Below are 57671 nucleotides of genomic sequence, written 5' to 3' on the forward strand. Positions count from 1 at the left end.
GCAACTAAAGACAAAGAAATTTCAATTATGAGTTTAAATGATTTTGAAGATAGAAATGAAAAGAAATATGGACTAAATGGTTCACCAACTCAAGTTGAAAGAATATTCCCACCAGAAGTTAATGATGATAGAGAAATGTGGACAGGCAATTCAAATGAGTTATCTGAAAAAATGGAACATAAATTAAAAGAGTTTAAGTTTATTTAATTATAAATTAGTTTTTAGTGAGTTTAAGGATTTTAATAAATAATATTAAAAAGGATTATTAAGGATATATAAATAAAAACATTAATCAAGGAGGAATGATTTATGGCAAAGTTAGTTGTTAATCAAGAAAAAATAACTAATAAGGAAGAGTTAATAAAAATATGTCCATTTGGTGCTCTTGAAATAAATGATGGAAAAGTTGAGATAAATGGAGCTTGTAAAATGTGTAAGCTTTGTGTAAAGAAAGGACCAAAGGGAGCAATTGAATATATTGAAGAAGAAGTTAAGTCAATAGATAAGGATTTGTGGAAAGGAATATCTGTTTACGTAGATCATGTTAATGGGAAGATTCATCCAGTAACTTATGAATTGATTGGTAAAGCTAGAGAATTAGCAGCTAAAATAAATCACCCTGTTTACTGTGTATTCATTGGTCATAAAGTTTCAGAGGAAGCAAAAGAGTTATTGCATTACGGAGTAAATAAAGTATTTGTATATGATGATGAAGAACTAAAAGATTTTAGAATAGAACCTTATGCAGCAGCATTTGAAGATTTTATTAAAAATGTAAAACCATCATCAATATTAGTTGGAGCTACAACAATAGGAAGATCATTAGCACCTAGAATGGCTGCTAGATTTAGAACAGGTCTTACAGCTGATTGTACTATCCTTGATATAAAAGAAGATACGGACTTAGTACAAATTAGACCAGCATTTGGTGGTAATATAATGGCACAAATAGTTACACCTAATTCAAGACCACAACTTGCAACAGTAAGATATAAAGTAATGACAGCACCAGAAAGAACAGATGATATTAATGGTGAAATAATTAAATGTGACATTAAAAAGGATAAGCTTAAATCTGGTATTAATGTTCTTGAAATTAAAGAAAAAAATACAGAGGTAGGAATAAGTGATGCTGAAGTAATAGTAGCAGCTGGTAGAGGTGTTAAGTCAGAAAAAGATTTAAATATGATAAAAGAATTTGCAGAGTTATTAGGTGCAGAATTTGCATGTACTAGACCTTTAATTGAAGCAGGATGGGTTGATGCTAAAAGACAAATTGGATTAAGTGGTAGAACAGTAAGACCAAGACTTATAATAACTTGTGGAATTTCAGGTGCAGTTCAATTCTCAGCTGGAATGAATAATTCAGAACATATATTTGCTATAAATAATGACGATAAAGCTCCTATATTTAAAGTTGCTCATTATGGAGTAGTAGGTAATATATATGAAATTATTCCACAACTTATAGAAAAAATAAAAATGAGCAAGGAGGCATAAGGCTATGACTTATAAAAATATTGATGTTAAAGACTATGAATATATACTATCTATTGCTGAAAATGATAAAGAGAGAGTTTTCTTTGGAGATGAAATAAACGAAGATTATAGCCATGATGAATTAGGTGGAATAAAGAAAATGCCTGATATAGTAGTACAAGCTATAAGTACAGAAGAAGTATCAAAGATAATGAAATATGCTTATGAAAATTATATTCCAGTAACTCCAAGAGGCTCAGGTACAGGTCTTGTAGGTGCAGCTGTTCCGATTAAAGGTGGAATAGTTATAGATCTTTGTAGAATGAATAAGATATTAGAAATAGATGAAGAAAATCTTACTCTTACATTAGAACCAGGGGTATTACTTATGGAAATAGGCAAATATGTTGAAGAATTTGATTTGTTTTATCCACCAGATCCAGGTGAAAAATCAGCAACTATTGGCGGTAACATAAGTACAAATGCAGGTGGAATGAGAGCAGTAAAATATGGTGTTACTAGAGATTATGTAAGAGGACTAGAAGTAGTGATGCCAAATGGAGAAGTAGTACAGTTAGGCGGAAAGGTAGTTAAAAATAGTTCTGGTTACTCATTAAAAGATCTATTAATAGGATCAGAAGGAACTTTAGGTATAGTAACTAAAGCTATACTAAAATTATTACCACTTCCTAAAAAATCATTAAGTTTACTTATACCATTCCCAACATTAGAGAATGCTATAGATACAGTACCTAAAATAATTAAATCAAAAACAATACCAACAGCTATTGAGTTTATGCAAAGAGAAGCTATATTAGCAGCTGAAGAATTTTTAGGAAAGAGTTTCCCAGATAAATCATCAGATGCATATCTTCTATTAACTTTTGATGGAAATTCAACAGAAGAAATTGAAAAAGCATATGAAAATGTAGCTAATATATGTTTAGATGCAGATGCAATAGATGTATTTATATCTGATACAGAAGAAAGACAAGAATCAATTTGGTCAGCTAGAGGATGTTTCCTTGAAGCGATAAAGGCATTAACTACAGAAATGGATGAAGTTGACGTAGTTGTTCCAAGAAATAAAATAGGTGAATTTGTTAAATTTACTCATGAACTTGAAAGTAAATTTAATATTAGAATAAAGAGCTTTGGACATGCTGGAGATGGAAACTTGCATATTTATATTTTAAAAGATCAATTAGACGAAAATACATGGCATGAAAAACTTGAATTAGTTATGAAAGATATGTATGATAAGTCAAAAGAATTAAAAGGACAAGTTTCAGGAGAGCATGGAATAGGTTTTGCTAAGAAACCATATTTAAAGGAATCACTTTCAAATGATGTACTTTCAGTAATGGAAGGAATTAAATTAGCATTTGATCCTAAAAATATATTAAATCCAGGAAAAATATTTAAATAAATTACCTCTCAATTTAAATAAATTTTCTTCTAAAGAGTGTATCAAATTTTGATACACTCTTGTTTTTTCTGGTGCAGAAATTAAACTCTTTTTAAATTACCAAAAGTTTATTAAAAATAGGGAAAAGCAAATATTGTTTAAAAGTTAGAAGTAAGAGAAGAAATTATATAAATATTAAATAATTGATAAAATTTAAGTTTAAGAGGTTTAGATTATAGAAAAAAAATGAAAATTGTCTTATAATTTCTATATTGGTAGTAACATAATATAGAATAATAAGGCTCTGTTTTAAATGTGTGTTGATATATGCAATAGGTAAAGTCCAATTACTCCGCCCACTTTGCTTATGCATATATCAAAACCCTGCTAAAACAGAGCCAATAATAAAAAGGAGACAAATAGTTTATGATAGGTCTTGTTTTAGAAGGTGGAGCATTTAGAGGGCTTTTTACTGCAGGGGTTTTAGATGCTTTGATAGATATAAATATTGATATGAAATATATAGTAGGTGTATCAGCGGGGATTACTAATGGTTACTCATTTGTTTCAAAACAAAGAGGAAGAAATTTAGAAGTTATGGAAAGATTCATAAATCATAAAAGATATGTTGGGTATAATAATTTATTAAAATGTAGATCAATAATGGACATGGATTTTGTTTTTGATGAAATTCCTAATGAATATTGTCCTTTTGATTATGAAGCTTTTAATAAATTTGATGGGAAAGTTTTAGCAGGAAGTGTTAATGTAAATACTGGTGAAGTAGAGTACTTTGATAAAGATTATTTAGAAAAAAAGAATACAATACTTAGAGCTACATGTTCAATTCCACTTTTATTTCAATTTGTAAAAATAAAAGATCAGCTTTATGCTGATGGAGGATTAGTAGATGCTATACCTATAAAAAAATCTATTTCTGATGGTAATAATAAAAATATAATAGTTTTGACAAGAAACGAAGGTTATAGAAAGTATGAATCAAGGGGAAATAAGTTTGCATATAAGTTATATAAGAAAAAGTATCCTAAGCTAGCCAATGCTTTAAGAAACAGACATATTTCATATAATGCTCAATTAGATTATTGTAAAGAATTGGAGAATAAAAATGAAGCTATAGTTATTAGACCAACAATAAGGATGGATGTAGGAAGGTTTGAACGAAATAAGGATAAACTAAAAGCAATTTATAATAATGGATATAATGAAACTATGAAGATTAAAGATGAGTTAATAAAATTTATTGATTAAAAATAATATGGTATTGAATTTATTTAAAACCATATTCAATTAGGTAGTTGCAATAAAAGTATAAGTAAATAAGTAAATGGATTTTTATTTATTTACATATAATGTTTAGATAAAATTTAATTTATATAATAAAATGTATACTTAACAGATAAAAACTAGATAAAAAGGAGAAATAGTTACTTGGTTAATAAAGAATGTTCTAATAAAGATACAAATAACGAATTTATTGAAAATAAAGAAACTGATGAATCAGCAGAATTATATGATAATATGATGGATGATTTATTTGAGAAATATGAAAATAAAATGAATAAAATGTTTGTAAAAGGAGTATATTCTTTTGAAGTATCGGATCAATTAAAATCATTATCTAAGGAAGCTGTATATAATATAGCTAGAAATTTAGGTATGAGTAAAATTTCAACATTAAATAAAGATGCTTTAATTGAAAAAGTTCTTAATGAATATACTCAAATAATTGCAAAACAATTTATATATTTTGAAGAAGAAAGATTTAATATTCTAAAGAGTTATCTTAATAATGATGGAGTAAAAATCTTTGATGATATTGATGCTTATGAACTTAGTAGAACAGCATATTTTATGCAACAAGGAATTATATTTCCGTCAACAAAAGAAGAAAAAGCAGTATTTTTAATGCCAAAAATAGTTCAAGATATAATAATGGAAAAAGATACTACTGAATATATAGAGAGATTAAAAAGAAATAAAGAAGTGCTAGATGTATATAGAGGATTAAATAAAACATATGGTATCGTAAATACTAAGGATGTTATAGCGCTATTACAAAGATATGATATAGAAGATTCAAATGAATGTAATATTAATGAAATAATAAAAGAAGCTCAATATTATTACAGAGAATATAGAGAAGAAAAAGGAATTTTTATAAATAATAATATAGAAAATTGGTCAGATTTATTAAAGGATATAGAAAAAGATAATAAAAATTTAGAATATTATAATATAGATAAAAATGAATTATTGGATATGCTTGATTCAAAATTCATATATAAGAGTAAATTTGGAAAGTCATTCTTTAAAGAGTTTACTAGTATATTTGAAATAGAAAAAGAAATGGTATATCAAATAATGGATGATTTATCATTTGATATTCAAGATAATGATATAGATGATACAATAAATAGTTTGCTAGAATTAATAAATGCAAATAACTTAGAACTTAGAACTTATGTAAAAGGTGTAGCAACTAAATTTTTAAGTAATATAAGACTTTGGAAATATAAAGGTGCTACAATTAATGAAATAAGTGGGAAAGTTATAGAAGTAAAATCGAAAGTAACTATTGGTAGAAATGATCCATGCATTTGTGGTAGTGGAAAAAAATATAAAAAATGTTGTGGAAAAAATTAAATAATAATTTATTAATAAATTATTTTTAAAGTCATAGAAAGTAATATTTTTATGGCTTTTATTTGTAAATAAATTGTTTTTCACAAATGTTAATATTTAAACATATATTGAATTAGTATCATTACATGGAGTTGAAAATTCGTGATATACGGGCTGATATTAGCTGGCGGTAAAGGAAGTAGATTATATCCATTATCAAGAAATAATCAACCAAAACAATTTTTGAAAATTATTAACGAAAAGAGCTTTTTAGTTAATACAGTAGAAAGAATAAAGCCATTAATAAATAGAGAAAATATTTATGTTGTAACTAATAAAGATTATGAAGATAAAATAAAAGAAGAGGTTAAAGATATTAAAGAAGAAAATATTTTTATAGAACCTGCAAATAAAGAAACTGCTACATGCATAGGGCTCTCTGCAGTTAAGCTTTTAAAACAAGATGCAGATGCAGTTATGGTAGTGTTACCATCAGATCACTATATCCAAGGTGAGAAAGAATATTTAGATACCCTATCACAAGCAGTAGAAATGGCTAATAGAAGAAGGTGCATAGTAACTTTAGGTATAGAGCCTACACGCCCAGAAACAGGATATGGATATATAGAAATGGGAGATAGATCAACAGGTAATATATCTACTTATAGAATTGCTAGATTTACAGAAAAGCCAAATTTAGAAGTTGCTAAGGACTTTTTATTAAAGGGAACTTATTTATGGAACTCCGGTATGTTTGTTTTTAGAGCAGATGTTATTTTAAGAGAAATAGAAAAATATATTCCTAAAATGCACAGATCATTAATGGAAATATATAAGCATATAGGAGAAGAGGATGAAGAACAAATAATTAAAGAAGAATACGATATTATTGATGGAATATCAATAGATTTTGGAGTTATGCAAAAAACACGAAAAGCCTTTGTAATAAAGTGCGATTTTAATTGGGATGATATAGGAAGTTTTAATGCTCTGAGTAGATTCTTAGGTAAATATAGAAGTAATAGCATATCTAAAAATGTTTATATGGAAGACTGTGAAAGTTGCTCCGTATTTGGAGAAAAAAATTTAATAATAGGTTTTGGAATAAAAGATTTGGTAATAGTGGATGCTGGAGATGTTATTTTAGTTATGGATAAAAACAAAGATCAAGAGATAAAGCATCTGCTAAATAAATTGAGTGATGAAAATAAATATAATGAATTTTTATGATATTTAAATTTATAATATTTAAAAATATAGAGTATTAAAAAGGATAGATTTCTTAAAATCAGTACCTATGCTTTTTAACACTCTTATTTTTAATTTCATAATAAATTTATCAATAAATAGAAAATTATAAAAATTATATAGTATAATTCTAAAAATAACATAAAAAATACTTATAAAAGCATTGTAAATTGAATTATATAATATTATTATAAGAATAGATTAACTATTTATTATTAATAAAAAATGTTTTTAATAATAATAATAAGTGAGAGGGTGTGTATAGAATTGATGATCAATACTCATAAAGTTATTGCAGAGAGTATTTTAAATTACACAAATAGTAAGAGTATTTATTTAATCAATGATTATAGATTTATATGGGGTAATATAAAACCAGATTGTGTGCTTAAATATAAAATGATAAAACATTATTTTATTGAGAGTATAGATATTATTATTAAAAAAATTGAAAAGTTATGTTCTCTATCTTTACAAGATGTTTATTATAAAATGTCTGTTAATAAATTTAGTGAAGAACTTGGTGTTATTTGTCACTTTATGTGCGATTTTTTTTGTGCTCCTCATTATTATAGATGGGAATTTAAGAGTACAAGTCAAGTTAAAAATCATGTTATCTATGAAAAAGATTTAGCTAAAATTGCCAAAGAATTCAATTCAAAGGGAATTATAACTTCCAATGTAGATGTAGATAATATTAAAAAATTTATTTACGATTTACAAAATCAATATGACGGCTCTTTAGATTTTAAGAATGATTTAACATATGCCTATTATGTTTGTAATAGTATAGTGAATATGGTTTTAAATAAAGTATTTTTAAATGAGTGCAATTTATCAAAAGTAGTATAATTAGATTGTGATTAAGAAACTTATTTTTATAAGTTTCTTTTTTTAGTTGCATAAATGGAAATATAGGAATATAATATAAAAAAACATATGAATGATTAAACATATGAACAAGTGAACGGAGGAATCGATTATGAATAACGAAAGTAATTTTGTAGAAAGCTGTAAATGTAATATTATACATGAAGATACAGTAATGAAGGTAAAAGACTCATTACCACAAGAAGAAACATTATATGATTTAGCGGAATTCTTTAAGGTTTTTGGAGATTCTACAAGAATTAAAATAATATGTGCATTATTTGAATCGGAATTGTGTGTTTGTGATATGGCAGCTCTTTTAGGAATGACTCAATCAGCCATATCTCATCAATTAAGAACATTAAAATCAGCTAGATTAGTTAAATTTAGAAGAGAAGGAAAAGTAATTTATTATTCATTAGATGATGAACATATAAAACATATATTTGACGAAGGATTTAAACATATTACTGAATAAGGGGGATTAGATTAATTATGGAAAATGAACTTAAACTTTTACTTAAAGGTTTGGATTGTGCTAATTGTGCTAACAAAATTGAAAGAAAAGTCAATGATATAGAAGAGGTTATTGAAGCTAATATGAATTTTTCTTTAGGAAAATTAACTGTTAAATTGCATGAAAATAAGGATAAAGATAAAGTTTTTAATGTTATTAAAGATATAATTAATAAATTAGAACCAGATGTAATTGTAATTCATCAAAAAAATAATTTTAATAATAATTTAAATATAAAAAAATTAGATTATGGTGAAAAATGTAATAAATCTTGTTGTAGTCATGATCATTATTCAGCTCATAATCATATTGCTAAGCAAATACATTCTCATGATAATGAGCATAATCATATTGAAAATATCTCACATAGTCACGAATTAAATGAGAAGACAGGCTTCTTTAATAAAAAGAATTTTTTTTATGAAAATCAAATATTTATAATAGGATTAATTTTATATTTAATTGCTATTTTGTTTAAAGAAAATAGTTATTTAGACATTTCTATATTTGTTCTTAGTTATATTTTAATTGGTGGTGATGTATTAAAAACTGCTTTTAAAAATATTTTAAGAGGTGAAATTTTTGATGAAAATTTCTTGATGACTATAGCAACAGTAGGGGCATTAGCAATAGGTGAATATCCAGAAGCTGTTGGAGTTATGATGTTTTATAAGATAGGGGAATTATTTCAAGGATATGCAGTCAATAAATCAAGAAAATCTATAACATCACTTATGAATATACGTCCAGAGTATGCAAATATAATTACTGAACATGGAGAAAAAAGGGTATCTCCAGAGGAAGTTAAAATTAATGATTTTATAGTTATAAAACCTGGAGAAAGGATACCTCTTGATGGTATAGTAACAGACGGAAAAGGAAGTATAGATACATCAGCATTAACAGGGGAATCACTTCCTAGAGAAGTCAATATAGGTGATGAATTATTATCAGGAAGCATAAACTTAAGTTCAGTTATAAAATTAAAAGTCACTAAAATTTTTAGTGAATCAACAGTGTCTAAAATATTAAACTTAGTAGAAAATTCAAGTAGTAAAAAAGCTAAGACAGAGAAGTTTATTACTAAATTTTCAAGACTATATACTCCAATAGTAGTGTTTTTAGCAATAGCTGTTGCGATAATTCCTCCAATTATAATTCCAGGGCAAGTATTTTCAGATTGGATATATAGAGCATTAATCTTTTTAGTAATATCATGTCCATGTGCACTAGTAATTTCTGTTCCATTAGGACTTTTTGCAGGAATTGGAGGGGCATCTAAAAAGGGGATTTTAATAAAGGGTGGAAACTATATTGAAGTTTTAAAAAATGTTGAAACTATTGTATTTGATAAAACAGGAACTTTAACAAAAGGAGTATTTAAAGTTACAGAAATTAATTCAATAGACATGAATAAAGAAGACTTTTTAAGAATTGTGGCTTTAGGTGAAAGTTTTTCTAATCATCCAATTGCTCAATCAATAGTAAAAGAATTTAAAGGTAAATTAGAAAAGAAACAGGTAGAAAATTATCAAGAATTATCTGGACACGGAGTAAAAGCTACAATTGAAGGGAAAAATGTTATATTAGGTAATTATAAGTTACTTGAAGATAATCATATTAATATAGAAAAAGTAGAAAAAACAGGAACTGTAGTATATGTTGTAATAAATAATAAATATAGTGGGAATATAGTAATAGCAGATCAAATAAAGGAAGATTCAATTGAAGCAATCAAAAAATTAAAAATGATTGGAATAAAGAAAACGGTAATGCTTACAGGTGATAATAAGAGTGTAGCAAACAGTGTTGCAAAAAATATAGGTGTAGATCAAGTGAAGAGTGAGCTTTTACCAGGGGATAAAGTATTAGAGATTGAAAAGTTAATATCTAGTAGCACTTCAAAAGGTAAAGTAATGTTTGTTGGTGATGGAATAAATGATGCACCGGTTCTTGCAAGAGCCGATATAGGTATCGCAATGGGGGGTATAGGATCTGATGCAGCAATAGAAGCAGCAGATGTTGTTCTTATGAAAGATAACCCCTTAGCATTAGTTGATGCAATAAAAATAGCAAAGAAAACTAATTCTATATTATGGCAAAATATAATTTTTGCTCTTGGGGTAAAGATATTTGTATTACTATTAGGTGCATTAGGAATTGCAAATATGTGGGAAGCAGTATTTGCGGATGTAGGTGTTACTTTAATTGCTATATTAAATTCTATGAGGAGTTTAAAAAACTAATTAAATTAAAGGCTCTGTTTTAAATGTGACAATACTCATTTTAGCATTCCTAAGTTCAATTACTCCGCTTACTTTGCTTATGCATATATCAACACTCTGATAAAACAGAGACAAATTAAAAAAAGAGTTATATTTTATAATAAATCATAAAATAATAATAAGAGCAGCTTTTAATGTAGCTGCTCTTAAATTTTTTGAATTTTAATTTAATACTACTATGTAAACATTTTTAATTTTTATAAAAAATAATTATTAAAGATAAGCCTAGAAAAAAATAAAATTTTATATTATGATAAAATATAGGTGATTTTTATATCAACTTATAATTTTGTTTAGATGATAATGATTTACAGGTGTTTTAAGTATGTTGTATATGTGTTTTTAGTAAGTTATTAAAATAACATTTGTGTTATTAACTAGTATGTTAAAATAATATTTTTCTAATACTTTAAAGTTTAGATTTTAAGATTTATTAGAATAAATAGCAATAAATTGGACTTTTAGAGAAAAGATTAAGTATAAATAAAAAATAAGGAGTAATGATATGGATAAAAATAAGAATATATCTATGGCAGTTATAAAGAGATTGCCTAAATATCATAGGTATCTTAATGAACTTATGAAAAATGATGTAGATAGAATATCGTCAAAGGAACTTGGAGAAAAAATAGGGTTTACAGCATCTCAAATCAGACAAGATTTGAATTGTTTTGGCGATTTTGGTCAGCAAGGATATGGGTATAACGTTAAGGAATTATATACGCAAATTAACTCAATATTAGGATTAGATAAGGAATATAATGCTGTTTTAATTGGGGCAGGTAATATAGGGCAGGCAATAGCTAATTATACTAGATTTGATAAATTAGGAATTATGATAACAGCTATTTTTGATGCAAATCCTAAACTTATAGGCATAAAAATTAGAGATATTGAAATTAGGGATATTGATGAATTAGGAAGCTTTCTTAAGTCAGATTCAATAGATATTGGAGTTATATGTGTGCCTAAAAAAAGTGCACAAAAGGTTAGTGATGAATTGATAAATGGAGGAATAAGAGGTATTTGGAATTTTGCACCTATAGATTTGGTTGTGCCAGAAGATGTAAAAGTTGAAAATGTTCATTTAAGTGAGAGTGTATCGACATTGATTTATCAATTACATCAGCAAAGATAGAGTGAGAATTTGAGGGGTTATATAAAAAATATGCTAATAATACAATATTTTATTGCAAATAATAATTATAAGTATTATAATTTAAGAAAAGAAAGATATTGGTTGCATATTTTTTTGCAAGCAATTGTTAATATTATAACAATTGGCGACAATTGTTGACATTATAAGACTATTACAAGCCTTTTATTTTTAAATTTAATTGTTAATATTATAACAATTTTAATTTAAAAATAAATTGTTAAGAATTGTTTAGAATTAATTTTTACCATATCTAAAACCTAAAAATACAAATTTATTTAAGTAAAAAACATAAATTTAAATATATAAGTTTAAGGGAGGATTATAAAGATGGAATTAAAAAATGTAATTCTTGAAAAAGAGGATCATTTAGCAATTGTTACAATTAATAGACCAAAAGCTTTAAATGCATTAAACTCAGAAACATTAAAAGATTTAGACTCAGTTTTAGAAAATTTAGAAAACGATAGCAATATATATGCAGTTATTTTAACTGGTGCAGGAGAAAAATCTTTTGTTGCTGGAGCAGATATATCAGAAATGAAAGACCTTAATGAAGAACAAGGTAGAGAATTTGGAGAATTGGGAAATAAAGTATTCCTAAGATTAGAAAATTTAGACAAACCTGTAATTGCAGCTATTTCAGGATTTGCTTTAGGTGGCGGATGTGAATTATCTATGTCATGTGATATAAGAATAGCTTCAGAAAAAGCAAAATTTGGTCAACCAGAAGCAGGTCTTGGAATAACACCTGGATTTGGTGGAACTCAAAGATTAGCTAGAATAGTAGGACTAGGAAAAGCTAAGGAAATGATTTATACATGCGATATAATCAAAGCAGAAGAAGCTTATAGAATAGGATTAGTTAATAAAGTAGTTTCATTAGAAAGTTTAATGGATGAAGCAAAAGCTATGGCTAATAAAATAATAGCAAACGCTCCAATAGCTGTTAAACTTTGTAAAGATGCAATCAATAGAGGCATGCAAGTTTCTATAGATAAAGCAGTCTTAATTGAAGCTGAAGATTTTGGAAAATGTTTTGCTTCTGAAGATCAAACAGAAGGAATGACTGCATTCTTAGAAAGAAGAGAAAAGAACTTCAAAAATAAATAATATTTATAAAATAAGTTAAAAATCTATTGCAGATTTATATATATTCATCATCAATAGAGTGTAATCAATAAGGAGGGTAATTTAATGAATTTCCAATTAACTAGAGAACAAGAATTAGTACAACAAATGGTTAGAGAATTCGCTGAAAACGAAGTAAAACCAATTGCTGCTGAAGTGGATGAAACTGAAAGATTCCCAATGGAAAACGTTGAAAAAATGGGTAAAATAGGCATGATGGGTATACCATTTGCTAAAGAATTTGGAGGAGCAGGTGGAGATGTTCTTTCATATATAATGACAGTTGAAGAATTGTCAAAAGTGTGTGCAACAACAGGAGTTATAGTTTCAGCTCATACTTCATTATGTGCATCAGTAATAAACGAACATGGTACTCCAGACCAAAAAGCAAAATACTTACCAGATCTTTGTCAAGGTAAGAAAATAGGTGCTTTCGGTTTAACTGAACCAGGTGCTGGAACAGATGCTGCTGGACAACAAACAACAGCTGTATTAGATGGAGATCACTATGTATTAAATGGATCAAAAATCTTCATAACTAATGGTGGAGTTGCTGAAACTTTCATAATCTTCGCTATGACTGATAAGAGCCAAGGAACTAAAGGAATTTCAGCTTTCATAGTTGAAAAATCTTTCCCAGGATTCTCAATCGGTAAATTAGAAGATAAAATGGGAATCAGAGGATCTTCTACTACTGAACTTGTAATGGAAGATTGTATAGTACCAAAAGAAAACTTAATCGGTAAAGAAGGTAAAGGTTTTGGTATAGCAATGAAGACTCTTGATGGAGGAAGAATTGGTATAGCTGCTCAAGCTTTAGGTATCGCAGAAGGTGCTTTTGAAGAAGCTGTTAACTACATGAAAGAAAGAAAACAATTCAGAAGACCATTATCAGCTCAACAAGGTTTACAATGGTATATTGCTGAAATGGACGTTAAGATAGAAGCTGCAAGACATTTAGTATATAAAGCTGCTTGCAAGAAACAAAATGGACAACCATACTCAGTAGATGCTGCAAGAGCTAAGTTATTTGCTGCAGAAGTTGCAATGGATGTTACAACTAAAGCAGTTCAAATCTTTGGTGGATATGGTTACACTAAAGATTATCCAGTAGAAAGAATGATGAGAGATGCTAAGATAACTGAAATTTATGAAGGAACTTCAGAAGTTCAAAAAATGGTTATCGCAGGAAGCATTTTAAGATAATAGAGGGAGGACTTTTATAATGAATATAGTAGTTTGTGTAAAACAAGTTCCAGATACTACAGCTGTAAAGATTGATCCTAAGACTGGTACATTAATAAGAGATGGTGTTCCATCAATTATGAATCCAGAAGATAAGCACGCATTAGAAGGTGCATTACAATTAAAAGAGACTTTAGGTGCAAAGGTAACTGTTATAAGCATGGGTCTTCCAATGGCTAAGGCTACATTAAGAGAAGCACTATGCATGGGAGCTGACGAAGCTATCCTATTAACAGACAGAGCATTAGGAGGAGCAGATACTTTAGCTACTTCAAAAGCATTAGCAGGAGTTATAGCTAAATTAGATTATGATCTAGTATTTGCAGGAAGACAAGCTATCGATGGAGATACTGCTCAAGTTGGACCAGAAATAGCTGAACATTTAAACATACCTCAAGTTACTTATGTTCAAGGCGTTGAAGCTAAGAATGAAGGAACTTTATTAGTAAACAGAGCATTAGAAGATGGATATGAAAAAATTGAAATAAAGACTCCATGTCTATTAACTGCAATTGAAGAATTAAATGAAGCAAGATATATGAATGTTGCAAACATATTCTCAACTAACGATGATCAAATCAAAGTTATGAGTGCAGATGATATAGATGTAGATAAGGCTGAATTAGGACTTAAGGGTTCACCTACAAAGGTTAAAAAGTCAATGACTAAAGAAGTTAAGGGAGCAGGCGAAGTTGTTAACAAGCCAGCTAAAGAAGCAGTAACTTACGTTTTAGGCAAATTACAAGAAAAACACTACATCTAGGATAATAGGAGGGTAATTTATTATGAATATAGCAGATTACAGAGGCGTTTGGGTCTTTGCAGAACAAAGAGAAGGCGAATTACAAAAAGTATCTTTAGAATTACTTGGCGAAGGTAGAAAAATTGCTGATAAGCTAGGAGTTAAGTTAACAGCATTATTATTAGGTAATAATATTGAAAACTTATCTAAAACATTAGCAGAACATGGTGCAGATGAAGTTTTAGTTGCAGATGACAAAAACTTAGAACACTACACTACTGATGCTTATACAAAAGTTATTTGTGATTTAGCAAATGAAAGAAAACCAGGAATATTATTTATAGGAGCTACTTTCATCGGAAGAGATTTAGGTCCTAGAGTTGCAGCTAGATTATCAACTGGATTAACTGCTGACTGTACATCATTAGATGTTGAAGTTGAAGATGGAGCTTTATTAGCTACTAGACCAGCATTCGGTGGTAACTTAATGGCTACAATCGCTTGTCCAGAACATAGACCACAAATGGCTACAGTAAGACCAGGAGTTTTCGGTAAAGTAAATACTGATGGAAGCAAATGTACTGTAGAAAAAGTAGAAGTTAAACTTGCTGATAGTGATGTTAGAACTAAAGTTGTAGAAATCATTAAAGCACACAAAGATGTTGTAGATATATCAGAAGCTAAAATACTTGTTGCTGGTGGTAGAGGAATGGGTTCAAAAGAAAACTTTACTTTATTACAAGAATTAGCAGAAGTTTTAGACGGAACTGTAGCTGGATCAAGAGCTGCTGTTGATAATGGTTGGTTAGAAAGAGATTACCAAGTTGGACAAACTGGTAAGACTGTAAGACCATCAATCTACATTGCTTGTGGTATTTCAGGAGCAATTCAACACGTTGCTGGTATGCAAGAATCAGATATGATTATAGCTATCAACAAAGATGAAACTGCACCAATAATGCAAGTTGCAGATTATGCTATAGTTGGAGATGTTAAGAAGGTTTTACCTGAATTAATAGCTCAAGCTAAAGCTGTAAAGAGTGCTGAATAATTAAAATATTATAGTGTAAAATTATTATAGATTTTAATCCTTCATTAAAAGATATTTCTTTTAATGAAGGATATTTATAAAACATTTAAGGGGGATTTATCAATGAAAAAAGTTTTTGTACTTGGTGCTGGAACAATGGGTGCTGGAATAGTTCAAGCATTCGCACAACATGGTTATGAAGTAATCGTAAGAGATATAAAAGATGAATTTGTTGAAAGAGGAATAGCTGGAATCAACAAAGGTTTAACTAAGCAAGTTGCTAAAGGAAGAATGACTGAAGAAGTTAAAGAAGAAATTCTTTCAAGAATTTCAGGAACTACTGATATGAAATTAGCTGCTGACTGCGATTTAGTAGTAGAAGCTGCTATTGAAAACATGAAAATAAAGAAAGAAATATTTGCTGAATTAGATGGAATCTGTAAGCCAGAAACAATCTTAGCATCTAACACTTCTTCTTTATCAATAACTGAAGTTGCTTCAGCAACTAAGAGAGCTGATAAAGTTATCGGAATGCATTTCTTCAACCCAGCTCCAGTAATGAAGCTTGTTGAAATTATCAGAGGAATGGCTACTTCACAAGAAACTTTCGATGCTATAAAAGAATTAACAGTAGCAATTGAAAAGAATCCAGTAGAAGTTGCAGAAGCTCCAGGATTTGTTGTAAATAGAATATTAATTCCAATGATCAACGAAGGAATTGGAATATTAGCAGAAGGTATAGCTTCAGTTGAAGATATAGATACAGCTATGAAATATGGCGCAAATCATCCAATGGGACCTTTAGCATTAGGAGATCTTATCGGATTAGACGTATGTTTAGCTATCATGGATGTTTTATATAATGAAACAGGAGATACTAAATACAGAGCTCATAGCTTATTAAGAAAATATGTAAGAGCTGGATGGTTAGGAAGAAAGACTGGAAAAGGTTTCTACGACTATTCAAGATAATATTACATTTTTGGACTCAAGCATTATGCTTGGGTCTTTTTTTATTGTTTAGGAATTTATATTTAATTTTACTTTTGTGTGAATTTTTGTCTTTAAGTAATATATTAAAGTGATATAATGTATTAAGAAAGAATTATTTTCTACAAGGAGCGTTTTAAATGTTAAAAGAAACAGCAATAAAATATTGGGATGATAAATACGATTTAAATTGTGCAGAGTGCTTAATATATGCATCAAATGAAGAATATGATTTGAATTTATCTGACGATGCACTGAAGACAATGGCGGCTTTTGGTGGAGGAATGGCTATAGGGGATGTATGTGGAGTTATTTCTGGAGCTATAGCTGTAATTGGAATTATGTTTACAGATGTAAGTGGACATAGGAGTCCAGTTGTTAAAGAGATGACTACAGACTTTATAAATAAATTTAAAAATAAGCTTGGAAGTAATAATTGTATTGAATTAAGGAAAGAATATAGAAAGTCTAAAAAAGAAGGAACTTGTATAGTTATGGTTGAAACTGCAGCAGATATTCTTGAAGGTATTGTAAATATATATGCTGATTTTAGATTAAATTCTAAGAGGCGCTAATTTAAAAATAAGACTCTGTTTTAGAAAAATGTTGATATATGCAATAGGTAAAGTGGCATTGTAATTGTACTTTTAGAACTCTTAATGAGTATTATCATATTTACTGCTTGTCTCAATTCTATATTGAGAGCAAGCTAAAATTGGACTATATTCATTTTAGTCTTCTTAAGTTCAATTACTCCGTCCATTTTACTTATGCATATATCAACACATATTAAAAACAGAGTTGTACTGTAAATAGAGAGGAGAATCTTATTTAATGGATTATAAAAGTATAGAGACTAGCAAAAATGGTGTAATTATAAGAGGGGTTAAAAATTTTAAGCTAAAACATATTTTTGAATGTGGTCAAGTTTTTAGATTTGAAGAAATTGAAGAGGATAATTTTATAGTCATTGCATTTGGTAAATTAATTGAATTAGTTCAAAAAAATGATAATGTATTTATATATAATACAACGGAAGAAGAGTTTAAAGAAATATGGTTAAATTATTTTGATTTAGATAGGGATTATTCTCTTATAAAAGAAGAATTATCTAAAGATGAATTATTAAAACAAAGCATAGAATTTGGAAGTGGTGTTAGAGTTTTAAATCAAGATCCATTTGAAATGCTTATTAGCTTTATAATTTCAGCTAGGAATAGTATTCCATCTATAAGAAAGACAGTAAATAAAATATCAGAACAATGGGGAAGCAAAATTGAATACAAAGGAAAAGTATATTATGCATTTCCTACAATAGAACAAATAAAAGATGCTAAATTAGATGAGATAAAAGAAACAGGGGCATCATTTAGAAGTAAGTATTTATTAGATACAATTGAAAATATATATAAGTCTATTAATAATGACCCAAAATCATCAGATGATGAAAGAAATATATTAAATAAATATGATTTAAATTATATAAGAAGTTTAAGTGATGATGACTGCCATACAGCTCTTCAAGAATTTAAAGGAGTTGGTGCAAAGGTAGCTGATTGTATAATGTTGTTTTCAATGGGAAAAACATCAGCTTTTCCAGTAGATGTTTGGGTTAAACGTGCAATGATGCATTTTTATAATGCAGAAGAAGGCTCATTAAATAAAATTAGAGTATTTGCAAGAAATAAATTTGGAAAGTTATCAGGATTTGCCCAACAATACTTATTTTATTATGCAAGAGAAAATAATATAAAGGTATAGAAATTAATAGTTAAGGGTTATTTATATAATAACTTTAATTTGGTAAGTTTTATAGCAAATTCAGAAAAATTTGAATAATATGATTATGACATGAATCTAATTAGTACTATGGTATAATTATCCTATCATTACATTAATATAATAATTTGCTGGGAGAGTGTGTGCGTAATATGTTCAAATTTGAAAATCAACTTATAAAGTTAAAACATGAAGTATTAAGTAATATTGTAAGATTAGCTAAAGAAGATAAAATAACTAAAGAAAATCTAGATAGAATACCTTACGATATGTTACCAGGGGATGAACCTCAATACAGAGAAAGTGTAATACATGAAAGAGAAGTATTATTAGAAAGATTGAAACTAGCAGCTGGATTTATTCCAAATGGAAAAGGTACAGATGAATTAATTAACATAGAAGATGAAAAACAAATATTATATGTTATAAAGAATGCATGTGATATGTGTCCAACTAAAAAGTTTGAAGTAACTGATGCGTGTAGAAATTGTATAGCACATAAATGTCAAAGTGTTTGTAATTTTGGAGCTATTACTTATGTAGATGGTAAAGCTTATATAGATCCTGATAAATGTAAAGAATGCGGAATGTGTAAAAAAGCATGTCCTTATGATGCTATTGCAGAAGATATGAGACCTTGTAAAAGATCTTGCCCAACTGGAGCATTAGATATTAATAGTGATAAGAGAGCCATGATAAAACAAGAAAAATGTGTTAATTGTGGTGCTTGTATGGCTGCATGTCCTTTTGGTGCATTAGAAGATAAAAGTCTTTTAGTTAAAGTTGTTAAAGAATTAACTAACACTGGAAATTTATATGCTGTTGTGGCTCCAGCAATAACTGGGCAATTAGGTCCAAAAACAACTTATGGACAAGTTAAAAATGCAATAAAGAAATTAGGATTTACAGATATGGTAGAGGCAGCGTGTGGTGCTGATGCAGTAACTGTACATGAAAGTAATGAATTTGTTCACAGAATGGAGAATGGAGACCCATACATGACTAATTCATGTTGTCCAGGATTTTTAAGTTATATAGAAAAAATGATGCCAGATCAAGTAGAGAGAATATCAGAAACAGTTTCTCCAATGGTTGCAGCAGGAAGGTTTATAAAGGCTAATGATAAAGACGCAAAAGTAGTATTCATTGGACCATGTACTGCAAAAAAATCAGAAATTTTAAGAGACTCGATAAAGGATGCTGTTGATTATGTATTAACATTTGAGGAATTATTAGCATTATTCGAAGGATTTGATATAGATCCAATTAACTTTGATGACATTGTTGTTGATGAAGCTTCAATCTTTGGTAGAGGATTTGGAGTTGGTGGTGGTTTAACTGCTGCTATTGAAAATTATATAAAAGATAAAGGGATAGAGTGTGATTTTAAACCAGTTAAAGTTTCTGGTGGAGCTGATATAAAGAAAACTATGATGATGGCCAAAATGGGGAGATTATCTGGAAACTTCATAGAAGGAATGATGTGTGAAGGTGGATGTATTAATGGGTCAGGAAAAATATTATCACCAATGAAAGCTAAAGCATCATTTAACAAAATTAATCAGCAAGCAAGCATGAAAAATGTATTGGAAAATTCTAAAATAGATGATTATAAAGATATAAATTTAGAAAGATAGAGTTTAATTCAAAAAAGAAGCCCTTTTAGGACTTCTTTTTTTGTGAATAAATTGGTAATTATATGTAAAGAAAAAACGTAATTATATATTTTTTAAACTAAAATATTAAAAAATATTCATTAAGTAAAAAAAAAGTTACTATATAATTATTAAAAGGTGTATTATATAAATTATAGGTATGTTTAGGGGGTAGATTTATGAAAATTTTGTTGGTTGATGATGAAGAATCAATATTAAATTTAATAAAAATGAATCTTATATTTGAAAATTATGAAGTAATAACTGCGGAGTGTGGAATAGATGCCATAAACCTATTTAAAAGTGAATCTCCTGATTTAATTGTATTAGATCTAATGCTTCCTGACAAAGATGGGTTTGAAGTTATACATGAATTTCAAGGTATAAATAGTGAAGTTCCAATTATTATACTTAGTGCAAGAGATCAATTAAATAATAAGCTTTTAGGTCTTCAGCTTGGAGCTGATGATTATATAACAAAACCATTTGACAGTAGAGAACTTATATTAAGGATTAGAGCTATATCTAGAAGAATAAATAAAGCTAAGGCCATTGGAAAAAATGAAGTTAAAAATAAAACAAATGATATTATAGAAAAAGGGTTTATAAAAATAATTGTTCCGGAAAGAAGAGTTTTTATTGAGGAAAAAGAGGTTATATTTACACATATAGAATTTGAAATAATTTTATTAATGGTGCAAAATCCATATAAAGTTTTTACAAGAGAAGAATTATTGGACAAGATATGGGGGTATAGTTTTGTAGGAAATACTAGAGCTGTGGACATTCATATAAAGAGAATTAGACAAAAGCTCGCAGGAAATGAAGACGTTATAAAAACAATATATGGAGTAGGATATAGGTTAGAGGTATAATAGATGAATTTGGGTATTAAAGGAAAAATAGTAATAATGAATATAGTTGTACTGATAATAGCTATATTAAGTATATATGCAGTAACAATTTATACTCTGTATAGTAGAGTAATAAATAATTCAATAGATATGCTAAAAAAAGAAAGTTATACAAGTCAATCATTTATTATGAAATATTTAGAGACGGAAGATGATTTTCATGTAGAAAACGTTTTGAATGAGATGAGCCCTTTTATTGCAACATACTTATCTAATGGTTGTAAATTTAGGGTTCAAATTTATAATAATTCATCTTTAATTGGAGATTCAGACAATTATCCTAATATAAGCAAAGATGATGATGTGGTAACAGCATTAAAAGGAAATAAATCATATATTATAAGAAGAATTGAAGAATCTTCTTACATACTCTTTTCAAGCCCGATTTATTATTCAGATGGTACTATAGGGTGTATAAGATATGTATATGATCTTGATAATGAAAATACAATTATAACTAATACGATTCTTAGTATGGTTTTATTTGCTATAGTAGCAATAATATTTTCTAGTATAATGAGTAATTCATTTTCTAATAGAATAGTTAGACCAATAGTTAGTCTGAAAAATATTGCAAGGAAAGTATCATTTGGAGACTTTTCTAAGAAAATTAGTATAAATAGTAAAGACGAGATAGAAGATTTGTCTAATTCTTTTAATATAATGTCTAATAATATAGAAATAATGATTGAAAATTTAAAAGAAGAAAAAGACACTCAAAAGAGGTTTTTGGATAATGTCACTCATGAATTTAAAACTCCATTAGCAGCAATTCTAGGATATTCAGATTTGTTACTAAGAGTAAAAGAAAAAAAAGATATTGAACAATGTGTAAAATATATAGTACAAAGTAGTAATAGATTATTAAAACTTGTTGAACAACTTCTTGATTTATCAAGACTTAATAAAAATGAAATAGAAATAAAAAATGAAAATGTTGATATAAAATCTGTGGTTGAAAGTGCTGCAATAATGTTAAATCCTAGAATGAGTAAATTTGGGATTAAACTTAATATGAATTTAGTTAGCAAAAATGTTTATGCAGATAAAGAAAAAACAGAACAAGTTATACTTAATTTATTAGATAATGCAATTAAATATAGTGAATGTACTGAGATAAATATATATATGGAATATAATGAATCTTATGTAATAATATATATTCTTGACAATGGACAAGGTATACCAAAAGAAGATTTAAAAAACGTATTTGAAAATTTTTATACAGCACATAAAGCATTACAAAAAAAATATGGTGGAAGTGGACTAGGATTATCAATATGTAAAGAATTTATGGAAAAGCAATCTGGAAAAATTGAAATAAGTAGCTTAAATGGAACTACTGTAAAATTAAGTTTCAAACATGCAATTTAAAATTATACAAAGTAGGGTGAAACAAATTTATGATAAACTTTAACTACAAGATAGTTATAAATCTATTTGTTATACTAGTTATATTGTTAGCTAGTATATATGTATATTTAAAAAGTAGCATTTATAACAATTTAATTATTTTAGATGATAAAGAACAGGTTATGCAGCATTCAAGTCATTCAATACCTGTTAAAGTAGAACTATATAGTAAAAGATGGGGTAAGCTAGTTATAAATTCTAATGATGAAATAAAAGAGTTTTGGAACATAGTTGAATCTATGCCTAAAAGTAATAATTTTTATAATTCAAAAATAGAAAATTCTTTTAATGAAATAACAGGTACTATATATTATTTGGATGGTGAAAAAGGTACATTATATTTAAATAATACTCTTAGAATAGATGATATTTATTATGGCGGTAATGAAAGTTCTGCATATATAAATAGAATTAAAAATTACATTAATGATATTTTCTGTACACCATCAGTATTATCAGAACTTATAAATGATAAGAATAAAATAACCATTGTAGATATTTATAATAATACTAAAAAGTGTGGTAGTAATGATAAAATTTTAATAAAAGATGAAGTTATGAATTTAAAAAGAATTACAGATAATAAAAAATTAGAATGGGCTGTAGCTAATAAGGGCGATTTGAATTATCATATTAGAATTTACAGAGAAGAATCTGAGGAATTTTATGATAATAAAATAGAAGATGATATAAATAGTTATGATGTAATAAGTCTTGATATTTATGAGAATGATTATGTAATTGTTAGAGATTATGGTGATGAAATAGTAAATTCCTTCTATATGGAGGGAGATTTGAATAATATATGTAACAACTTATTTAATCAGTAATATTTATTGGAGGTAAAAATATGTTAAATAAAAGAAGGGGTATTTTATTAATATTTATTTTACTTATGCTTTGTATTCTTAATGGATGCTCTAATAATATGTCTAGTAGTAAGGAACTACCAAATCTTAAAAATGATAATTTGGTAGTTTATGTTGCGTTTAATGAAGATGAAGCTAAAGTTTTACTTGATGGATTTAAAGAAAAAACTGGGTGCAATTATACATTTTTAAGATATCCAACAGAAGAACTAGCTGATAAGATTAATAATAAAGAAATTTTAGGAGAAGCAGATATATTTTTAGGGGGAACAGCTGATGCTGTTGAACTATTAAAAATGAATGATTGTCTAGAAAAATATACTATAAACAGTTCAAGTGAAATCCCTATAGAGTATATGGATAGTGATGGGTATTGGATAGGATTATACGTTGAGGCTTTATCTATAGCTATAAATGAAGAAAGATGGAATAAAGAATTTAAAGATGTGGAGAAACCTAAAACAATAGAGGAACTAATAAATCCTAAATTTAAAGGTGAGATAGTACTTGCTGATCCAAGGACATCAGGAACAGGATATACTTTTTTATCTTACTTAGTACAAACTATGGGAAAAGATAATGCATTGGAATTTTTTAAGAAGTTAAAAAATAATGTAGGGCAATTTACTGATAGTGGATTTACGCCAGCTAAAAAAGTTGGAGTGGGAGAATATTTAATAACGGTAAACTTTATAAATCAACAACTTATAGTTAGAAATTCAGGATTTAATGTAGAATCTATTGTTCCAGAAAATACAGGATGGACAATATGTCCTATAGCTAAAATAAAGGATGGAAAGAATAAGAAGGCTTCTGAAGCATTTATGAATTACTGTGTAACTAAAGAAGCAGGGATATCGCTTAAAGATTTTTCTATGGGATTTTCAACAATACCAGGTGTTAATTATCCTAACATAGAAAAAGATTTTACTTCATATAAATTAAGTAAAGAATATGATTTTAAAAAAGCAGCTAAAGATAGAAAAGAACTATTAGAAGATTTAGAAGAAATAATGTGATAAGAAAATTAGGATATTAAATAAAATCATTGATATATTTAATATCCTAATTTATCGTTAAGCTAACTATGCCTTAAATATTAATGTATATATTAATTGTTAGAAGTAAAAACTAATTAATAGGCTAGTTTTATTAATAAAAATATAATCAAACAATAAAATACATAAATAGAAATAATACACAAAAACATATTATTGAAATTAAAAAAGAAAATAAGAGAAAATATACGTAAATAGGAGCAATATATATTTAATTACAAATTTTAAACTTATAAAGCTATATAATATTATAAAAAATATTTGAATTATATGGTCATAAAGGATATTATAATAATTGTATTAGCACTCAATGCTATCGAGTGCTAATAGTTAATTAAAAAATATTTAATATTTAAAATATAGGAGGGACTTATATGAGAATAAAACCACTTGGAAATAGAGTAGTAATCAAGAGATTAGAAGCAGAAGAAAAGACAAAGAGCGGTATAGTTTTAACTGGAACTGCTAAAGAAGTACCACAAGAAGCAGAAGTTGTAGCAGTAGGTCCAGGAAGTATTGTTGATGGTACAAAAATAGAAATGGAAGTTAAAGTAGGAGATAAGGTTTTATATTCTAAATATTCTGGTACTGAAGTAAAATTAGACGGTGAAGAATATATGATATTAAAACAAGATGATATATTAGCAATAGTTGAATAGGAGAGTGGTATAAATGGCAAAGATGTTGAAATTTGGAGAAGATGCAAGAAGATCTATGCAAGTTGGAGTTGATAAACTTGCTGATACAGTTAAGGTAACATTAGGACCAAAAGGAAGAAACGTTGTTTTAGACAAGAAATTTGGTTCACCATTAATAACTAATGATGGTGTTTCTATTGCAAGAGAAATAGAATTGGAAGATCCATATGAAAATATGGGAGCTCAACTAGTTAAAGAAGTAGCAACAAAGACCAATGATGTTGCAGGAGATGGTACAACAACAGCAACTCTATTAGCTCAAGCTATTATTAGAGAAGGCTTAAAGAATGTTACTGCAGGGGCTAATCCTATGCTAATTAGAAATGGTATAAGAATGGCTGTTGAAACAGCAGTAGAAGAAATTAAGAAGATTTCTAAACCAGTAGAAGGAAAAGAAGATATAGCAAGAGTTGCAGCTATTTCAGCAGCAGACGAAGAAATTGGTAAGTTAATAGCTGATGCTATGGAAAAAGTAGGTAATGAGGGTGTTATTACAATAGAAGAATCTAAATCTATGGGAACAGAATTAGATGTAGTTGAAGGTATGCAATTTGATAGAGGGTATGTATCACCTTATATGTCTACAGATACAGAAAAGATGGAAGCTATATTAGATAATCCATATATTTTAATAACTGATAAGAAGATTTCAAATATTCAAGAAATATTACCTATATTAGAACAAATAGTTCAATGTGGTAAGAAATTATTGATTATAGCTGAAGACATTGAAGGCGAAGCTATGGCAACATTAGTTGTTAATAAATTAAGAGGAACATTTACTTGTGTAGCTGTAAAAGCACCAGGCTTTGGTGATAGAAGAAAAGAAATGCTTCAAGATATAGCTATATTAACAGGTGGAACAGTAATTGCTGAAGAATTAGGAAGAGATTTAAAAGAAGTTACTCTTGACATGCTTGGTCAAGCAGAGAGTGTTAAAGTAAGTAAAGATAATACTGTTGTTGTTAATGGTAAAGGTAATCCTGAAAACATAAAAGATAGAATATCACAAATAAAAGCTCAAATAGAAGAAACTTCTTCTGAATTTGATAAAGAAAAATTACAAGAAAGATTAGCTAAGCTTGCTGGTGGCGTTGCTGTAATTAAAGTCGGTGCTGCAACTGAAACAGAATTAAAAGAAAGAAAGCTTAGAATAGAAGATGCTTTAGCTGCTACAAAAGCTGCAGTTGAAGAAGGAATAGTACCAGGTGGTGGAACTGCATATATTAATGTAATAAAAGAAGTTGAAAAATTAACATCTGATGTTCAAGATACAGAACTTGGTATAAAAATAATTGTAAAATCATTAGAAGAACCATTAAGACAAATAGCTAGTAATGCTGGAGTTGAAGGATCTGTTATTATAGAAAAAGTTAAAAATAGTGAAGTAGGAACTGGATATGATGCTCTATATGGAAAATATGTAAATATGATAAAGACTGGTATTGTTGACCCAACTAAGGTTACAAGATCAGCTTTACAAAATGCAGCATCAGTATCAGCAACATTCTTAACAACAGAAGCTGCAGTTGCTGATATTCCTCAAAAAGAACCAGTAATGCCAGCACCAGGAATGGGAATGGACGGCATGTATTAATGTAATAAAAAGAGACTACCTAATTGGTAGTCTCTTTTGTGTATAGAAAATTAAAAAATTTTAATCTTTAAAAGGATGAGCCAATACTTTATTTTTTTATAAAATAAGCAGTTTAAATGTATATTCATAATATTTGTATATAAATTCTTTAACATAGCAATAATTTAAATAATGATATTTTTATTATATAAATTATTGGAGGATAATATTATGAAAAACAAATTTTGTTTAAATTATAAGTATAAGAAGAATAAGGGATTTACTTTATTGGAACTTATAGCAGTAATGGCTATTATAACAATCTTAGCAACTGCTATTTTACCTAAAGTAAATGGATATATAAATGAAGCTAAAAAAACTAAGGTCTTAGATCAATGTAGAAAAGTTGTAATGGCAGTAGAATCATATAATTTAACACATTCGTCCAATTATGAAAAAACTAAAAATATATCTAATATTAAAGAAGATAAAAGTGTAAGTAAATATTTAGAAGGTGTTGAATTTAATAATTTGGATTTAACTACAACAATTCAAAATTGTTATGATGTGTTAAATGGAAAAGAATTTAAATTAAAAACGGATAGTGAAATATTAGATTTATCTACAATTAATTAATGAAATCGGTTAAATAAAATAATTTTTCTATTTTTGCAATTTTAATTTCAATTTCATTGACTTTGGGCATAGCATACATTATAATATTTTTAATCAAACAAAGAAAATATTTTAAAACTCGTATATACCTTGGATATGGCAAGGAGTATCTACCGGAAACCTTAAATTTCTGACTATGAGTGATATTAATATATTAGTATATTTAAAATATATTAACGTATTAACTTCACTTACGGGGTTGATGCGTTTTTTTTTATACATAAAAATATGAAAAAAATGCAAGAAAAAATTCATAAAACAAAAAATATGAAATATAAAAATCAAGGGGGCATAATTATGGCTACAATAATAAAAACAGCTTATACATTTGATGATGTATTATTAGTACCTAATAAATCAGAAATATTACCTAGAGAGGTAAGTGTAAAGACAAAATTAACTAAGAAAATATCTTTAAATATACCTTTAATGAGTGCTGCAATGGATACAGTAACAGAATCTAAAATGGCTATTGCCATGGCAAGAGAAGGTGGAATCGGAATTATCCATAAAAACATGAGCATAGATGAGCAAGCAAAAGAAGTAGATAAGGTAAAAAGACAAGAAAATGGAATCATAACTGATCCAATATTTTTATCAAAAGAAAATACACTTCAAGATGCTGAAAACTTAATGGCTCAATATAGAATATCTGGAGTACCTATAACTGAAAATGGTAAATTAGTGGGTATACTTACAAATAGAGATGTGACTTTTGAAACTGATTTTACTAAAAAAATATCTGAAGTTATGACAAAAGAAAACTTAATTACAGCTCCAGAGAATACTTCTATTAATGAAGCAAAGGAAATTTTAAAGAAACATAAAATAGAGAAATTACCTTTAGTTGATTCAGAAGGAAATTTAAAGGGATTAATAACAATTAAAGATATTGATAAAGCTAAACAATTCCCTAATGCTGCAAAAGATCAAAATGGTAGATTATTATGTGGAGCTACTGTTGGTGTTACAGCAGACATGATGGATAGAGTTGATGCATTAGTAAAAGCTAAAGTAGATGTTATTACAGTAGATACTGCTCATGGTCATTCAAGAGGAGTTATGGAAGCTGTTAAACAAATAAAAAATAAGCATCCAGAATTACAAGTTATAGCTGGAAATGTTGCTACAGCAGAAGCAACAGAAGATTTAATAAAAGCTGGAGCAGATTGTGTTAAAGTAGGTATAGGCCCTGGATCTATATGTACTACAAGAGTAGTTGCTGGCGTTGGAGTACCTCAATTAACTGCTGTTATGGACTGTGCAGAAGTTGGTAAAAAATATGGAATTCCAGTAATTGCTGATGGTGGATTAAAGTACTCTGGGGATATAGTAAAAGCTTTATCAGCAGGTGCATCTGTAGCAATGATGGGATCATTATTTGCAGGTTGTGAAGAAGCACCAGGAGAAATGGAAATATATCAAGGAAGAAGTTATAAAGTATATAGAGGAATGGGTTCATTAGCAGCTATGGCTTGTGGATCAAAAGATAGATATTTCCAAGATGGAAACAAAAAGTTAGTACCAGAAGGTGTTGAAGGTAGAGTAGCGTATAAAGGATATGTTTCAGATACAATATTCCAATTAATAGGTGGAATAAAATCAGGAATGGGATATTTAGGTTCAAAGGATTTAGATACTTTATATGAAACTGCTAGATTTGTTGTTCAAACAGCATCAGGATATAGAGAAAGTCATCCACATGACATAAATATAACTAAGGAAGCTCCAAATTATAGTGTAGGACAATAAAAAATATATATAATTATTAATTTTTATTGAGTAATGTTCTTAGTTGTTAGATAATTAAATTTATAAAGAACAATTTAGGAGGAAATGATGAAGAGAGATTTAGTTTTAGTTATAGATTTTGGTGGACAATATAATCAATTAATTGCTAGAAGAGTGAGAGAGTGTAATGTATATTGTGAAGTTCATCCTTATAATTTAAGTGTTGATAAGATAAAAGAAATGAATCCTAAGGGAATTATTTTTACAGGTGGACCAAACAGCGTATATGGTGAAAATTCTCCTTTATGTGATAAAGCTATATTTGAAATAGGAGTACCTATTTTTGGTATATGTTACGGTTCTCAACTTATGTCTCATATGCTTGGAGGAAAAGTGGCAACTGCACCTGTAAGTGAATATGGAAAAACAAAAGTTGATGTAAAGGTAGAATCTAAGCTTTTTGAAGGAGTATCACCTTCAACAATTTGTTGGATGAGTCATACTGATTACATAGAAAAAGCACCAGAAGGATTTAAAGTAATAGGTAATACTCCTGTTTGTCCTGTTGCTGCTATGGAATGTGAAGATAAGAATTTATATGCAGTTCAATTCCATCCAGAAGTTATGCATACAAAAGAAGGTACAAAGATGCTTTCAAATTTTGTATATAATATTTGTGGATGTACTGGAGATTGGAAAATGGATTCATTTGTTGAGAAGACAATTGAAGAAATTCGTGAAAAAGTTGGAAATGGTAAAGTATTATGTGCATTATCAGGTGGAGTTGATTCATCAGTAGCAGCAGTAATGCTTTCAAAGGCTGTTGGAAAGCAACTAACATGTGTATTTGTTGATCATGGGTTACTTCGTAAAAATGAAGGCGATGAAGTTGAAGAAATATTTGGACCTAATGGTCAGTATGATTTAAACTTCATTCGTGTAAATGCACAAGAAAGATTTTATGAAAAGTTAGCTGGAGTAGAAGAACCAGAACAAAAGAGAAAAATTATTGGTGAAGAATTTATAAGAGTATTTGAAGAAGAAGCTAAAAAAATAGGTGTAGTTGATTACCTTGTCCAAGGAACTATTTATCCAGATGTAATTGAAAGTGGTCTTGGAAAATCAGCAGTTATAAAATCTCACCATAATGTTGGAGGACTTCCTGATTATGTTGACTTTAAAGAAATAATAGAACCTCTTAGATTGTTATTTAAAGATGAAGTTCGTAAGGCTGGATTAGAACTTGGAATACCTAAAAAATTAGTGTTCAGACAACCTTTTCCAGGCCCAGGTCTTGGAATACGTATTATTGGAGAGGTAACAGCTGAAAAAGTTAAAATAGTTCAAGATGCAGATGCAATCTATCGTGAAGAAATTGCAAAGGCAGGTATTGATAAAGAAATTGGTCAATATTTTGCAGCTCTTACTAATATGCGTTCAGTAGGCGTTATGGGAGATGAAAGAACTTATGATTATGCAATTGCACTTCGTGCTGTAACTACAAGTGATTTTATGACAGCTGAAAGTGCAGATCTTCCATGGGAAGTACTTGGAAAAGTAACAACTAGAATTGTAAATGAAGTAAAAGGTGTTAACCGTGTAATGTATGATTGTACAGGAAAACCACCTGCAACTATAGAATTTGAATAATATTAAATAACTTAATAAGCATTTCAACAAAATCTAAATTAAGTAGGTTTGTTGAAATGTTTTTTATTCTTTAGGAAGTTATATTGATTTGAAATATGTGTATAACTTATAAAATATTGTATTTTGGAGGTATGATGAGTACATCTAAAGAATAAAAAATAATTATACAACATACTATTATTCCTAGTTTGAGCTTGTAAAGTATTGTAATTAAAAAGAGATGGTTTTATAATTTTTTTATTTTGGGAATTTTGTGAAGTTATGATAGAATTATATAGTAAATTTTATTAATATAAAAATAAGAGGTAGAAAAATGAGGATAAGAGTACCAGATTATTATGAGGACTTTAAATGTATTGCATCAGAGTGTGAAGATACATGTTGTGCAGGATGGGAAATTGTGATAGATGATGAAACATATGAGTATTATAAAACTGTAAATGATAAATTTGGAGATAGATTGAAAAATGAAATAGTTACAGATGAAGACGGAGAAAATATTTTTGTATTAAAAGGAGATAATTGCTCTTTCTTAAATAAAGATAAGAAATGTGATATATATATTAATCTTGGAAAAGAGAGATTATGCAATACATGCAAACAATATCCAAGATTTATTGAAGAATATGGAAGTACACGAGAAATAGGGATTTCGTTATCATGTCCAGAAGCCGCTAGAATAATCTTAAATAATTCTAAAAAAGTTGAATTTGAATTAGAAGAAAATGATGAAATGGTATGTACATATAATGATATTAGTTATGATATGTTTATTCAAATAATTAGCTCAAGAAAAATGTTCATAGATATGTTACAGGATAGATCTATTGAATTAAATAAAAGAATGGCGATAATTCTTAATTTTGCAAAAGAAATTCAAGATAAAATAGATGCAAATAAAATATCTGAAATAACAAGTATTAGAAATAAGTATTCAGATGATAAATTTATAAAAAAATTAATAGATCAATTAGATAATTACAAAGTAAAAAATATAGAAAAATATAAAAACATTTTTAAGTGTTTAAAAGTATATCAAGATATTGATCATATAAATGAAGAATGGCCTAAAGTTTTAAAATATACTACAGAATATTTTTATGATGAAGAACATAATGTTACGTTTTATGTGGATAAACATGATGAATTTGATAAATATTATGTAAACAAAATGTATGAATATGAACATTTAATGGTATATTTTATATTTAGATATTTTATGAAATCTATCTATGACTACGATGTAATTGCGAAAGTAAAACTTGCACTTATTAGCTATCTAATTATTAAAGAATTAGATGTTGTACGATGGTGTGATAATGGATATAAATTTAATAAAGATGATCAGATAGATATAATGCATATGTACTCTAAAGATATTGAACATTCAGAAGAAAATTTAGAAGCATTAGCAGAAATATTTGAAACAAATAAAATTTTTAACTTAAATAATCTAATGACTATGTTGATGAATTAAAAGAGCTAGTATCTTAGAGGTTATTTAGAGAAGTCAATATAAAAAAGATATTTTAATTACCAAAAGGTATAGTTTAACTTTATATTTTTAGGAGGCAAGTTTTGAAGAATAAAAAAAATACAATTTTGAAAGGATTATTAGTAGTAATATTATTATTAATTGTTTCTTTATTTACATTTCAAATTAAAAATAATACTAAAGGAAAAGTTACTCCAGCATTAGAAACTGAAAATTCAGATGTATTAGAAAATAAAGATATTAAAAATCCATTTGAAGGTATAGATGTTACAAGTGAGGATATGGGGGTTACTGTTTTAGGATATCATTCTATTGGAGATGAATTTAAGAAAGATCCATTAGTTGTATCTAAAGATTTATTTAGAACGCATCTTCAAGCAATAAAAGATGCAGGTTATACAACTATAACATTACATGAGTTATATGATTACCTATATAATGGAGCGAAAATTCCTAAGAAAAGTGTAGTTATAACATTAGATGATGGATATAAAGATAATTATACAAATGCATTTCCTATTCTTAAAGAATTCTCAATGAATGCAACTATGTTTATAATAGGTAATTATTTAGATGGTGATGTATATTTATTACCTTCACAGGTAAAAGAGATGAGTGATTATGGGATTGATATTGAAGGTCATACACTTACTCATAGAGAGCTTTCAACTTTAAATTATGATGAACAATTAAAAGAAGTTAAAGAATCTAAAACTAAGCTTGAAAATATAACAGGTAAAAATATTAACTTTATTGCATATCCTTCTGGTAGTTATAACGATGAGACTTTAAAAGCTGTTAAAGAAGCAGGATATAGTATGGCATTTACCGTTAAAAAGGGACAAGCACATAAAGGTGACAATCAATATGAAATAAACAGAGTATTAGTTGATTATACTTATAAACCAAGACATATAAAAAGAGATTTAAAGTAAGCTAGTAGATTATAAATAATATTAATTTAACTTATAATTAATATTATTTATAAAATGTAGAATACAAGCATTAAAAAATAGTTAGATTTTTGTGTATTTAATTATACAAAATGATAACTATTTTTTTCTTTAGGAAATTATAAAAATCTTAAATTTGAGGATAACTTCTAGAATACCGTGTTTTAAGGGTATGATGAGTACTTTTAAAGAATACAAAATTATATTTAAATTTTATCTAATTAAAATTAACCAATACGCTAATTTTAACATACTATATACTATAATTATTTACAAAAGGAGATAAACAGATGAACGATTATTATTGTAATGAAGATGAATTAGTTTGTAAATTTGATGAAGTTAGTGATTGTGAAGAAGCAGATTATAATGAAATGAATTGCTCAGACACAACAGGAACTGATAATAATTCAGTATGTGAAAAATGTTATAAAAAAGGATTTAAAGCAGGTTGTGAAAAAGGATATAAAGATGGATTCAAAGATGGCTGCGAAAAAGGATATAAGAAAGGATTTAAAGATGGCCGTGAAAAAGGATATGAAGAAGGATATGAAGATGGCCGTGAAAAAGGATATGAAGAAGGATTCAGAGATGGCCGTGAAAAAGGATATGAAGAAGGATTCAGAGATGGCTGTAAAAAAGGATATAAGAAAGGATTTAAAGATGGCCGTGAAAAAGGTTTCCAAGAAGGATGTAAAGCTGGTTTTAGAGAAGGATATGAAAAAGCTATACAAGATATTATGAAATGTTTAAATAGAAATAATTCACGCTGTTAAATTTTTAAAGAGTAATTGAGCTATAATATTAAATTTAATAGAATGATCTAACATCTTATCACAGAAGAATTTATACTTTGTATAAATTCTTCTTTTTTAATTTAAGTAAAAAAAAGACTATTTAATGTGAGAAAATTTATGAAACGTGTATAAATGTGTATAAATAAGTATAAATGTATACAAATATGTTATAATAAACATGAAATGGTTTGCAGAATTAGTTTTATAACACATTTATCTAAGTTTTTTTTTTATTAGTATACATTTTTTCCAAACTGTGATGAAAAAGTGAATATTAAATAAATTACATTAATGTACTATTATATAATTGTAAGATGGAATGAGGGGTTGAAAATGATTACACAATCATTAGAAAGAAAGTTATTTACCATACTTGAAATGTTAGCTGATAGCAAAGGAAAAGCTTTAAAAGATTTTTCGGATGAACTTGGTGTTAGTACTAGAAGTATTAGAACTTACTTAAAGCAATTACAGGAAGAAATACCTAAGGATGTTGTGGAAATAGTAAAGACTAATAATTCCCAGTATAAGCTAAATGTGAAAGATGATGAAAAATTTAAGCAATTGCTAGAGTTAAATAGAAGACAAAAACAAAAATTTTGTCAATTAAATAATCCAGAAGAAAGAATTGATTATTTAATAAACAGGTTAGTAGGACTTAATGAGATTGTGACAATTGATGATTTAGCAGAAGAAATGAATGTAGGAAGAACTACTTTAGTTAAAGATTTAAAAAAAGTAGATCAGAAGTTAGATGAGTATGGATTAATATTAAAGAGAAAAACAAATTCAGGAATAAAAATTGAAGGCGATGAAATTAATTTAAGATTAATTATACTTGAACATTTATGTAAAACATACAATGATTCAATAATTTTATTAGAAAGCAATAATATTCTTACTAAAAAAGAGATTATTAAACTTCAAGAACAAATAGTAATAAATCTAAAAGAAAATAGATTTAGTGTAACTGAAGCTTTAATAAATAACTTAATAAGATATATAGCAGTAATGTTAATGAGATTGGAGAATAATAAAAATATAACTTCACTACAATCACAATATAAAATAATAAAGGAATCAGAAGAGTATGAAATAGGAAAAACTATAAAAAGTACAATTGAAACATTAAAAGATGAAAAAATTGATGATTTAGAAATAATTTTTATAGTAATGCCTTTACTTGGAAGAAATGCACCTTTGTATCATGAAGTATTAAGAAATTTAACAATAGGTGAAAATATAACTTTATTAAGAAAACAAATTTTTGACAAGGTTTTTGAATTTACTGGATTAAGCTTAGAAGAAGATGAACAATTAATACAAGGATTAGAATATCATTTATATTATGCACTAAATAGAATAGTACTAAATATAAAATATAAAAATCCTATGTTAAAAGAAATAAAAGAAAAGTACAAATTGCCTTATGAAGTTGCTAAAATAGCTGCTTCAGTAATTGAAGATAAGTATGAGGTACAAGTAGAAGATGATGAAATTGGATACTTAGCATTACATTTTGGAACTTATGTTGAAAAAGCAGGCAAATCTTTTATTCAAATAGAAAATGCAGCAATTGTTTGCGGGACAGGCTTAGGAACAGCAAAGTTACTAATTATAAAGTTAAAGAAAATACTTGGAGAAGAAATTAATTTTAAATCATTTTCAGATTTAGATTTTACAGAAGAAATAGCAAGTAATTATGATATGATATTTACCCTTGTAGATTTAGATATAAATACTGAAACACAAATAGTAAAAATCACTTCGATTTTTGATGAATGTCAATTAAAAGGAGAAATAGAAAGTCAAATATTTTTAAATAAGACTAATGAGAAAAGAAATGATACAGAACAATATATTTTAAATGGAATGTTGGATAAAAAATTAGTATTTTACTTAAACAAAAACAATTTCATGGACAATTTAGAAGATATGTTGGATAGCTTAATAAAATCAAATATTGTATCAAATGAATATAAGAAAAGAGTTATAGCAAGAGAAAAGAAAGCAGGAACAGCATTTGGTGGAAATATAGCATTGCCACATGCAGTGGATGAAAAGGTAAATAGTGTAATAGTTTCATATGGAATACTAGATAAATTACTTGTGGTTGATGGTAAGGAAGTAGGACTCATAATATTACTTGTAATACCTTCAGAAAGCCAAAATAGTCAAGATATTATAGTAAAAACATATCAAGAAATTATAGACTTATCAAGTGATAAGAAGATAGTTCAAAAGCTAATAAAAAGTAAAAATTATAAAGAGTTTAAAGAAGTTTTAGGAAGGAGATAAATTATGAATTCGGTTGTATTTTTAATAATTATAGGAATTGCTGTTTGGATACTTAATTTTATCTTTGGATTAATACAAATCAAGGATTTCAATAAAAATTATATAGAATTAAGAAGATTAGGAAAAGTAGCGATAGGAAGAAAAAAAGGAATGATTAACTCAGGCACTATAGTTCTTATAAGAATTCAAGATGATGGATTAATTTTAGAATCTAGAAAAATGCAGGGAGTAACAGTAGCAGCAAGAGTTAAACAATTTAAAGGTCTTGAAAATATGTACATAGATAGTATTGAGGAAAACGATTTAAAAGAATTTAACAAACCACTTAAAAGAGCAATCTTAGATGCTGTTAAAAACTACAAAAAGTTTAGACATGAGGAGGGAAGTAAAAAAGAAGCAGACTTAGAAGTGGTTGTTTAAGAATTGTAATATATAATGAGGAGGTTTTCTTATGACACAAATGTTAGAATTATTAGCTAGAGGTGCAGATTCATTCATGAATCTATTTAGAGCAGGTGGTAATCAATTTATGGACTTTGTAACAGGTATAATACCACTACTAATAGCACTACTAGTTACAATGAATGCAATTATAAAATTTATTGGGGATGAGAAAGTAGAAAAATTAGCTATGAAATGTGCTAAAAACCCAATAACTAGATACTTATTATTACCGGTTATAGGAACATTCGTATTTGCGAATCCAATGACATTATCATTAGGAAAATTTATGCCTGAAAAATACAAACCAAGTTATTATGCGGCAGCAAGTTTCTCTTGTCACACAATGAATGGATTATTTCCACATATAAATCCAGGTGAATTATTTGTATTCTTAGGAATAGCAGCAGGTATTACTACATTAGGTTTTTCAACTACAGATCTAGCAGTTAGATATTTATTAGTAGGTATAATAACAAACTTCTTTAGAGGTTGGATAACAGATTTCACAACTTCATATGTAGAAAAACAACAAGGTGTTAAATTAAACACAGAAGTTAAATTAGGATAATTATTAAATAAAAAAATTAATTGAATAAAAATTAAAGTTAAATAAGATAAATAAAAAAATAAAAGATTAAGGAGTTGGCAATTATGGGATACAAAAAAGTTAAGATAAACAAAGGATCAGGCGGATGGGGTGGCCCATTATTAATAGAACCTACAGAAAAAAGAAACAAGGTAGTATATATTACTGGAGGAGCTCAACCAGAAACAGCAGTTACAATAGCAGAATTAACAGGATGTGAATTAATAGATGGATTTACAACAGGAGTTAAAGATGATGAAATTGCTTGTGTAATAATAAATTGTGGTGGAACATTAAGATGTGGAATCTATCCTCAAAAGAAGATACCAACAGTTAATATTATGAAAACAGGTAGAAGTGGACCTTTAGCAATGTTTATAAAAGAAGATATTTATGTTTCAGCAGTAAAACCAGCAAATGTAGAAGTAATAGAATAGGTTTATTTTCTAAGATATAAAGAATACGATTTAAAGGAGGAAGACTTAATGAGTTACGATACTAGTAAAAAGATTAGTCAACAAACAGGGGGGCTTGTTGGAAAGATTGGTATAGCAATAGGAAACTTTAGTAGTACATTATTCCAAGCAGGAAGAGATACTATTGACACAGTAATTCACACAATATTACCATTCATGGCTTTCGTTGCAGTAATGATAGGTATTATAAATGAATCAGGAGTAGGGAGCTTTATTGCAAATTTACTTACACCATTAATAGGAAATGTAGGCGGTTTAGTTGTATTAGCACTTATATGCTCATTCCCATTACTTTCACCATTCTTAGGACCTGGTGCAGTTATAGCACAAATAGTTGGTGTTTTAATAGGTACTGAAATTGGTAAAGGAACTATACCACCACACTTAGCATTACCAGCATTATTTGCTATCAATGCACAAGCAGCAGCAGACTTTATACCAGTAGGTTTAGGATTAGCTGAAGCAGAACCAGACACTGTACAAGTCGGTGTCCCATCAGTTTTATACTCAAGATTCTTAACAGGAGCTCCAACAGTTGTAGTAGCTTGGCTTGTAAGTTTTGGACTATACAGCTAAATTGTATTAATTAAAGAATCTAATTGTTAAAGAAGGGAACAATTTTATGAAGACGATTTATAGCACTAAAATAGAAAAAATTGGTGAAAATGCTGAAGAATTTTTTGCAGCAAATATGTTCATAACTTTTAAGGACAATGCTCCTCAAGAATTAATTGATTATTGCTTTATTCACAATGAAAATAATTTATTAGAAGAGATAATGCCTAATGATATACTTTGCATAAATGATGTAAATTATGAAATAAAAGCAGTAGGTGAATTAGTAAATAAAAATTTAAAAGAATTGGGACATATAACATATAATTTTCTAGGAGAAGAAGAAGCACAAGTAGGTGGAACTTTATATCTAGAAAAAAAAGAAATTGCACCAATTGCCGTTGGTACAATTTTAAAAATAATAAGAAATTAATTTTAAATAGTTAAAAAATAATATTTAAGAAAATTATAAGTCAATTTATACAATAAGTCAATTTGATGAAGAGTTTTAAAGTATTTTCAAACTTATATATAAATAATTAAATAATTTATGGAATTAATTGTTCTTTGAATTTGAAATAGCTTTGATTATGAATGTGCTTATATCGGAAATAAGTAAAAACAATCAAACCTATTTTATTTATCAGATGTAGAGAAACGATGTTCATATAAATTAATGAGTTAATTTAATGATGGAGGGATAAAAAATGACAAAGTCATGGTTAAATTTAGAAGGAAAAACAGTAATAGTTACAGGTGGAGCATCAGGAATAGGAAAGGCAGTAGCACAAGAATTTTTAAATAATGGTTCAAATGTTGTTGTATGTGATATGAATCCTAATGCACCACAATTAGATATGAATGAAACAAGTGGAAAAATGGTATATGTAAATACAGATGTAACAAATTATGATAGCGTTAAAGAAATGGTTTCAAAAACTAAAGAAGCATTCGGTAAAATAGATATTTTAGTAAATAATGCAGGTATAAATATACCTAGATTATTAGTAGATCCAAAAGAAGAAAATAGTAAGTACGAATTAGATGAAGCTGTTTTTGATAAAATAGTTAATGTTAATATAAAAGGTGTATTTTTCTGTGCACAAGCAGTTGCTAGAGAAATGGTAAAGACAGGTTCTGGAGTAATAGTAAATATGTCTTCAGAAAGTGGATTAGAAGGATCAGAAGGTCAAAGTATTTATGCAGCAACTAAAAATGCAGTAAATTCATTTACAAGATCTTGGTCTAAAGAATTAGGAAAGCAAGGCGTTAGAGTTGTAGGTGTAGCACCAGGAATATTAGAAGCTACAGGATTAAGAACTATAGAATATGAAACAGCATTATCTTATACTAGAGGAATTACAGTTGAAGATTTAAGAGCTGGATATAGCAAAACATCAACTACTCCACTTGGAAGATCAGGAAAATTATCAGAAGTCGCTGACTTAGTTTGTTACTTAGGATCAGAAAGAGGAAGTTACATCCATGGAGTAACTTATAATGTAGCTGGCGGAAAAACTAGAGGTTAATTTTATTTAGTAAAAATAAAAAAATGTATTTTAAATCAATTTAGTACTCTCTCATAAATTTTAAATAAATATAAACATTAAAAGTTCCTAATATTATCAGGGACTTTTAATGCTATAAAAATAAATTTTAAGAATATTAATAGGGATGTGAGGAAAAAATGATATATGTATTAGATACTGCAAACTTACAAGAAATAAAAAGGGCGTATGAATTTTATCCTATGGAAGGTGTTACAACAAATCCATCTATAATAAGTAAAGAAAAAGAAGATTTTATAAAAATATTAAAAAATATTAGAGAAATTATAGGTAATGATAGCATGTTACATGCACAAGTTTTATCATTAAAAGCTGAAGACATGATTGAAGAAGCTAAGTATATAGCAGAGCAAGTTGGAGGAAATATATATATTAAAATACCTGTAACTCCAGATGGAATAAAGGCTATAAAAATATTAAATAAAGCTGGATATAAGATAACAGCTACTGCAATATTTACACCACAACAAGCTTTGATAGCAGCAAAAGCAGGAGCTCACTTTGTTGCACCATATGTTAATAGAATAGATAATATTAGCGGAAATGGAGTAGAAGTTGTTGGAGAAATAATTAAATTGTTAGAATTTAATAGTTTAAATACTAAAGTTTTAGCAGCATCTTTTAAAAATGTTCAACAAGTTAATGAAGTTGCTTTAAGAGGATGTCAATCAGTAACAGTGGGAAGCGACATAATGGATAAACTTATAGAACATCCATTAACAGAATTAAGTGTAAAACAATTCATTAATGATTGGGAAAATGCATATAATAAGATTACAGTATTATAATAAGGTAAAAGAATAAAGACATTTTTAATTATAAAGTAGATAGATTTGTATAGATCTGTCTACTTTAATAATTAAGAATTATTATCTTTAGTATAAAATTCCAAAGTTTGAATAATATCATAAATGTTTAAGAAATGTTTAATTAAAGTGTGATATAATTGAAAAGTGAAATTTACGTAATTAAGATATGGAGGTATGGTTGTGAAAAAAGGATTAACATTAGATTTAAGTAAAACACAAGGATTCGTAAAAAACTATGAACTAGATTACATGGAAGGAATGGTAAAAGATTCACATGATAGACTTCATAGTAAAACAGGTCAAGGAAGTGATTTTTTAGGTTGGATAGACCTGCCAGTAGATTATGATAAAGAAGAATTTGCTAGAATTAAGAAATCAGCAGAAAAAATACAATCTGATTCAGATGTATTAATAGTTATAGGAATAGGTGGATCTTATCTTGGAGCTAGAGCTGCAATAGAAATGTTAACAAGTAATTTCCATAACGTTTTAGATGACGATAAGAGAAAAGTGCCAAAGATATTTTATGCAGGTAATAACATAAGTTCAACTTATATGGCAGAACTATTAGAAGCTATAGAAGGAAAAGATGTTAGTGTAAATGTAATTTCAAAATCAGGTACTACTACAGAACCAGCTATTGCATTTAGAATATTTAAATCATACTTAGAAAAGAAATATGGTGTAGAAGAAGCAAGAAAGAGAATATATGCAACTACAGATAAAGCTAGAGGTGCATTAAAAAGCTTAGCTGATTCAGAAGGATATGAAACATTTGTAATTCCTGATGATGTTGGTGGAAGATTTACAGTGTTAACACCAGTAGGCTTATTACCAATAGCTGTAGCTGGAATAAATATAGATGAAATGATGCAAGGTGCGGCAGATGCAAGAGAAACATATTCAAATCCTTCAATTAAGGAAAATGATTGTTATAAATATGCTGTCACAAGAAATGCTTTATATAATAAAGGTAAAGAAATAGAAGTATTAGTTAATTATGAACCATGTATTCATTATTTCAATGAATGGTGGAAACAATTATATGGAGAATCTGAAGGAAAAGATAAAAAAGGATTATTCCCAGCAGCAGTTGACTTTAGCACCGATCTTCACTCTATGGGACAATATATTCAAGATGGTAGAAGAAATCTTTTTGAAACAGTTATTAATGTCGAAAAAGCTAGAAAAGAAATTACAATAGAATTTAGCGAAGGCGACTTAGATGGATTAAACTTCTTAGCTGGAAAAACTATGGATTTTGTAAATAATAAAGCATTCCAAGGAACTTTATTAGCTCATAATGATGGTGAAGTACCTAACATGGTATTAAATGTACCAGAACTTTCACCTTACTATTTTGGTCATATGGTATATTTCTTTGAAAAAGCTTGTGGATTAAGTGGATATCTTTTAGGAATAAATCCATTCGATCAACCAGGAGTTGAAGCATACAAGAAGAATATGTTTGCGCTTCTTGGAAAACCAGGATATGAAGATATGAAAGATGAATTAGAGAAGAGACTTTAATTTATGAAAATTATAATTGATGGAGATGCCTGCCCAGGTATCTCCATTATTGAAAAAGTGGCTAAAGATAGAGATATACCAGTAATAATTTATTGCGATATAAATCATTTTATACAAAGTAATTACTCAGAAGTTAAAATTGTGGATAGTGGTTTTCAAAGTGTGGATATGTTTGTAATTAATGAAACTAAAGCTAATGATATAGTTATATCTCAAGATTATGGGGTAGCAGCTATATGTTTGCCTAAGAAAGCAAGAGTAATAAATCCAAAAGGTTTTATTTATGATGAAAGCAATATAGATCGATTATTAGAAGAAAGACATTTATCCCAAAAAATTAGGAGAGGTGGAGGTAAAACTTCCAATCCTAAAAAAAGGACTAATGAGGATAATTTAAGATTAGAAAAAAACTTAATAAAACTAATTGAATTAGTTAATAAAAATATATAGAGGAGAATACCTCTATTTTTTTTTCAGTATATGATAAGAATTATATAAATATGATATAATTTAAATAAAAATTAGCTGAAGTTATTTACAAAAAATGGAATAATTGTATAATATAATTAAGGAGTAATATAGAGAGGGGTTTTGAGAAGGATGCAAGAGCTTCAGTTAAAGAATATAGAACTCATATTTAATAAAGAAAAACCGCAAACAAGAGGAACGGAAATAAATATAAAAAGTCAGGTTAATAACCCTAAGGATGACATAGAATATAAATTTATTATTGGTTTAAATGGTATATGGACAACTATACAAGATTATTCAGAAAAAGATAATTGCTGTTGGAAGCCAGTTTATGAAGGGGAATATACGGTTATGGTTCAAGCAAGAGATAAGGAAGGAAAAAAATCATTCGACTATGTAGCTAAAGAAGATTATTTAATTAGTAACAAAGATTTAGTAAGGCTTATAGATGAGGTAAAGGTTGATAAAACTAGTTTAAATGTTGGAGAAAAGTGTTCTATAGAGGTAAAAGCAGTGGAAGAAGAGTTACTTTACAGATTTTATGTAAAGGGAGAGCAAGGATGGGAACCTATTATAGACTATACAACAGATAATACATTATTATATACTGCAAATAATGCAGGCAAAAAAGAATTTTTAATAGAATGTAAAAGAGCTACTTCTGATGAAAATTTTGATGATTATACTACTGTCAAAATAAATGTAGATGATATTGAAGATGTTGAAATAACTAATTTTATATGTCATAATACTGAATTAATAGTTGGGCAAGATCTTAAATTTACATTAGAAACCAAAAATGAAAGTAACAGAACAATTTTATATAAATTTTATAAGATTTCAAAAGATGGAAAAGCAATCTGCATGCAAGATTATTCTACTAAAAATTATTTGAATTACAAAGAACATACTCATGGAAGTTATAGACTTTTAGCATGTGCAAAAGATATATTTTCAAATAAAGAATATGATGATAGAGCAGTTCTTTTATATAATATAAAACCATATAAGGATATATTAATTAAAGGGTTTGCAGCAGATTTAAGTTCACCTCAAATTATAGAAACTGATATAAAATTCAAAGCAGAAGTAGAGGGTGGAATTAATATTCTATATAGATATAAAGTAAAAGGTTCATATGAAGAGGATACTGGATTTATAAGAAATTCTGAATATATATGGCAACCTAGAGAATCAGGAAGATATAGTATATCAGTTTTTGCCAAAGATGCATCGTCTGAATGTGAATATGAAGCTTGCGAAGAAATTGAATTTGAAATAGAAAAAAGAGGTAATAAGCCAGTAAAAATAGTTGATGTTGTTATAGATAAAGAAAAAAATGTTTTGATTAAACAACCTGTTAATATAATGGTTAATGCAGAAGGTGGAACTAGATTAAATTATTCATTTGTAGTGTATAGAAATAAAATAAAGGTGGAAAAAATAAATAATAACAATAAAAATTGGATTAATTTTACTCCTGAGGAAAAAGGAGATTATGAGATAGAGATTATTATTAAGGACAGATATTCTGATAAAGAATTTGATGCACATACTTTTGTTTACTTAAAAGCAAATGAGTATATACCAGGAGAAATCGATTATATAATGTTACCTTTAAAAAATAATTATGTAGTTGGAGATACCATAGAATTTGAATCAATAATTCAAAATACAAAAAGTGTCTTGGTTAAATATGTAACTAAAATTAATGGACATTTAGTTGAAGAAACTGAATTTATTAAAAATAAAAAATTAAGATTTGTTCCTAAAACTTCAGGAAAATACACAATAGAAGTGTATGCTAAAAATATAAAATGTATAGATGAATATGATTCTAAAAAAGAAGTTAGTTTATATATAAATGAAGCATCACCTGTTATAAATACAGAAATAATTATAAATAAAAAGAAGGTTAAAATTAATCATGAATTATCATTTGAAGTAAAGAGTACAGGTGGAAAAGATGTCTGCTATGAATTTTATTTAATGGAACATGGTAACTGGAATAAAGTTCAATCATATAGTAAGAAAAATTACTATAGCTTTATACCTTTTATTAAAGGAAAGTATAAGATTTTAGTATTATCTAAAAGTTATTATAAAAATACTAACTATGAAGATTATGCAGAAATATCTTTTAAGGTATTAGATTAAGATTTATAAACTTGTTACGAAAATAAATATAGTAGATTAATTTAAGTTTGTGATTTTAATAAAAGACTCTATTTAAACAAATCATTGATATATGAATAAGCAAAGTGGATTGAGTAATTGAACTTAGGAATATAGTACCATTTGTATATATCAACAATTATTTAAAATATAGCATAATAAAATTGGAGGGCAGTTATGAGTATAGACAATTTAAATTCATTTTCAAATGAATTAATGGCATTAACAGCAATTAATAATAGTGGCAATAGTAGTGATGATAAAAGTAATAGTGGAACTAATGGACTAGAATTTGCCTTAGTTATGCAAGCTTTAACAGATAAATCTAATGAATCAGCTAATGAATCAACTAAGGATTCTAGTGCATTAGAAGCAATGAAATCATTGGAAAATACAAACACAACACCTGGACAAAGATTAGATTATATGAAAATGGTTTTAAATGAGAATTTAACATCTAAATTAAATGGGTCTAGTACTACATCAACTGTCGATATAGATACTGATGATGAAAGTAAACAAAGAATATATAGAGCAGTAGAAGAAGCATCAAGAAAATATGGTGTAGATTCTAATTTGATTTTAGGAATAATAAAACAGGAATCTGATTTTAATCCTAAAGTAGTTTCAGGTGCGGGTGCTATGGGACTTATGCAACTTATGCCAGAAAATTGTGAAGAAGATGGAGTAAGTGATCCTTTTAATATAGAACAAAACATTAATGGTGGAGTTAAGCAATTAAAGGGATATATTGATAGGTATGATGGAAATGTAGAAATGGCTCTTATGGCATATAATGCAGGACCTGGAACAATGCAAAAAAGAGGAGTTAGCTCTGTTGAACATTTATATAAAATGCCTAAAGAAACTCAAAACTATATTCCAAAAGTAATGGGATATTATAAAAGTGGAATTTAGCATGAATCAATAAAAAATGAAGTTGTTTAGTAATAACTTCATTTTTTTATTGGCTCTATTTTAGTAAGAATTTTATATATGCCACTTTGCCTATTGCATATATAAATATATATTTAAAACATAATTTTTTATTTATATGAATATTTATTTTGACATATGTGATAATATACTATTGTGTAGAGAGACATATAAAATGATAGAGTGGAGTGAAGTAAATGGAGAGATTGGATAAAATAATTTCTAATTTAGGATATGGAAGCAGAAAAGAAGCTAAATTGTTAGCAAAAAAAGGATTAATTGAAGTAGATGGAAAGATAATTAAAGATAGTAGTGTAAATATAGATCCTGAAAAATCTATAGTTAAGATAAATGGAGAAGAGATATTTTATCGTAAATACATATATTTAATGATGAATAAACCAACAGGAGTAATATCAGCAACTCATGATTCAAAAGATGAAACTGTTATTGATTTGTTAGAATTAGATCATCAAATTTTTAATCCATTTCCAGTAGGAAGATTAGATAAAGATACTGTTGGATTATTGTTATTAACTAATGATGGGGACTTTAATCATAGAATGATATCACCTAAATGGCATGTTGATAAAGTTTATTATGCTAAAATAGATAAAGAAGTAAATGAAAAAGATCAAGAGGCATTTAAAAAAGGTGTAGTATTAGATGATGGGTATAAATGCTTAGAAGCAAAATTAGATATTATATCTGCATCACCAGAAGGTTCAGAAGTTAGAATTACTATACAAGAAGGAAAATATCATCAAGTAAAAAGAATGTTTGAAGCACGTGATAAAAAAGTAGTATATCTAAAAAGAGAAGAATTTGGTAATTTAATTCTAGATGAAAGTTTAGAAGAAGGCGAATATAGAGAATTATCAGATGAAGAATTAGCTATTTTAAATAAAAATTAACGAACATTAAAAGATTATGCAATAAAATAATTCATTTTAGACGCAGGAGTAAATATTTTTCGTAAAATTACTTGCATTTTAATATATAATAGCCTATAATAATTTTGCAAGGATAAATAAAAGGAATTATATAGCCCCCTTTTTATTTATTGCTTATTGCTTATTGCTAAAGCGCAACCTAGCCCCAAGGGTTGCGTTTTTTTGTCTTAATTAATGAAAATGTTTACTTTGAAGAAAAGTTGATTTAATATATAAAAAAGCATAAAAATAGTACATTTTAATAGAGATTAATAAAAAATTAAATAGAAAAAAATAAGTGAAGGAATTAAGTCATATTTATTTAAATGTGACTTAATTCCTTCACTTTTATTTGTTTTTATATTTTAAAATAGGAGATAATAAAGAAGTATATAATTTTAAAGGAAATAATTAGATATAATTAATGTATATAAAGATTAAATTAACATATAAAGAGAAATATTATTAATACTTTCACTATGTTATAATATTTAGAGATTAAGAAAGGAGCAGATTAACTAAATGGAGTTAAAATCATTGCTTAATAAAGAACAATATGAAGGTGCAATTACCATAGATGGCCAATTGTTAATATTAGCTGGAGCTGGATCAGGAAAGACTAGAGTATTAACTTATAGAATGGCACATATGATAGAAAATATGGGCATAGCACCATATAATATATTAGCTATTACATTTACAAATAAGGCAGCAAAGGAAATGAAAGATAGAGTTATATCACTAATTGGTAGTAAAGCTGAAAATATGTGGATATCTACATTCCATTCAACTTGCGTTAGAATTTTAAGACGAGAAATAGATAAGATTGGTTACAATAGTAACTTTACAATATACGATACATCTGATCAAAAAGTATTAATAAAAGAATGTATGAAGCTTTTAAATATTAATGATAAAGATATATCTGATCAAGAGATACTAAGTAAAATTGGAAAAGCAAAAGATACTATGCAAACTGCTCAAAGTTTTATGAGACAAAATGAATCTAACTTTAGAGAAAAGAAAATTGCGGAAGCATATGAGATGTATCAAAGAAGACTAAAGGAAAATAATGCATTAGACTTTGATGACTTAATATTTAAAGCTGTTGAGCTTTTTAAATCTAATTCTGAAGTATTAGAATTTTATCAAAATAAATTTAAGTATATAATGGTAGACGAATATCAAGATACTAATGGTGCTCAATATGAATTGATTAAATTATTAGCATCAAAACATAAAAATATATGTGTTGTTGGTGATGATGATCAATGCTTAGTTGAAGGAACTTTAATATCTACCGAGGATAAAAAAGTTAAAATAGAAAAATTAACTTGCGAAGATAAAGTTAAAGTTGCATGTGGTAATGGAGAAATAGGATTATTATCAGTAAGTGACATAAGTAAAAAGAAGTATTGTGGAGAAGTTATAAAAATTACTACAAAGAGTAATAAGGTAATAAAAGCTACACCTAACCATATTTCATTTGGAAAAGTACTATTAGAAGAAGAGAATTACTATGTTTATTTAATGTATAAAAACGGTTTTGGATATAGAATAGGTCAAACATCTTCTGTAAGATCTAGAGATGAAAGAGAAGCTAGTGGTTTAGCAGTTAGATTAAATGGAGAGCAAGCAGATAAAATATGGATAATAAAAGTTTGTAACTCAAAAGGTGATGCAACTTATTATGAACAATATTATTCTGTAAAATATGGAATACCAACTATTGTATTTAATTCACGAGGAAGAAATATAACAGTATCACAAGAACAAATAGAAAATATGTTTAATGACATTGATACAGTAAGTGCTGCTGAAAAACTAATGGATGATGAACATTTATATAAGGAATATCCACATCATTTGAGTAATGCAGTAATAAGAGGAAATTCAGTAAGAAAAAGAGTTAATGTGACTTTTTTTGGAGGAAAAAAATCGTTACAAAGAGGATTATATTCTCACAGAATAGGACTTAATTCCTCTGGTGATGAAACAAAGAATAAATTTATAGAAGCGGGTTTCAATGTTAGAAATGGTGAAAGAAATACATATAGAGTTGAGACTGAAAGAGCTTTATATGATGAAGCAGAAGAATTTGCAAGAAGTTTAAGTGAAGTTGAAGAAAATTTTGATATATTAAAAAAAGCTAAATTAACTGGAGAAAAAAGTTTTCTATTTATGCCACTTGGAAGTTTTAGAGAAGGTATGGCAATTGCAATAGAAAGTGATGGAGTAATAAAAGAAGATATTATAGTATCTGTTGAAAGCGAAGAATATGATGGATTTGTATATGATTTAAATATTGATAATGCTAGAAATTATATAGCAAATGATGTTGTAGTGCATAATTGTATCTATCAATGGAGAGGCGCAGATATTCAAAATATATTGGATTTTGAGAAAGATTATCCTAATGCTAAAGTAATTAAATTAGAACAAAATTATAGGTCTAAGAGTAATATATTAGATGCAGCAAATGTAGTAATTGTGAATAATGCAAATAGAAAAAGTAAAGTACTTAGAACAGAACAAGAAGCTGGAGATAAAATAAAGATATATAGGGCATTTTCAGATGGTGATGAAGGAGATTTTGTTAGTAAGCAAATTACAGAGATTAAATCTAAGGAAAATAAAGAGTATAAGGATTTTGCTATACTATACAGAACTAATGCTCAGTCACGTATATTTGAAGAAAGTTTAAGAAGAAGAGGAATCCCATATAAGATAATAGGGGGAACTAGATTTTACGATAGAAAAGAAATAAAGGATATTTTAGCATACCTTAAGGCTATAGTTAATCCAAGAGATGATGTTAGTTTAAAGAGAATAATAAATGTTCCTAAAAGAAGTATAGGTGATGCTACAGTATCAAAAATTCAAGAATTTGCAAATAGTTTCGAATTAGATATGTGGGATGCTTTAATGGAAGTTAGAACAATACCAACATTAACACCTAGAAATGCTAATAATATAGAAGTTTTTACAAATTTAATGGAAGAATTTATGTCACTGAGTGAAACAGCACCTATATCTGTATTAATTGAGTCAATACTTAAAGATACAGGATATTTAAAACAACTAGAGTCAACTAAGGAAATAGAAGATAAAAGTAGAATTGAGAATTTAAAAGAGCTTGTTTCAGATGCAGTTGATTTTGAAAAGAATAATGAAGATAAATCATTAGCTGCATATTTAGAAAAAGTATCATTAGTTCAAGATACAGATAAGATTGAAGAACAAGAGGATACGATAGTATTAATGACAGTTCATAGTGCAAAGGGTCTTGAATTCCCAGTTGTATTTATGGTTGGAATGGAAAATGGTATTTTCCCGGGAAATATGTCGTTTGAAAAAGAATCTGAGATGGAAGAATCAAGAAGATTATGTTATGTAGGAATAACAAGAGCAAAAGAAACATTATTTATGACATCAGCTGAAGTTAGAAGAGTATTTGGTAGAACAGTAGCATATTCTCAGTCTGACTTTATTAATGAAATAAAACCAGAACTTAAGGAATATGTAAGTGGAAATAGAATAGGATCTGGAAATACCTCTAATGTTAAGGCTCAAAAAAATAATTCATATAATAATCCTCATAGTTTAAGAAGCACTATAATAAGAGATGTTTGTAAATCTACTAATACAATTAATAACAACAATAGTGATTCAGAATATTTAAATGCTAACGAAATTACATTAGGTAGAAAAGTACAACATGAAAAATTTGGCGTTGGTACAATAGTTAGTGTTCAGAATTCTGGAGATGATAAAAAGTTAACTATTGCATTTGATAAACAAGGAGTTAAAAATTTAATGTTATCATTTGCTAAGTTAAAAGGAATTTAAAGTTAGATTAGCTTCATATAGAGTTTTAAATTTTATATGAAGTTGATATATATATTAATTATAAAATTTCTTAATTTAGGAGATGGAGATAATAGTGGATAAAATAGAGAGAATAAAAGAACTTGTTGAAAATTTAAATAGGAATTCATATGATTATTATGTACTTGATAATCCATCTGTAAGTGATAAGGATTACGATAAACAATATGACGAACTTAGGGCGTTAGAGCAAGAAACAGACTTTGTACTACCATATTCACCTACATTAAGAATTGGTGATGTTGTTTTAGAAGGTTTTAATAAATATACACATAAAGGAAAGCTTTGGAGTTTAGATAAAGCTCAAAGCTTAGATGAAATAAAAGATTGGCATAATAGAAATGTGAAATTTGTTAATGAAATGAGAGCTAAGGGTGAGGACTTACCAGATTTAAAATATATAGCTACTAAAAAGTTTGATGGCTTAACAGTTAACTTAACTTATAATAAGGAAGGTTTGCTTGAAGTAAGTGCTACAAGAGGTAATGGTGAAATAGGAGAAAATGTAACATCTCAAGTAAAAACTATTAAATCTATACCACTAAAGCTTCAAGAAAATGATGATTTATTTGAAGTACATGGTGAAGCTATTATGACACAAGAAGCTTTTGAAAGATATAATGATAGTGCAAATGTTCCATTAAAAAACTTGAGAAATGGTGCGGCTGGAGCATTAAGAAATCTTAATGTAAAAGAAACTGCTAGAAGAGATTTGTCAGCATTTTTCTATGATGTTGGATATAAAGAAGGATATCAATTTAAAACTTATTTAGAAATGATGGAATTTATTAAAGAAAAAGGATTGCCTATTGATGATTATTTAAAAGTATGTATATCTATTGATGATATAAAGAAAGAAATAGAGTATATAGAAAAAATAAGATTTGATTTAAATTATGATATTGATGGTTTAGTATTAGCTATAGACGATATTAGAACAAGAGAATTATTAGGGTATACAGTTAAATTCCCTAAATGGGCCATAGCTTATAAATTTGAAGCTCAAGAAGCTACAACAAAACTTTTGGATGTTGAATGGAATGTTGGAAGAAGTGGAAGAATAGGTCCAACAGCAATATTAGATCCAGTAGAATTAGCAGGAGTAACTGTTAAAAGAGCAACTCTCAATAATATGGATGATATAAAAAGAAAGGGCGTAAGAATTGGAGCTGATGTATTTGTTAGAAGATCTAATGATGTTATACCAGAAATTATGGGAACAGTAGAGAATACATTAGAAAAATCTGAGGAAATAGTACCGCCAACTGAATGTCCAGCATGTGGTAGTCATGTAGTTTTAAATGGAGCGCATTATTTCTGTGAAAATACACTTTCTTGTAAACCACAATTGGTTAAAACTATAGTTCATTATGCTTCAAGAGATGCTATGAATATAGCAGGATTTTCAGAAAAAACAGCAGAACAATTATTTGAAAAATTAAATATTAAGTCTATTTCAGATTTATATAAATTAAAAAAAGAAGATTTAATAGACTTAGAAAAGTTTGGGGAAAAGAAAGCGGAAAACTTATTAAATGCAATTGAAAAAAGCAAAGACTGTAAGTTATATTCATTTATATATGCTTTAGGTATTCCTAATGTAGGCGTAAAAACAGCTAAGGATATTGTAAATAAATTTAAATCAATTGATGGATTGAAAAATGCTATGTTTGAAGACTTAGTATCAGTGCAAGATGTTGGTGATATAGTTGCACAGGATATAATTGAATTCTTTAAAGAAGAAAAAGTAATAAATACTATTGATGAATTATTAAATTTAGGAGTGAATCCTATATTTGATGAAGTTAAAATAGTAGAAAGTATTTTTAAAGATAAAACTGTAGTTGCTACGGGTACATTACAAAATTATTCTAGAACTGAGATAAAAACTAAGCTAGAAGGCTTAGGTGCTAAAGTTTCAGGTAGTGTAAGTAAAAAAACTGACTATGTAATTGCTGGAGAATCAGCAGGATCAAAATTAACTAAAGCAGAAGAATTAGGTGTTAAGGTTATTTCAGAAGAGGAATTTGAAAGAATGTTAGGAAGTGAAAGTTAATGAAGACACTAGTAAATTGGTTAACACTAATATGTGGCTTTATAACTAGTATTTTAATAGTATGCACTTTTTTAACTAGTTATCAATTTTGTTATATAGACCAAATTTTTAATTCATATTTACCTGTTCAACTAGGAATATGTATAACTATGCTAGTACTTACAGTAGGATTTTTACTTAATGAAACTGGAAGAAAAAGAATAGTGTATTCTGCTTTTAGTTTTACAATATCTGTTTCTTTAATATTTTTTATAGTTAATTTAGTAAAATAGAAGATTTTATGATAAAATTTAATGTATTGAATAAGATACTTATAATATATAAGACATTTTAATTTTAAATTGTCTTTACTTTGAAAGGGAGGTTAACTATGTCTGTTACTAAAAAAGATGTTGAATATGTTGCAGAACTTGCAAGATTAAGTTTTAATGAAGATGAAAAAGAAAGCTTAGCATCTGATTTAAATCAAATTTTAAATTATGTTGAAAAGCTTCAAGAGTTAGATACTGAAAAGAAAGATATAATAGTAAACCCTTATTATATTGAAAACAAATTTAGAGAAGATGAAATTACCCCTTCAATTAAATTAGAAGAGGTTTTAGAAAATGCGCCTGAAACATTAGAAGAATATGTTTTAGTTCCAACAATTATAAGAGAACAATAGAAGATTGGAGGGTGAAATATGGATTTTACAAATTATAAAGCTCATGAATTAAAGAACTTAATTTCTAAAAAAGAAGCTTCAGTAGAAGAAGTTACTAAAGCTCATTTAGAAAAAGTAAAGAATATAGATGATAAAGTAAATGCATTTTTATATGTTGCAGAAGATGAAGCATTAAATGATGCGAAAGTATTGGATGAAAAGTTAAGTAAGGGTGAAGATATTGGAGTACTAGGGGGAGCACCTTTAGGAATTAAAGATAATATAAGCGTTAAGAACATGCAAAACACTTGTGCTTCTAAGATATTAGAAGGATATATATCACCATACGATGCTACAGTTTCTGAAAATGTAAAGTCACAAGGTGGAGTTATATTAGGTAAGTTAAATATGGATGAATTTGCAATGGGTTCATCAACTGAAAATTCTGCTTACAAGATAACTAGAAATCCATGGGATTTAGATAGAGTACCAGGTGGATCATCAGGTGGTTCTGCTGCTGCTGTTGCTGCAAAAGAAATTCCTTTAGCATTAGGAACTGACACTGGTGGATCAGTAAGACAACCGGCATCTTTTTGTGGAATAGTTGGATTAAAACCTACATATGGAAGAGTTTCAAGAAGTGGAGTTGTAGCTTATGGTTCTACTTTAGATCAAGTTGGTACATTAGGAAGAGATGTTAAAGATTGTGCTTTATTAACTCAAGTAATATCAGGAGTTGATCATAGAGATTTTACTACAGCTAATATAAATGTACCTAATTATGAAGACTCTTTATCAGAAAATATTAAAGGAAAGAAAATAGCATTACCAAAGGAATTTTTCAAAGATGGATTAGATCCTAAGGTTCAAAAAGCTATATATGATGCATTAGAAGTATTCAAAGCTAATGGTGCAGAAATTACAGAAGTATCACTTCCATTAGCAGATTATGCGATATCAGCTTATTATTTATTAGCATGTGCAGAGGCATCATCAAATTTAGCTAGATTTGATGGAGTAAGATATGGACATAGAAGTGAAAGTGTTGAAGATGCAGTTGATGTATACTTTAAATCAAGAAGTGAAGCCCTTGGAAAAGAAGTTAAAAAGAGAATAATGCTTGGTACTTATGCATTATCAGCAGGATATTATGATGCATATTATAAGAAAGCATTAAAAGTTAGAAATCTTATAAAAGGTGAATTTGAAAATATATTCAAAGATTTTGATGCTATAATATCACCAACAGCACCAACTCCAGCTTATAAAATTGGAGAAAAAACAGAAAATGCATTAGAAATGTATTTAGGGGATATTTATACTGTTCCTGTAAATATAGCAGGTATTCCAGCAATATCACTTCCATGTGGAGTTACTGATGGTCTTCCAGTAGGACTTCAAATAATGGGCAATTATTTTAAAGAAGATACATTATTTAACCTTGCATATAGCTATGAGCAATCAACTAAATGGCATGAAATGCATCCAAATCTATAGGGGTAAGGAGTGAAGAAACAATGGAATTTGAATCAGTCATAGGATTAGAAGTTCATGCTGAACTTTTAACTAATACTAAAATATACTGTGGTTGTACAACAGAATTCGGAGGAAAACCTAATACTCATGTTTGTCCTGTATGTTTAGGTCTTCCAGGATCATTACCACAATTAAATAAAAGGGTTTTAGAGCTAGGAATAAAAGCAGGATTAGCTTTAAATTGTGAAATAACTAAAGTTGGTAGAATGGATAGAAAGAATTATTTCTACCCAGATTGTCCTAAGAATTATCAAATAACACAAGATGAATTACCAATATGTAGAAATGGATATATTGATATTGAACTTGAAAGTGGAGAAGTTAAGAGAATCGGAATAGAAAGAATTCATATAGAAGAAGATGCAGGTAAGTTACTACATACTAAAAGAGGTACATTAGTTGATTTTAATAGAGCAGGCGTTCCATTAATAGAAGTAGTATCTAAACCTGATATTAGAACTCCAGAAGAAGCTACACTATATCTTACAAAGCTTAGAAGCATATTAAGTTCCGCTGAAATATCAGATTGTAAGATGGAAGAAGGTTCTTTAAGGTGTGATGGAAATATTTCTATTAGAGAAAAGGGAACGGAACCATTTGGTATAAGATCAGAAATCAAGAATATGAATTCATTTAAAGCATTAGAAAAGGCATTAAATTACGAATTTGACAGACAAGTTGAAGCTGTAACTAATGGAGAAGCTTTAAGTGTTGAAACTAGAAGATGGGATGAAACAAACAATAAAACTATAGTTATGAGAAGTAAGGAAGAAGCAAATGACTATAGATACTTCCCAGAAGGAGATCTAGTAACTTTAAATGTTTCTGATGAATGGATTGAAGAAATAAGAGCTACTATTCCAGAACTTCCATATCAAAAGGCAGATAGATTTGTAAAAGAATATGGTTTACCTAAATATGATGCACATGTATTAACGCTTACAGATTCAATGGCAGATTATTTTGATGAATGTGCTAAAATATCTGGAGATCCTAAAGCAGCATCAAATTGGATCATGGGAGATATCTCAAGACTTATGAAAGAAGAAAGTACTTGGGTAGAAGATTTAAAATTCTCTCCTAAAGATTTAGCAGAATTAATAGAAGTAATAAATGATGGAACTATATCAAGTGCTATAGGTAAAAAAGTACTTGATGATATGTTTGCAGAAGGAAAATCACCAAAGACTATAATTGATGAAAAAGGCCTAAAACAAAATAATGATGAAGATGCTATTCGTCAATTAGTTAATAAAGTTCTTGATGAAAATCCACAAGTTATTGAACAATACAAGAGTGGAAGAACTAGAATACTTGGATTTGCGGTTGGTCAAGTAATGAAAGAAACTAAAGGTCAAGCAAACCCAGGAATTGTTAATAAATTAGTTACTGAAGAAGTAGAGAAAAGATAGAAAAGACTATTAGAGGTAAAAAAACCTACTATGAAATAAGATGTTTCATAGTAGGTTTTTCTTATTTTAATTCTTCGGATTTATCAAAACTAGATATATCATCATAGTCACTGTCTTCAGTAGTTTGATTTAAATCAAAATCATCTGTTGAATAATTTGGATTATCTTTTATGGATTCATTAAAATACATTTTATTAGATAATGCATTAAGTTTTTGACAAATCTTTTCTAATATATAGTTTTGATATCGTAATTGTTTATGTGATTTTATTGCTACTATAAATAACCATATTCCTATAAACATAAAAACGAACATAAATAGTATTGCAACTATTAGAAATGTAGCCGTTAAAAATTTCATTTTAAAAACCTCCAATAAAATATGGTAATATTATACCATAATAGAATATTTATTTTAAATATATATTTATGGTATAGTAGCACAAAAATGATAAAATATGTATTTTAAATATAATGCCTATTTTAGCATAGTATATGATATATGAATAAGTAAAGATGGATAGCGCAATAAAATTAATTATAAATATTAATGATTATAAATTAAATAAAATGTTAATAATTTAATTATGTATATTGTAAGAGTAAGGAGGTTATTAACATTGAAAAAATACTTGTTACCTATATCCTTAATTTTTATCATAGGTGCTTTTTTATTAGGATTTATTCAGATTGATAATGTTTCATCAGATAAAAAAGGTGATGATGTTATCAATTATGGAGTAGAAGATATACCAGATAATTTAAAGACTTTTGCTAACTTATCTAAGCGAAATGAAGATATAATTTGTGCTGTTAGTAGAGGTTTAGTTTCAAAGGATATAGATAATAATATATTGCCTTCTTTAGCTAAAGAAATAATTAAAAGTGAAGATGGAATAGAATATGAATTTAAGATAGATGATAATATATATTGGAGTGATGGAAGCAAAATAACTTCAGATGATGTAATTGTGTTTTTTAGAGAACTACTAAAAGAGGATGATGAAGAAAACATACATGCATTATTAGATGTTTATGGTGCTAGAGAATTTAAAGATGGGAAAACTACTTTTGAAAAAGGGGTTGCAATAAAATCTAAAGATAACAGTGTCATTATAAGACTTAATGCTAAAAATGATAAATTTTTAAGCGAATTAACTAAGCCACAATATAGATTAAGAAAGTATTTAGTTATGTGGGAAAATATTAAAAAGAATTATAATGAAGTGATTTATAGTGGAGATTATAAAATAACATCATTTATGAATGATAAAATAACATTAGAATCAAATAGCAATGATGGAAATAGAAGAGTTATAAATTTAATAAATGATAGTAATGTAGAATTG

At 27.7% G+C, this 57671-nt stretch carries 49 protein-coding genes, 2 pseudogenes and 1 riboswitch (2 of these 52 cut by a window edge); of the genes and pseudogenes, 50 read left to right on the forward strand and 1 reads right to left on the reverse strand.

Features of this window, described 5'->3' with window-relative positions; translation table 11 throughout:
- The 49 genes and pseudogenes from RGC78_RS02040 to gatB form a co-directional block, all read left to right on the forward strand.
- Positions 1–207 carry the final stretch of an electron transfer flavoprotein subunit beta/FixA family protein gene (locus tag RGC78_RS02040; RefSeq protein ID WP_252215215.1) on the forward strand. It extends 582 nt beyond the left edge of the window, so the window shows 207 of its 789 coding nt (coding positions 583–789); the start codon falls outside the window, past its left edge; its stop codon occupies positions 205–207.
- Between the two features lie 102 nt (positions 208–309).
- Positions 310–1500 (forward strand): electron transfer flavoprotein subunit alpha, encoded by a 1191-nt coding sequence (locus RGC78_RS02045; RefSeq protein ID WP_252215218.1) that lies wholly within the window; start codon positions 310–312, stop codon positions 1498–1500.
- A 4-nt stretch (positions 1501–1504) separates the two neighbouring features.
- Positions 1505–2908, forward strand: a complete 1404-nt coding sequence (locus tag RGC78_RS02050) for an FAD-binding oxidoreductase (RefSeq protein WP_309555932.1) — start codon at positions 1505–1507, stop codon at positions 2906–2908.
- A 405-nt stretch (positions 2909–3313) separates the two neighbouring features.
- On the forward strand, positions 3314–4156 hold the full coding sequence (locus RGC78_RS02055; protein WP_252224970.1) for a patatin-like phospholipase family protein: 843 nt from the start codon (positions 3314–3316) through the stop codon (positions 4154–4156).
- Positions 4157–4336: 180 nt separating this feature from the next.
- Positions 4337–5551: an SEC-C metal-binding domain-containing protein gene (locus RGC78_RS02060; RefSeq protein WP_252215227.1), complete on the forward strand. Its 1215-nt coding sequence runs from the start codon at positions 4337–4339 to the stop codon at positions 5549–5551.
- A 141-nt stretch (positions 5552–5692) separates the two neighbouring features.
- Positions 5693–6760, forward strand: a complete 1068-nt coding sequence (locus RGC78_RS02065; RefSeq protein WP_252215230.1) for a mannose-1-phosphate guanylyltransferase — start codon at positions 5693–5695, stop codon at positions 6758–6760.
- Positions 6761–7048: 288 nt separating this feature from the next.
- Positions 7049–7630 (forward strand): zinc dependent phospholipase C family protein, encoded by a 582-nt coding sequence (locus RGC78_RS02070; RefSeq protein ID WP_252215353.1) that lies wholly within the window; start codon positions 7049–7051, stop codon positions 7628–7630.
- A gap of 130 nt (positions 7631–7760) precedes the next feature.
- Positions 7761–8126: an ArsR/SmtB family transcription factor gene (locus tag RGC78_RS02075; RefSeq protein ID WP_252215234.1), complete on the forward strand. Its 366-nt coding sequence runs from the start codon at positions 7761–7763 to the stop codon at positions 8124–8126.
- A gap of 17 nt (positions 8127–8143) precedes the next feature.
- On the forward strand, positions 8144–10411 hold the full coding sequence (locus RGC78_RS02080; RefSeq protein ID WP_252224965.1) for a heavy metal translocating P-type ATPase: 2268 nt from the start codon (positions 8144–8146) through the stop codon (positions 10409–10411).
- A 544-nt stretch (positions 10412–10955) separates the two neighbouring features.
- Positions 10956–11588, forward strand: coding sequence for a redox-sensing transcriptional repressor Rex (locus RGC78_RS02085; RefSeq protein ID WP_252215239.1), 633 nt, complete (start codon positions 10956–10958; stop codon positions 11586–11588).
- 348 nt (positions 11589–11936) lie between these two features.
- A complete protein-coding gene (locus RGC78_RS02090) occupies positions 11937–12719 on the forward strand; it encodes a short-chain-enoyl-CoA hydratase (RefSeq protein ID WP_252215242.1) in 783 nt (260 codons plus the stop codon).
- 84 nt (positions 12720–12803) lie between these two features.
- Positions 12804–13943, forward strand: a complete 1140-nt coding sequence (locus tag RGC78_RS02095; RefSeq protein WP_252215245.1) for an acyl-CoA dehydrogenase — start codon at positions 12804–12806, stop codon at positions 13941–13943.
- 19 nt (positions 13944–13962) lie between these two features.
- Positions 13963–14745, forward strand: coding sequence for an electron transfer flavoprotein subunit beta/FixA family protein (locus tag RGC78_RS02100; RefSeq protein ID WP_252215248.1), 783 nt, complete (start codon positions 13963–13965; stop codon positions 14743–14745).
- A gap of 22 nt (positions 14746–14767) precedes the next feature.
- Entirely contained in the window at positions 14768–15775 is a 1008-nt protein-coding gene (locus tag RGC78_RS02105) for an electron transfer flavoprotein subunit alpha/FixB family protein (RefSeq protein ID WP_252215251.1), read from the forward strand.
- A 102-nt stretch (positions 15776–15877) separates the two neighbouring features.
- Positions 15878–16726, forward strand: a complete 849-nt coding sequence (locus tag RGC78_RS02110; RefSeq protein ID WP_252215254.1) for a 3-hydroxybutyryl-CoA dehydrogenase — start codon at positions 15878–15880, stop codon at positions 16724–16726.
- Between the two features lie 158 nt (positions 16727–16884).
- Complete coding sequence (locus RGC78_RS02115) at positions 16885–17319, forward strand: C-GCAxxG-C-C family (seleno)protein (RefSeq protein WP_252215257.1); 435 nt, start codon at positions 16885–16887, stop codon at positions 17317–17319.
- Positions 17320–17578: 259 nt separating this feature from the next.
- A complete protein-coding gene (locus tag RGC78_RS02120) occupies positions 17579–18505 on the forward strand; it encodes a DNA-3-methyladenine glycosylase family protein (RefSeq protein ID WP_252215260.1) in 927 nt (308 codons plus the stop codon).
- A 170-nt stretch (positions 18506–18675) separates the two neighbouring features.
- Positions 18676–20160: a 4Fe-4S dicluster domain-containing protein gene (locus RGC78_RS02125; RefSeq protein WP_252215261.1), complete on the forward strand. Its 1485-nt coding sequence runs from the start codon at positions 18676–18678 to the stop codon at positions 20158–20160.
- A 197-nt stretch (positions 20161–20357) separates the two neighbouring features.
- Complete coding sequence (locus RGC78_RS02130; protein ID WP_252215263.1) at positions 20358–21053, forward strand: response regulator transcription factor; 696 nt, start codon at positions 20358–20360, stop codon at positions 21051–21053.
- Positions 21054–21056: 3 nt separating this feature from the next.
- Positions 21057–22466, forward strand: coding sequence for a sensor histidine kinase (locus RGC78_RS02135; protein ID WP_309555933.1), 1410 nt, complete (start codon positions 21057–21059; stop codon positions 22464–22466).
- Between the two features lie 29 nt (positions 22467–22495).
- On the forward strand, positions 22496–23335 hold the full coding sequence (locus tag RGC78_RS02140) for a DUF3919 family protein (RefSeq protein WP_252215267.1): 840 nt from the start codon (positions 22496–22498) through the stop codon (positions 23333–23335).
- 20 nt (positions 23336–23355) lie between these two features.
- A complete protein-coding gene (locus RGC78_RS02145; RefSeq protein ID WP_309555934.1) occupies positions 23356–24393 on the forward strand; it encodes an ABC transporter substrate-binding protein in 1038 nt (345 codons plus the stop codon).
- Positions 24394–24806: 413 nt separating this feature from the next.
- Complete coding sequence (groES, locus tag RGC78_RS02150) at positions 24807–25091, forward strand: co-chaperone GroES (protein ID WP_252215270.1); 285 nt, start codon at positions 24807–24809, stop codon at positions 25089–25091.
- A 13-nt stretch (positions 25092–25104) separates the two neighbouring features.
- A complete protein-coding gene (groL, locus tag RGC78_RS02155; RefSeq protein WP_309555935.1) occupies positions 25105–26727 on the forward strand; it encodes a chaperonin GroEL in 1623 nt (540 codons plus the stop codon).
- Positions 26728–26937: 210 nt separating this feature from the next.
- Positions 26938–27342, forward strand: coding sequence for a type II secretion system protein (locus tag RGC78_RS02160; protein WP_309555936.1), 405 nt, complete (start codon positions 26938–26940; stop codon positions 27340–27342).
- A 98-nt stretch (positions 27343–27440) separates the two neighbouring features.
- A riboswitch (purine riboswitch) is annotated at positions 27441–27538 on the forward strand.
- Positions 27539–27678: 140 nt separating this feature from the next.
- Entirely contained in the window at positions 27679–29133 is a 1455-nt protein-coding gene (gene guaB, locus RGC78_RS02165) for an IMP dehydrogenase (protein ID WP_309555937.1), read from the forward strand.
- 87 nt (positions 29134–29220) lie between these two features.
- The gene (guaA, locus tag RGC78_RS02170) at positions 29221–30762 is read left to right on the forward strand and encodes a glutamine-hydrolyzing GMP synthase (protein WP_252215278.1); all 1542 of its coding nucleotides are present in this window, start codon (positions 29221–29223) and stop codon (positions 30760–30762) included.
- A gap of 313 nt (positions 30763–31075) precedes the next feature.
- Positions 31076–32239, forward strand: a complete 1164-nt coding sequence (gene fliB, locus RGC78_RS02175; RefSeq protein ID WP_309555938.1) for a flagellin lysine-N-methylase — start codon at positions 31076–31078, stop codon at positions 32237–32239.
- A gap of 101 nt (positions 32240–32340) precedes the next feature.
- On the forward strand, positions 32341–33192 hold the full coding sequence (locus RGC78_RS02180) for a polysaccharide deacetylase family protein (RefSeq protein ID WP_309555939.1): 852 nt from the start codon (positions 32341–32343) through the stop codon (positions 33190–33192).
- A gap of 308 nt (positions 33193–33500) precedes the next feature.
- Positions 33501–33986 (forward strand): Yae1 family protein, encoded by a 486-nt coding sequence (locus tag RGC78_RS02185; protein WP_309555940.1) that lies wholly within the window; start codon positions 33501–33503, stop codon positions 33984–33986.
- 354 nt (positions 33987–34340) lie between these two features.
- Positions 34341–36305, forward strand: coding sequence for a BglG family transcription antiterminator (locus tag RGC78_RS02190; RefSeq protein WP_309555941.1), 1965 nt, complete (start codon positions 34341–34343; stop codon positions 36303–36305).
- 3 nt (positions 36306–36308) lie between these two features.
- Positions 36309–36725 (forward strand): transcriptional regulator GutM, encoded by a 417-nt coding sequence (locus RGC78_RS02195; RefSeq protein ID WP_252215288.1) that lies wholly within the window; start codon positions 36309–36311, stop codon positions 36723–36725.
- Between the two features lie 31 nt (positions 36726–36756).
- Positions 36757–37317 carry a PTS glucitol/sorbitol transporter subunit IIC gene (gene srlA, locus RGC78_RS02200; RefSeq protein ID WP_012423036.1) on the forward strand — a complete coding sequence of 187 codons (561 nt, stop codon included), beginning with the start codon at positions 36757–36759 and terminating at the stop codon, positions 37315–37317.
- 80 nt (positions 37318–37397) lie between these two features.
- A pseudogene (gene srlE, locus RGC78_RS02205) lies at positions 37398–38387 on the forward strand (PTS glucitol/sorbitol transporter subunit IIB).
- Between the two features lie 46 nt (positions 38388–38433).
- The gene (locus RGC78_RS02210) at positions 38434–38799 is read left to right on the forward strand and encodes a PTS glucitol/sorbitol transporter subunit IIA (protein WP_252215290.1); all 366 of its coding nucleotides are present in this window, start codon (positions 38434–38436) and stop codon (positions 38797–38799) included.
- A 274-nt stretch (positions 38800–39073) separates the two neighbouring features.
- Positions 39074–39895 (forward strand): SDR family oxidoreductase, encoded by an 822-nt coding sequence (locus RGC78_RS02215; protein ID WP_252215292.1) that lies wholly within the window; start codon positions 39074–39076, stop codon positions 39893–39895.
- A gap of 158 nt (positions 39896–40053) precedes the next feature.
- The gene (fsa, locus tag RGC78_RS02220; protein WP_309555942.1) at positions 40054–40722 is read left to right on the forward strand and encodes a fructose-6-phosphate aldolase; all 669 of its coding nucleotides are present in this window, start codon (positions 40054–40056) and stop codon (positions 40720–40722) included.
- A gap of 201 nt (positions 40723–40923) precedes the next feature.
- Entirely contained in the window at positions 40924–42273 is a 1350-nt protein-coding gene (locus RGC78_RS02225; protein WP_309555945.1) for a glucose-6-phosphate isomerase, read from the forward strand.
- Between the two features lie 3 nt (positions 42274–42276).
- Positions 42277–42723, forward strand: a complete 447-nt coding sequence (locus RGC78_RS02230) for a YaiI/YqxD family protein (RefSeq protein ID WP_309555946.1) — start codon at positions 42277–42279, stop codon at positions 42721–42723.
- A gap of 150 nt (positions 42724–42873) precedes the next feature.
- Positions 42874–44901 carry a triple tyrosine motif-containing protein gene (locus RGC78_RS02235; RefSeq protein WP_309555947.1) on the forward strand — a complete coding sequence of 676 codons (2028 nt, stop codon included), beginning with the start codon at positions 42874–42876 and terminating at the stop codon, positions 44899–44901.
- Between the two features lie 195 nt (positions 44902–45096).
- Entirely contained in the window at positions 45097–45837 is a 741-nt protein-coding gene (locus tag RGC78_RS02240; RefSeq protein WP_252229796.1) for a lytic transglycosylase domain-containing protein, read from the forward strand.
- Between the two features lie 215 nt (positions 45838–46052).
- Positions 46053–46769: a pseudouridine synthase gene (locus RGC78_RS02245; RefSeq protein WP_252215308.1), complete on the forward strand. Its 717-nt coding sequence runs from the start codon at positions 46053–46055 to the stop codon at positions 46767–46769.
- 540 nt (positions 46770–47309) lie between these two features.
- Positions 47310–48071 (forward strand): annotated as a pseudogene (locus RGC78_RS16180) (ATP-dependent helicase); the annotation flags it as partial.
- A 36-nt stretch (positions 48072–48107) separates the two neighbouring features.
- Positions 48108–50636 (forward strand): 3'-5' exonuclease, encoded by a 2529-nt coding sequence (locus RGC78_RS02250; protein ID WP_434062226.1) that lies wholly within the window; start codon positions 48108–48110, stop codon positions 50634–50636.
- Between the two features lie 91 nt (positions 50637–50727).
- A complete protein-coding gene (gene ligA, locus RGC78_RS02255) occupies positions 50728–52731 on the forward strand; it encodes an NAD-dependent DNA ligase LigA (RefSeq protein WP_309555957.1) in 2004 nt (667 codons plus the stop codon).
- The gene (locus tag RGC78_RS02260; RefSeq protein ID WP_309555950.1) at positions 52731–53003 is read left to right on the forward strand and encodes a hypothetical protein; all 273 of its coding nucleotides are present in this window, start codon (positions 52731–52733) and stop codon (positions 53001–53003) included. Before ligA ends, RGC78_RS02260 begins: the two co-directional genes overlap by 1 nt.
- Positions 53004–53101: 98 nt before the next feature.
- On the forward strand, positions 53102–53395 hold the full coding sequence (gatC, locus tag RGC78_RS02265; RefSeq protein ID WP_309555951.1) for an Asp-tRNA(Asn)/Glu-tRNA(Gln) amidotransferase subunit GatC: 294 nt from the start codon (positions 53102–53104) through the stop codon (positions 53393–53395).
- An 18-nt stretch (positions 53396–53413) separates the two neighbouring features.
- Entirely contained in the window at positions 53414–54871 is a 1458-nt protein-coding gene (gatA, locus tag RGC78_RS02270; protein ID WP_309555953.1) for an Asp-tRNA(Asn)/Glu-tRNA(Gln) amidotransferase subunit GatA, read from the forward strand.
- Positions 54872–54891: 20 nt separating this feature from the next.
- Entirely contained in the window at positions 54892–56322 is a 1431-nt protein-coding gene (gene gatB, locus RGC78_RS02275) for an Asp-tRNA(Asn)/Glu-tRNA(Gln) amidotransferase subunit GatB (protein WP_309555954.1), read from the forward strand.
- Positions 56323–56383: 61 nt separating this feature from the next.
- Here gatB and RGC78_RS02280 read toward each other — a convergent pair whose 3' ends face one another.
- Positions 56384–56683, reverse strand: a complete 300-nt coding sequence (locus RGC78_RS02280) for a hypothetical protein (RefSeq protein WP_252215326.1) — start codon at positions 56681–56683, stop codon at positions 56384–56386.
- Positions 56684–56942: 259 nt separating this feature from the next.
- On the opposite strand from RGC78_RS02280, the gene RGC78_RS02285 reads away from it, so the two are divergent.
- Positions 56943–57671, forward strand: partial view of an ABC transporter substrate-binding protein gene (locus RGC78_RS02285; protein ID WP_309555955.1) — the 5' portion only. The gene runs 753 nt beyond the window's last position; only the first 729 of its 1482 coding nucleotides appear in the window; the start codon lies at positions 56943–56945; its stop codon lies off the right edge, out of view.

Source organism: Clostridium aquiflavi, assembly GCF_031344075.1.
Lineage (GTDB): Bacteria > Bacillota > Clostridia > Clostridiales > Clostridiaceae > Clostridium > Clostridium aquiflavi.

Excerpts from the sequence above, each read along its gene's own strand:
- RGC78_RS02045 (WP_252215218.1), top strand. The coding sequence starts at position 310 with ATGGCAAAGTTAGTTGTTAATCAAGAAAAAATAACTAATAAGGAAGAG.
- RGC78_RS02050 (WP_309555932.1), top strand. The coding sequence starts at position 1,505 with ATGACTTATAAAAATATTGATGTTAAAGACTATGAATATATACTATCT.
- RGC78_RS02055 (WP_252224970.1), top strand. The coding sequence starts at position 3,314 with ATGATAGGTCTTGTTTTAGAAGGTGGAGCATTTAGAGGGCTTTTTACT.
- RGC78_RS02070 (WP_252215353.1), top strand. The coding sequence starts at position 7,049 with ATGATCAATACTCATAAAGTTATTGCAGAGAGTATTTTAAATTACACA.
- RGC78_RS02075 (WP_252215234.1), top strand. The coding sequence starts at position 7,761 with ATGAATAACGAAAGTAATTTTGTAGAAAGCTGTAAATGTAATATTATA.
- RGC78_RS02080 (WP_252224965.1), top strand. The coding sequence starts at position 8,144 with ATGGAAAATGAACTTAAACTTTTACTTAAAGGTTTGGATTGTGCTAAT.
- RGC78_RS02085 (WP_252215239.1), top strand. The coding sequence starts at position 10,956 with ATGGATAAAAATAAGAATATATCTATGGCAGTTATAAAGAGATTGCCT.
- RGC78_RS02090 (WP_252215242.1), top strand. The coding sequence starts at position 11,937 with ATGGAATTAAAAAATGTAATTCTTGAAAAAGAGGATCATTTAGCAATT.
- RGC78_RS02095 (WP_252215245.1), top strand. The coding sequence starts at position 12,804 with ATGAATTTCCAATTAACTAGAGAACAAGAATTAGTACAACAAATGGTT.
- RGC78_RS02100 (WP_252215248.1), top strand. The coding sequence starts at position 13,963 with ATGAATATAGTAGTTTGTGTAAAACAAGTTCCAGATACTACAGCTGTA.
- RGC78_RS02105 (WP_252215251.1), top strand. The coding sequence starts at position 14,768 with ATGAATATAGCAGATTACAGAGGCGTTTGGGTCTTTGCAGAACAAAGA.
- RGC78_RS02110 (WP_252215254.1), top strand. The coding sequence starts at position 15,878 with ATGAAAAAAGTTTTTGTACTTGGTGCTGGAACAATGGGTGCTGGAATA.
- RGC78_RS02115 (WP_252215257.1), top strand. The coding sequence starts at position 16,885 with ATGTTAAAAGAAACAGCAATAAAATATTGGGATGATAAATACGATTTA.
- RGC78_RS02120 (WP_252215260.1), top strand. The coding sequence starts at position 17,579 with ATGGATTATAAAAGTATAGAGACTAGCAAAAATGGTGTAATTATAAGA.
- RGC78_RS02125 (WP_252215261.1), top strand. The coding sequence starts at position 18,676 with ATGTTCAAATTTGAAAATCAACTTATAAAGTTAAAACATGAAGTATTA.
- RGC78_RS02130 (WP_252215263.1), top strand. The coding sequence starts at position 20,358 with ATGAAAATTTTGTTGGTTGATGATGAAGAATCAATATTAAATTTAATA.
- RGC78_RS02135 (WP_309555933.1), top strand. The coding sequence starts at position 21,057 with ATGAATTTGGGTATTAAAGGAAAAATAGTAATAATGAATATAGTTGTA.
- RGC78_RS02140 (WP_252215267.1), top strand. The coding sequence starts at position 22,496 with ATGATAAACTTTAACTACAAGATAGTTATAAATCTATTTGTTATACTA.
- RGC78_RS02145 (WP_309555934.1), top strand. The coding sequence starts at position 23,356 with ATGTTAAATAAAAGAAGGGGTATTTTATTAATATTTATTTTACTTATG.
- groES (WP_252215270.1), top strand. The coding sequence starts at position 24,807 with ATGAGAATAAAACCACTTGGAAATAGAGTAGTAATCAAGAGATTAGAA.
- groL (WP_309555935.1), top strand. The coding sequence starts at position 25,105 with ATGGCAAAGATGTTGAAATTTGGAGAAGATGCAAGAAGATCTATGCAA.
- RGC78_RS02160 (WP_309555936.1), top strand. The coding sequence starts at position 26,938 with ATGAAAAACAAATTTTGTTTAAATTATAAGTATAAGAAGAATAAGGGA.
- guaB (WP_309555937.1), top strand. The coding sequence starts at position 27,679 with ATGGCTACAATAATAAAAACAGCTTATACATTTGATGATGTATTATTA.
- guaA (WP_252215278.1), top strand. The coding sequence starts at position 29,221 with ATGAAGAGAGATTTAGTTTTAGTTATAGATTTTGGTGGACAATATAAT.
- fliB (WP_309555938.1), top strand. The coding sequence starts at position 31,076 with ATGAGGATAAGAGTACCAGATTATTATGAGGACTTTAAATGTATTGCA.
- RGC78_RS02185 (WP_309555940.1), top strand. The coding sequence starts at position 33,501 with ATGAACGATTATTATTGTAATGAAGATGAATTAGTTTGTAAATTTGAT.
- RGC78_RS02190 (WP_309555941.1), top strand. The coding sequence starts at position 34,341 with ATGATTACACAATCATTAGAAAGAAAGTTATTTACCATACTTGAAATG.
- RGC78_RS02195 (WP_252215288.1), top strand. The coding sequence starts at position 36,309 with ATGAATTCGGTTGTATTTTTAATAATTATAGGAATTGCTGTTTGGATA.
- srlA (WP_012423036.1), top strand. The coding sequence starts at position 36,757 with ATGACACAAATGTTAGAATTATTAGCTAGAGGTGCAGATTCATTCATG.
- RGC78_RS02210 (WP_252215290.1), top strand. The coding sequence starts at position 38,434 with ATGAAGACGATTTATAGCACTAAAATAGAAAAAATTGGTGAAAATGCT.
- RGC78_RS02215 (WP_252215292.1), top strand. The coding sequence starts at position 39,074 with ATGACAAAGTCATGGTTAAATTTAGAAGGAAAAACAGTAATAGTTACA.
- fsa (WP_309555942.1), top strand. The coding sequence starts at position 40,054 with ATGATATATGTATTAGATACTGCAAACTTACAAGAAATAAAAAGGGCG.
- RGC78_RS02230 (WP_309555946.1), top strand. The coding sequence starts at position 42,277 with ATGAAAATTATAATTGATGGAGATGCCTGCCCAGGTATCTCCATTATT.
- RGC78_RS02235 (WP_309555947.1), top strand. The coding sequence starts at position 42,874 with ATGCAAGAGCTTCAGTTAAAGAATATAGAACTCATATTTAATAAAGAA.
- RGC78_RS02240 (WP_252229796.1), top strand. The coding sequence starts at position 45,097 with ATGAGTATAGACAATTTAAATTCATTTTCAAATGAATTAATGGCATTA.
- RGC78_RS02245 (WP_252215308.1), top strand. The coding sequence starts at position 46,053 with ATGGAGAGATTGGATAAAATAATTTCTAATTTAGGATATGGAAGCAGA.
- RGC78_RS02260 (WP_309555950.1), top strand. The coding sequence starts at position 52,731 with ATGAAGACACTAGTAAATTGGTTAACACTAATATGTGGCTTTATAACT.
- gatC (WP_309555951.1), top strand. The coding sequence starts at position 53,102 with ATGTCTGTTACTAAAAAAGATGTTGAATATGTTGCAGAACTTGCAAGA.
- gatA (WP_309555953.1), top strand. The coding sequence starts at position 53,414 with ATGGATTTTACAAATTATAAAGCTCATGAATTAAAGAACTTAATTTCT.
- gatB (WP_309555954.1), top strand. The coding sequence starts at position 54,892 with ATGGAATTTGAATCAGTCATAGGATTAGAAGTTCATGCTGAACTTTTA.
- RGC78_RS02280 (WP_252215326.1), bottom strand. The coding sequence starts at position 56,683 with ATGAAATTTTTAACGGCTACATTTCTAATAGTTGCAATACTATTTATG.